Below are 57671 nucleotides of genomic sequence, written 5' to 3'. Positions count from 1 at the left end.
CTATACGGTAAGGTTGAGTCGACCCCATAGGGAACAGGTCGATGATTGAACCTCTGACAGCAAATTCGCCATGTTCATATACTTGCTCCACCATATGGTAGCCAGTGTCGACCAGCTGCTGTTTAACATCCTGCAGGCAGTAGTTATCGCCTTTCGTTAACAGCAGCACATTACCGGCCAAAAATGACTTAGGTGGTAAACGCATCATCAAGGTCGTAATGGGAACTATGACCAGGCACTGTTTTGCATTTGGGATCCGTGACAGAGTCTCCAGCCGCTGTGATACCAGATCTTGATGTGGGGAAAAGTTGTCGTAGGGTAAGGTTTCCCGGTCTGGAAATATCCATACCGGAATATCTTTTTCCTTCAACAAGTAAGTTAATTCAGTTTCCAGAAGAAGAGCCGTGGGGGTATCGTTCGTCACAGCCAAGGTCAAGCCGGTATGCTTTTGGACCACATTTGCTAACGTGATGGCTTGAGACGCGCCACCTAAAGTAAATAGTGTTTGTGCTCTGGTTGCGCTTTTTACTGCTGGCGGAGTCAATACTGAAAAAGGTTTCATTAAGAACAGGCAAAAATTAACGACAAAGATACCTGTTATTGTAGAGGCTTACACTCAACAGTGCTAGAGGGCTGTTAGCCTTTCATGCTTGTTTTTACTGCTCTCTAATTGGGTATTCGTATAAGACGGAGTTAGTGCAGCATGATAAAGCCACAACAATTTAGCCATGAATAGAGAATTTCCTCAGGGCCTGTAGAACGTCCCGTAGCGGAATAAACAGCCCCTATGAACATTTAAGGCGCTTTCTGCGCTAATTTTCGATTTTTCAGATGCTTTTGCTGTACGCTGAGGCTGGCTTTAACCAGCTGCTCGACATCGGTCTCGAGTATCTGAGTAAACGCTAAGTCTGTTATGTACCGGGCACTATCAGCATCATTATTCGCACCATCACTGCCATCGGCAACTTGATTGGAGCTGACTTCTACAAAACAGAGCAGAGCGATCAACTCCTCTTTGATATGCAAGGTTATCTTGTACTGGTTTCCGACTTCGAGTTCTGCGTTGCCAATAATTCTGATCCCGCTGCCACCAAATGATAGCCCGTGATGTTGCTCTCCCTCGTGTAGCTCCTGCTCGATGACATGTTGCAGAACAAGGTCAATCTTTCTCGATTGAAGCTTAAGGTAATCGACAATCGATTTGGCTTCGTCGTCGAAGTGTCTGAGCTGCATTAAACAGTCGGCTTCAAGTGCTTTAACATCACTAATCAGCAGCAAGCCTGTCGGTAACATAAACTTCAGTTCACTTTCTGATGGTAGCGGAGCGTCATCCGGCCATGGGGTCAGATAGACAGTAAAGTCATGTGTAACACTAAAATAGGGTGTTGAATCAGTGAACAAGGGATTTCCTCTTGTTTTTGTATAGCTATTACCCCTATTATCGTGCGCATCTTAATGATTTAGCAAGGCTCTATAGTTAATGAGTCTGTGGGCAACTATGAATTTTGCGTTATCTGCACATATTGGGTTCCGTTATTGGCGAGCCAGAAAGGCCAATGCGTTTGCCTCCTTCATTACATTTTTTGCCGTTTCGGGGATTTTACTCGGGGTGGCGGCGCTCATTATTGTCAGCTCAGTGATGAATGGACTCGAAGGTCAATTGAAACAGCGAATATTGGGTGCAGTACCTCAGTTGACTGTGCATGCGAGTCAACCGTTAACAGATTGGGAGAAGCAGGTTCAAGGGTTAAAAAGCTTACCCGGAGTGCTGGGGGCGACCCCCAGTATTTCGACCCAGGCCATGGTTCAGTCTCAGAGCAATATCAGCGCCGTTCAGGTATACGGTATCTATCCTGCTCATGAGCAAGAATTATTAAGAACAATGAAACGAAGTTTCAATGGCAGCTTCGATAAGTTAGAACCCAGACAATATCGTGTCATCCTCGGCGCAGAATTAGCCAGGCGTTTAGATGTCGTTGCCGGTGATACGGTGAGGCTGCTTAGTGGCGAAGGTGTCGTATATTCACCCTTAGGCCCGGTGCCGAGTCAGAGGAAGTTTATTGTAGGCGGCATATTTGAGATGGGCTCACAAGTCGATGCCAATCTTGCCTATGTTCATTATGAAGACGCGCAGCGATTGATGCGGCAAACACCCAAAGAGATAAAACATCTCAGACTCTATCTGGTCGATCCCTTCAATGCTGTGAGTTTAACCTCTAAAGTCGTCGAGCAGTTCGAAAAGCAGGATATTCATGTGACGACATCCGACTGGCGAGAGTCATACGGCCACCTGTTCAGTGCCGTTAAGATGGAAAAAAATATGATGTCACTGATGTTGAGTCTGATTATTGCCGTTGCGGCTTTCAATATCGTCTCTGCTTTAGTCATGATGGTCGTCGATAAAACCACCGATGTTGCCGTATTAAAAACACAGGGCTTGTCGACATTGACCGTAATGGGAATATTTATGATCCAGGGGTCATTGAACGCCATTCTGGGATTGATATCCGGTTTGTTGGTCGGTATCGGCCTATCGCTTAACCTTAATAGCATATTGAACACGCTTGGGATCTCAGTATTAGGTGCGGGTCAGTCATTGCCGGTGCAGATTGAGTGGACGCAATTGGGCTGGATTGTTGCCGGAACCTTGATCATCACCTTTTTAGCCACGGTATATCCGGCGCTGAGAGCCGCTGGAGTACAACCTGCCACCGCATTAAGATACGAATGAGCAGTGCTTTCCAGGTAAATAGTTTTTAAGTAATTAGTTTTAAATAAATAGTTTTAAGCAAGAGTTAACAATCACACTCTGCGCTGGCAATCAAAACATATTGGCAGTGCATTAGATACGATTAGATGAGTAAAAATATATGCAAGAGCTACTGTTAGAAGTCAAAGGTGTGAGTAAAAGGTATCATGAAGGGAGTGTCGATACTCAAGTGCTCAACGCTGTAGACCTGCAAGTATTCAAGGGTGAACAGCTCGCTATCGTAGGAACGTCCGGCTCGGGCAAGAGTACTTTACTGCATATCATGGGAACGCTTGACAGACCAACGAGTGGCAGCGTGAGCATGTTAGGTGAGGATCTATATGCGCTATCGGCCCGTCGTCAGTCAGATATCCGTAATCAGGATTTAGGCTTTATCTATCAGTTTCATCACCTGCTCCCGGAGTTTACTGCTCTGGAAAATGTCTCTATGCCGGCACTGATCCAGGGAAGAAACAAGAAAGAGGTCGAATCTGAAGCTATGGCTTTGCTTGAGAGGGTGGGGCTGGGCCACAGGTTAGCACACACACCATCCGAGATGTCCGGTGGTGAACGACAGCGTACGGCTATTGCCAGGGCTCTGATCAATAAGCCTAAGTTGGTACTCGCTGACGAGCCGACCGGTAACCTGGATGCCAGCAGCGGTGAAGCCGTTTATGAATTGATTCAAGAGCTCGCCAACCAACTGGGCACAGCTTTTGTGGTTGTGACCCACGATGCCAAACTCGCTTCAAGGATGGACAGACAGGTCCAGATGAAAGATGGCTCTCTGCTCAACAGCGAAGGGACCTCTTCATGAGTAAGTTGCTCTCTTTTTGGGTTGGCTGGCGATTTTATCTGGCCCGCCAGTCTAACCGATTCATCAGTTTTATCTCCTTTGCTTCGACTGCAGGTATCGCCTTAGGTGTCGCGGTATTGATTATCGTGCTCTCTGCGATGAACGGTTTTGAGAGTGAGCTCGAAACAAGATTACTCGGGGTCGTTGCCCACGCAGAGTTGAGCGGAGTCAATGAGCCTATACACAGTTGGCAAGCCATCGCGGATGATGCCAATAAGATCCCCGGTATTGTGGCGGCGGCCCCGTTTATCCGACTGCAAGGATTAGTGCAGAAGCCGGGAGGATTTCAAGGTCTGAGTATTCTGGGAATCGATACCGTTGAAGAGCAGAAAGTATCAAAAATTTCTGAGTTCATGTCACCGTCGGCATGGTCTAAATTGGCACAACACGACGCGAATAATATTGTATTGGGCAAGAGTCTGGCCGAATCTTTGGGCTTAAATATCGGCGACTCCCTTAGTTTATACATGCCTGATATGAGTGGTAAAAATCGGAATAACTCTCGAATTGGTGCAGCCAAAAGTTATCGTTTCACCGTTGCCGGTGTGTTTGAACTCGGCGGATCACTGGATCTCACCACCGCCTACATCCCTATGCAATATGCCGCTTCAATTCTTAAGATGGGTGATGATGTTTCAGGTGTCAGAATTAAAACACAGCAGGTATTTGATGCGCCGAGATTGATCAGAGAGTTGGGCTACAGCCAGGAGCAATACCTTTATCTCAACGATTGGACCCGTACGCAGGGGAATCTGTATCAGGACATCCAACTGGTGCGCGGTGTCATGTATCTGGTACTGGCACTCGTTATTGCGGTTGCCTGCTTTAATATCGTCTCGACGTTAGTGATGGCCGTGCGTGATAAGCAGTCTGAAATTGCCATCTTACTCACTATGGGAATGAAGCGTATTTCAATCATGAATATCTTTATTGTGCAGGGAGCGCTAAACGGTCTTTTAGGCTGTGTGATCGGTGGCGGCTTGGGTGTCATTATTGCTGAAAACCTCAGCGCTATCGCCAGGACAATTGAAGATGTTTTGGGCATTCAGCTGCTTTCTGCGGACGTTTATTTCATCGATTTTCTGCCATCACAGCTGCAGCTGTTCGATGTGGCCTTAGTATTATTGCTGGCTTTCATCATGAGTCTTATCGCTACTCTCTACCCGGCCTGGAAAGCCAGTCAAACCTCTCCTGCGCGGGCATTAGCGGGCAGATAGATCCCAGATCACCCCTCACTTCTCATACCTCAAATAATACAGGCTATTCGGGAGCATCATAACGGTGATGTTCCCGCATCCCTCTCTCCTGAATATCCATTTTGCTTGTTGAATCAGTTTATGATGGGGAAGGTAATACCGATTTAAGATCTGTAAAGCAAGAACAGCTACCACCATGGCGGCGGTAGCTGAAAATATCAATCACTGCAGAGTATAACTGCCGGGCTTAATTATTGCGGCTGGTCCATTTAAACAATATGGAATACTTCCACAGTGTTTTTATCAGGAAGTAGCCAATGATAGCGAAGATACTGCCTAAGGCCAGACAGCCGATGAGGAACGGAGGACCAATAGTTGAGATTGAGGCCTCTATCCACTGCCAGTTGGCTTCGAAAGCAAAATCCTGTGTGGGATGATTCAGGATTTTAGCGCCTAACAGGTAAGCGGCATAAAACATAAATGGCATTGTGAAAGGGTTAGTTATCCATACCAAGGCCACGGCAATGGGAATATTGCAGTTGAAAATGATAGCTAATGCTGCAGCTAGCACCATCTGAAATGGCATAGGTATCCAAGCCACAAACAAGCCTACCGCAAATGCAGCCGGCGCAGAACGTCTGTTTAGCGCCCATAGGTTAGGCTTATGGAGCCATTTTCCAAACATCTGCAAATGCTTGTGATTCTGCAGTGTTTCGGGTTTCGGCATAAACCTTTTGATGATTTTTTTTGGCATAAATTGTTATTGCTGTCTTAACTTATTCAGTATGAACCGATTTATGTTTGGCTTCAGCGCCATAATTCTCTGTGCGATGCTATGGCCGTCACTGCCACCTCTACTCTTGCTTCCCGCTTTTGCGTTGAGCGGAATTATCTTGCTTAGGCGTCTGCCTATTATCGCAGGAGCATTGCTGGCTGTCGTTTGGATATCAATCTATGCCCAGCAATTACTGACATGGGAACCGCTAAATACAGAGCAGGATCTCGTCGTGAGGGGCGAAATCATATCACTAGTTAGTCAAAACAGCGACTGGCTTAGTATGGATATTCGCTTGTTGAGATCAAATTCGAGTGAATTATTGTCAAAAAACTTACGAATAACCTGGAAGAAAGCACCAAAAGTACAACTCGGAGAGATCTGGGAGTTTGAGATTAAAGCTAAGCCGATTACCAGTGTATTAAACCAAGGGGGATATAATCAGCAAAGGGCGCTTCTCAGTCGTCATATAGTGGGGAAGGGGAGTGTAAAAGACGGGAGACGTTTGAGTATCAGTCATTCGGTCAGGGCTAAAATTATCACAGAGCTCATGCCACACCTGAAATTATTAGACAGTGGCGATCTGATATTAGCCCTATTACTCGGTGATAAGAGTCTTATCGATAGTCAGCGTTGGCATTCTCTGAGGCTTACGGGTTCCGGTCATCTAGTTGCAATCTCGGGTCTGCACCTTTCCGTTGTTGCTGCATGGGTTTTTATGGGGACGTTTTCCCTGCTTAGTTATTGCTCGCCTCAGCTCGGTCGACGTAACTTACTGCTCTCGGCGATGGTATCTGGGTTAATCTGTTCTATGTACGCCTATCTTGCCGGCTTTGCCTTGCCAACCCAGCGAGCCTTGGTAATGCTGCTATTGTTACTGCTCCTAAGCACGATTAAACGATTCTCCTCGCCCTGGGAGCGGTTGCTGACCGCGATGTTTCTGCTGTTACTCTTCGACCCCTTCAGTTGTTTAAGTGCCGGTTTCTGGCTCTCTTTTTTAGCGTTATCAATTATATTACTCACCATAAGTCGCAGACAAACATCCGCTTCAAATATTGATCTCGAGCATTCAAGCTGGCAGGGCTTTAAGCAAAAACTCACGCTTTTCTGGTCCATTCAATGGCGATTGAGCTTGGGACTAGGCTTGTTACAAGCCCTGTTTTTTGGCGGGATGTCGCCCTATGGCTTAGTGTTTAATTTTCTGTTTGTTCCCTGGTTCAGCTTGGTTGTGATCCCACTATCTATCCTGAGCCTTGTTATGTGGAGTATTGCATTAGTTGTTGGATTTGAGCTAAGTGTGATCTTCACTATTGTCGATCTCAGTCTGGCTCCATTGCTTTACGCTTTTACCGTTTTTAAGCAGTTACCGGCGGCCTGGTTTCCTGTCTCTGACAAGATGATTTTGGTGCTGGCAATGAACTTTTTGGGCTTGTGGCTCATTACACATTCAGTGCAAGTAAAGTGGAAGCTCGTCTCTGCTATTTTCCTCGTTCCGGCCCTGTTAACCCTATGGAGCAGGCTCGTACCTATGACTCATGACCAATGGCGTGTTCACCTGCTCGATGTCGGTCAGGGACTCAGTGTTGTGATAGAAAAGGCGGGTCGTGCATGGGTATACGATACCGGGGCGGCCTATGGTGACAATTTTAGCTATGCAGAGCGGGTCATTCTGCCCTTTCTCAATTTCAGAGGAATAAGCGATGTAGATTACCTTGTGCTTAGCCATGGCGATAATGATCATGCCGGTGGGGCGGGCAAACTCATCGAAGCATTCCCGAGTGTCAAAGTTGTCAGCGATCTTGCCGAGTTTTCGGATATAAATTGTCGCCCTAAGGAATTCAATTGGTATGGACTCGATATAGAAATCTTGGCTCCGAAGCAGGCCATTGGAGGCAACGATGGTTCATGTGTGGTTCGGGTGAGCGATGCCCATCATCAGGTGCTTTTGCCCGGTGATATTGAAAAAAAAGCAGAATCTGCTTTGATTAGTGAAGCTGTATCACTACGCAGTGAAGTGCTTATTGCCCCTCACCATGGCAGTCGAACCTCCTCTACGGATTTATTTATTGAGAATGTCGCTCCTGAGTTGGTTTTATTTCCATCCGGGTTTAATAATCGCTATGGTTTTCCTAAGATTGATGTTGTTGAACGTTATCAATTGAAGGGAAGTGATGTTCTCACCTCGGGAAGAGAGGGACAAATTAGTGTGCTTTTCATACACAAACAGCGGCAAATTAAATCATATCGAACAGATCTTGCGCCATTTTGGTACAATGGATTGTTTAGGTTTGGCGAGTTGGCCGATCCAGAGTAGAATGCTCGTTTTCCATCTCTATAGAAGCATCAATGACAAAATCAACTAACAGTGAAGTTTGGACCGTTTTTAGACGGCTACTCAGTTACCTGAAGCCATTGAAAGCCGTTTTTGCTTTTGCCGTGCTTGGACTGACAACATACGCACTTGTTGATGCAACATTTATTGCGGTCATAAAACCTTTTATCGATGAGGGGTTCGGTGGCCAGGCGGGTCAAGCGACCTCAGGCATCACTAGTTTAGATTTAGGTACCAGCGGCGGGTTTAATTCCGACAACGATGTTCTCTTCTATGCGCCATTTTTCGTGATAGGGCTTTTTACCCTGCGCGGTATCGCCAACTTCGTATCGACCTACAGCATTTCATATATGAGTGCCAGGCTCATTATGGACATGCGTCAGCAGGTATTCGAACATTATCTTACCTTGCCTGTAAGTTATATGGATAGTGAGAATACAGGTAACCTCATCTCCAGAGTGACCTACGATACAGAGCAGATAGCCCGTGCAACAGGCAGTGCGATGATCACCATCATTCGTGACAGTATCACTGTGGTCGGAATGTTGGGGATCATGTTCTATTACTCATGGAAGCTCTCACTGTGTATCTTAATCATCGGACCGATAATCGGATATGTGATCGCTACCGTCAGCAAGCGCTTCAGAAAAGTCTCTAAAAATATTCAGGCGGCAATGGGAAATGTCACTGCCGCCACAGAGCAGATGTTGAAAGGGCATAAGAATGTGCTTTCATTCGGTGGACAAAAGACCGAAGCTGAGCGTTTTTGGAAGGTTAACGACCAAAATCGTTATCAGACAATGAAGCTAGCGATGGCACAATCTGTAAGTCAGCCGTTAGTGATGATCATAGGATCATTCGCCTTAGCATTTGTCCTGTATGCAGCCAGCATAGATAGCCTCAAAGAGGAGCTAACCGCCGGAACATTCGCGACCATTCTTGGCGCCATGTTAGCCATGCTTCAACCTATTAAAAACTTAACGCGAGTCAATGCCGAGTTCCAACGTGGTATTGCGGCATGTACCACCGTTTTTGAGTTATTGGATACCTCTCCGGAGGTCGATAACGGTACCTACCAAGTTGAGAGAGTTAAAGGTGATCTTAGCTTCAATCAGGTTAATTTCAGCTATCCGGGGCAAGATAAGCCTGCGTTAGGGGATATTAACTTTACCGTTGAACAGGGGAAAACGATTGCTCTGGTTGGTCGTTCCGGTTCAGGTAAATCCACCATCGCAAACTTAGTTACCCGTTTTTACACCGGGCTGAGTGAAGGAAAGATCACTTTGGATGGCGTTAATATTGATGATTACACGCTCACCTGCTTGCGGGACCAGGTGGCATTAGTATCCCAGCAAGTGACGCTGTTTAACGATTCTATTGCGAATAACATCGCCTATGCCTATTCCGGTGAAGCGACGAAAGAGCAGATCATCGAGGCGGCGACATTAGCCCATGCGATGGAATTTATTGAACTACTGCCTGAAGGCTTAGATACCCAAATAGGTGAAGACGGCGTGATGCTGTCCGGAGGCCAAAGGCAACGTATCGCCATCGCCAGAGCCATCTTACGTAATTCACCGGTACTCATTTTAGATGAGGCAACATCGGCCCTGGATACCGAATCTGAGAAAGCGATTCAATTAGGACTGGATAATTTAAGGCATAATCGCACCTCAATTGTGATTGCTCATCGCCTGTCTACCATCGAAAGCGCCGACCAAATTCTGGTCGTGGATCAAGGTCAGATTATTGAGCGTGGAACCCACCAATCACTGCTTGAGCAAGATGGCATGTACGCTAAACTTTATCAGATGCAGTTCGGCAGCTAAATGCATGAATTTGTAAATTTTTTATGGTATCCGAAAGGCTATTTAGACACTCAGTCTAGAGGCCTTTGGTTGCTGTTCAAATTAGTTCAACTGCTGCTTTGGCCACTCTCTCTCCTGTTTGCCGGGATAGCCGCTCTGCGTCGTAGCTTATTTAAACTTGGGGTAAAAAAACAATCCGGATTGCCAGTGCCTGTCATCGTTGTCGGCAATATCACAGTGGGTGGCAGTGGTAAGACACCCACGGTTATCTATTTGATTGAGCTATTAAGGCAAAATGGGTACAAACCGGGTGTGATCAGTCGCGGATATGGTGTTAGTTTCGAAGGGGTAAAGAGCGTGTTACCTTCGATGTGTGCCCGGGATGTGGGTGATGAACCTGCCATGATAGTTGGCCGAACCGGAGTGCCTATGGTGATAGGTCGCAATCGAATCGATGCGGGAGAGCACTTACTTACCCATTTTAATGTCGACGTCATCATCAGTGATGATGGACTTCAACACTACGCATTAGGGCGGGATATCGAGTTATTGATCTTAGATGGGCAGAGACGCTTCGGAAATGGCTTACTGTTGCCTGCTGGACCGCTTAGGGAAGGGCTGTGGCGCGTTAAACAAGTAGATGCTGTGGTAGTCAATGGTGGCCAGAGTTTTGAGGGTGAGCATGCTATGAGTCTGGCACAGAGTGCACTAAAGCCTGTTGCACACTCAGATGAACAAGCTCCGGCTCTCGATGAGGCTGTGGTTGCTATTGCCGGTATCGGTAACCCACAACGTTTTTTTACCTCTCTCATCGATGCGGGGTTTAATTTAAATCGTGTTAAAGCATTTGAAGATCATCAAGCCTATTGCGAAGAGGAACTCACAGAATTCTGTGGTGATCTCCCCATCATAATGACAGAGAAAGATGCGGTTAAATGTCGCGATTTTGCAAAACAAAACTGGTGGTATCTTCCCGTTGATGCGAAGCTATCCTCAAATTTCGATCGGCTGATATTAGATAAACTAAAACGTTGGCAGTCGTAATACTTATACCAAAAGGAATAACAATGTCGTTTGATAAAAAATTGTTAGAGATCGTGGCTTGTCCTGTGTGTAAAGGTAAGCTTGATTATGAGAAGTCATCACAGCGACTTATCTGTAAGACAGATCATTTGGCTTATCCGATCAATGACGGGATCCCTGTCCTATTGGAAAATAAAGCCGAACGCTGGCAAGAAGCCGAAGCTTAATTTATTTATCGCGGCTAAGCTTAATCTCTATGACCTCTGCCTCGATATGTAGGTTATAAGATAGGTTATAAGATAGGTTATAAGAGATCACTTATAAGGGTTTACTTATAAGAAAAAACGCCACTTTGATGGCGTTTTTTGTACCTGTAATTTCTCTTTGAGATCAGTCCTTCAACCCTTCATATAAGGTGGATATCCATTTCTCTTCAGAGATAAAAGACCAGCCCCAGTTCTTCCATTTTTCAGGCAGCCCTTCCTCTTGTATCTGCTGTAGTGTTAATCCATCGGATAACTGGCTTTCCATCCAATTAATCGAGCCGTCCAGCATCTGCTTGAAGCGAATAAGATCCTCTTTCGTCGCAAGCTCGCCGTGTCCCGGAATAACCTTAGTTTGTAAGCCGATTTTATCGATTATGATAGCCACGTTGTCCCGGTATCCCTTTACCGAACCGCCGGCTTTGAGGTCTATATAGGGATACTTGTCTTTAAAAAACAGATCGCCCATATGGACCACACTTTTATTGGCCCAAAGCACAATACTATCTCCATCGGTATGACCCGGCCCCATATGAAGTAGTTGTAAGCTGTCTCCATTGAAATGAATTGTGGTGCCTTCATGATAGGTGATGCTGGGCAGGGCGCTCGGCTGGTAGCTTGAGTTTGAGGAGAGGCGTTTAAGTACATTGTGATGGGCGAGAATAATTCCACTTATGCCGAAGAGGTTGTTACCACCTGTGTGGTCTCCATGATAGTGAGTATTAACCACATATTTAGGTGAACCGGGTTGGATACTCGACAGCGCGGCGGTGATTTTATCTGCTAACGGGGCGAATTGATTATCAATAATTAAGATGCCATCTTTGCCTGCCGATACGCCAATATTGCCCCCTGAGCCGCTAAACATATAACTTGTTGGAGTGAGCTTTTGTGGTGTGATGACGACATCTTTGAATCTGTCGTCATCGGCAAGAGCAAGTGGCGAAAGTAAACAGATTATCGATAGCAATGTCAGTATTTTCGTTTTCATTATTTTAGCCTCGAGCGATATCTTTTTAGTCAGCTTACCATTAAATCAGATTTTCTATACATTAAGTTAACAAATGTATGGCAATGAAAAAGGCTGCGATTGCAGCCTTTGTATTTTCAAAACCTATCTAATTTAATTACACATTATTGTGCCCATGGCAGCAGACGTCTGGATACACGATCGGCTTGTCCCAATTTAATCGCCGCACGGAATCGCATTCTGTATAGCGCCTGGTAGCAAAGAGGAACCAGATATAAGCTGGTAACGGTAGAGAAGGTCAATCCACCTATGATAGCAATAGCCATGGGGGAATATGACGGACCACCGCCACCGAGCTGAGTGTCTCCCATCGCCAGAGGTACGAGTCCGAGCACTGTCGTGCCAACAGTCATAAGCACCGGACGCAGGCGTGAGTTACACACTTCACTGATGGTATCAGACAGCCTGTCTAAATCAGGTGACAGTTGATTGATTTGGTCAACCAAGACGATACCGTTGTTCACGACAATACCCATCAAGATTAATATGCCTATCATGGCCATAATCGACATTGGCGTGCCGGTAAACAGCAGTGCCCAAAATACACCGGTTATTGAAAACAGGATAGAGGTGATAATTGCGGTCGGTAATAGCAATGATTCAAACAGGGCTGCCATTACTATGTAGATCATCGCAATCGCGAGCAACATATTGGTCGCCATGACCGCCTCATCTTCATCCTGCTTCTGAAAGCCGCCTCTCAGAGAGTAACCATAACCTGCCGGGAAGTTAATGGTCTCCATCACCTGAGTGATCTTCTCTTGTGCTTCCTCTGTGGTTAAGTCGTCAAGATTGGCTCCGATCGATAGCGCCGTTTGTCTGTCATAGTGTCTGATGGTATCAAATCGAGGCAATATTTCGATTGTAGCCAGACTCTCGAGGGTGTACACACGGTTATCGATTCGGATCACTGGCAACTGTTTCAGCTTCTCAAGCGACAGGCGCCACTTCTGTTCGAATGACATCTCAATACGCAACTCTCCATTAGGATCGTGGCGGAAAGAGCGTAACTGGGTTCCACGCAGTGCCATAGAGATACTCGAGGCGACTTCATTTAGCTTAAGATCAAGTCTGGCTGCCATCTCACGGTCAACACGGATAACCACCTCTTGCTGCGCACCGCTGAGTTCAGATCTAACGTCGGTTAACCCCTCAATCGAAGACAGTAACGGAATGACTTGTTCACTTAACATGATCAGATCGCTGGTGGAGCGTCCGGTTAGTGATACCCTGAGTCCATTATTGTCACTGCCCCAGCCAAATTGAGGTTTAGCAATCGAAAATTTCGGAAAGCCTTCCCGTATGTTTTTCTTCAGGGCTTTCATGTCGATCTCGACATCTTCATTGAGGATCAGGGTCGATTGGCCACGGTCGGCCGAGAAGTAGCTGTAAACAGAATCTATCTCAAATTCATCTTTATTGGCATAGAGGTAATCTTCCATCTTGTTAATCATGGCTTCTGTGACATCTAAACTGTGACGCCCTTCGACTTGATAATTGATGAAGAGTTTATTGTTACCCTCACCGTCAGATTGATCTTGCTTAACCATGTTAAGTGGCAATGCCGTCGAGGCGAGCATTAACAAGGCAATGACGCCAGAGATACGCGGGTGAGATAAAATCCAATTAAGGCTGCGATGATAATAACTTCGCAGCTTACTCTCTCTCTTCTGGGTATCAATCTCGAAGTGCATACGGCTTAACATGAGCGGCAGTAAGGTTTTTGCCACTAACAGCGATGCGGCGAGAGAGATACAGATAGCAATCGCCACATGCTCGAGGAAGATGGTCAATTCGACCTTTACACCGAAGATATTGGGCAGGAACACGATAGCCGTCGTAAGCGTCCCGGCGATCACCGCAAGGGCGACCTTATCGACCCCGGTGAGCACCGCATAATCGTCTTGCTCATCACAAGAGTCGATACTTTGTCCCAGAGATTGTCCCTCGGCTTGTGCCTGTTTCTCCTGCAATACACTCTCTGTCACCACCACGGCGTTATCGATAAGCATACCTACGGCCAGAAGTAATCCCATCATAGAGAGAATATTCAGGCTGTAGCCAAGCAGATACATGGCCGCAAGTGTCATACAGATAGAGATCGGCACTGACGTCACGACGACTAAGGTCATCTTCAGGTTGCGTAAAAACAGATAGAGCACGGCAAATGACAACAGAGCACCGATTAGCCCTGCCTTGAGCAGGTCTTCCAGTGAAGAGGTGACACCATAGGCCTGATCTTCCATGACATACAGTTTGATGCCTTGAAACTGTTGATCTTTCTTCGCATTCTCGATGACTTTCATCACGCGTTTTGATACTTCGACCAGGTTGGCACCGGACTCCTTAAATACATCGAGACCGACGGCATAGTTTTGATCTAAGTGACGACCATCCAGACGCTCCGGCAGAGAGAAGCTGACCGTGGCGATATCGCCTAAGGTCAAGCCCGGAGTGAGGACTAAATTATTAATCTCATCGAGATTTCTGAACTCCCCTTTAGGCGAGACCTGATAAACACGGGAATCGGTTCTCAATGTTCCGGCGCTGACGACAAAGTTTTCCTGCTGCAGCCTGCGTGTCAGGGCTTGAATCGAGATGTTACTCGCAGATAACTTATCTGCATTGACCCGTATCTCAATCTGTTTTTGCTCGACGCCATAGAGTGTCACCTGGGACACACCCTCTACACGCTCCAGCGGACGCTTTAGCTGCTTATCGAGTAGATCGAACGCACCGGAAAGTTCGCGATCACTGGATATTCTTAAGTTAAGCACCGGCATATCGGCGGTAGAGAACTGCCTGATAAAGACGCGTTCAACGTCTTTTGGCAGCAGATGTCTTACGGCATCAATTTTCTCTCTCGCTTCCAGGCTCTTAGTGGCGACATTTTGCCCCCACTTCATTCTCAGCTCTATCTCTGCGCCATTTTGTGAAGAGCGGGATCTCAGCTCTTCGATCCCCCCCATGGTCGCCAAAGACTCCTCGAGTACGCTGGTGATGTCGCGCTCAACTTCGGCTGGGGTCGAACCTTTATAAGGCACCTCAATATTAACCTGTGGCATATCGATACCGGGGAACATCTCCAATGGCAATAACCGACTGGAAGCGAGCCCGAACAGTAAAATAGCCACGAAAAACATGCTGGTGGTAACGGGCCTCTTAATGGCTAAACGGGTTAAGTTCATGCCTGACCTCCAAGCGTTGCAACCTCTGGGGTATCTTCACTCTTCTTGACCTTGAACTCTTTGCGGTCGAAAAGCGCATACAGTACAGGGATAACCACTAAGGTGAGCAAGGTTGACAGTGTCAGACCGAAGATCACTGTAATTGCCATCGGGGCGCGAACCTCAGACCCATCTCCAAGTCCCAGAGCCATAGGCGATAAACCCAGAGCCGTTGTTAATGTGGTCATGATGATAGGGCGCAGGCGTGATTTTGCCGCTTCAGATATGGCATTCATCTTATCGTGCCCGTCTTGCCTGAGTTGGTTAATCCTGTCGACCAGAACGATGGCATTATTCACCACGATCCCGGCGAGCATGATAAGACCGATAAACACCACGACACTCAAGTGGGTCTGAGTGATATAGAGTCCGAACACACTACCACCAACAGCCATAGGTACCGCAATAAGAATAAGCAGTGGATGCAATAATGATTCGAACTGACTCGCCATGACCAGGTAAACTAAGAACACGGCCAACACGAGAGCGACTTGCAAAGATTGGAATGAGTGTTCCATCTCCTCGTTCTGACCACCAAAGCGTGCCTGAACCGAAGTGGGTAATGTTTGCTGAGACAGAATTTCTCTTGCTTCTAAAACGGCTTCGTTAAGATCGCCATAGGCCAGGTTAGCGGAGACTATCGCTACTCTTTGCTGGCTGATACGGTTGATAGCCGATGGACCTAACTTTAAGCTGACATCTGCCACAGCGCTCAGAGCGATAGGATGGTTACTGTCCGGGTTAACAATCATTGAGTCGATATCACTAATCTGATCGCGCTCTTCTATCTCACTTCTGACCAGAATGTCGATTTTACGATCTCTGACTGTATATTGGCTGGCTATGGTGCCACCTATGCGTTGTGCGATTCGGTTTGCAACTGTGGGTGCATCCATTCCCAGTGCGGCTAACCGCTCATGATCAAAACGAATGCTAAGCTCAGGTTGACCGTCACGCAGACTGGTATTGATATCGGCAAAGCGGTCTGAGTCGGAGAGGGCATCCACCAGGTTATCAGCGGTATTTTTAAGTTGAGCCAGATCATAGCCGATCAACTCTATCTCCAGCGGTGTCTTAAAGCTAAATAGCTCAGGGTGCTGAATTTGGGCCTCCAGCTCAGGGATACGCATTGCGGTGGTACGCAATACCGAAGCGACGGTGTTAAAGGCGCTGTGATCGGCGAGTACCACCTGCAAGCGTCCCCAATTTTCCCCACCGCGAGAGGTGTCCGACGTCATCAAACCGCCACTTCCGGCTTGACTATAAGCGTGTTTCACATCTTCTCTGTCTTTAATCGATAGGGCGAGCTTGCGCAATACCTTATCCGTCTCAGAGACCTCAGTTCCAGGCGGCAGCAAAACTTCGACATAGAATTCGCCCTGATTCATCGGCGGGATCAGCTCCATTCCCAATTTTGGAAGCAGTGAGGCGGCGCCGAGGGTGACCAGAATCGCGATGCTCATTGTCAGCACTTTAAATTTAAGCGCTTGGGCGAGCAGAACATGATAGACAGACTCTAATTTATGGTAGAGCCAGTTGAAACAGAAGCTAAGCGGGCGCATAAACAGCCCGGTTAACCAGGAGACGAATCGACCGATAAGCAGGGCCAGTGTCAGTAGCAGGCTTGGCAGATAGCTAAACAGCAGCACAAACGGGAAAGAGAATACAGTTGCACTGTAGTGCTTGAGTTTGGCTACCCGGGTTTCCGGTTTTGGTTTGACTGCTTTCTCGACCAAAGGCGGCAGTGCCTTAAATCCTTCACGGGAAGCCAGCATAGGAATGGTGGTTAATGCTACGAGCAGAGAGGCTAACAGTGCGAAGGTGACGGTCAAGGCCTGATCGGAAAACAGTGCACCTGCCACACCGTCGACGAAGACCAATGGAACAAATACGGCCAATGTTGTCAGCGTCGAAGCGAAGATGGCTCCGGCGACCTCTTTGGTTCCTGTTACAGCCGCATCGAGTTTATTCATGCCAAGGGAGCGACATCTGTCTATATTCTCGAGGACCACAATGGCGTTGTCGACCAACAAACCAACCGCCAGAGCTATGCCTCCCAGTGACATGATATTTAAGCTGATGTCGGCAAAATACATCATGTTGAAGGTGGCGATAACCGAGAAGGGTATCGAAATTGAGATGATCAAGGTTGGAATAATATCTCTCAAAAACAGATAGATAATTAACATCGACAGCAAACTACCGAGCAAGGCTGCTGAGGTGACTTCACTGACGGCACTTTCGATAAACTCTGATTGATCGTAAATAACTTCGAGTTCAGACTTACTGCCCTCTCCATTTAACGTATCCAGTGCGGCAGTGACTTTACGAGCCACGGCTACTGTGTTTGCATCGCCTTCTTTGTAGATAGCGAGTTCAATCGACTCCTGATCACCTATGCGTGTAATGTCATTACGCTCTTTGTGTGCATCGACAATTTCGGCGACTTCGAACAGTCGAACTAATGTCTGCGCGTCACGATACACGACGATTTGCCCGAGCTCATCGAGGGAGTTGAACTGATTTAGCGTCCTGACCAGATACTCTTTATCCCCCTGGATCACTTTACCAGCCGACAGGTTAATATTTTCTTCGGCGATACGGTTGCGGATAAGTGCCGCATTTAAATTAAGTTGAGTCAGTTTTTCCTGATTGAGTTGAATGTGAACTTCTTGCTGTAACCCACCGGATAACCTGACAGCAGCCACACCAGTTAATGACTCTAACTGACGTTTAAGCTCCTCTTCAGCGTAGGTGCGCATCTGTTTAAGCTCGGTATCGCTGGCATCGGGTACCGAAAGGGCTAGACGAACGATAGGATCCAGATTTGGGTTAAAGCGTAGTAGTAGCGGCTTCTTAACGTCCAGAGGTAACTCGATCGTATCGATTTTTTCCCTCACATCCAGACTGGCCATATCCATGTCGGTGCCCCACTCGAACTCGAGTACGACATCTGACATGCCGGAGCGGGAGATGGAACTTATCTTACGCAGTCCCTTTACGATACCGGCCGACTCTTCGATAGGCTTAGAAACCAACTGTTCGACTTCAACGGGAGCCGCGCCGATATACTGAGTTCGAATGGTGATGGTTGGATAACTCAGGTCCGGCAGTAGCTTTACCGCCAGGCGAGAGAAACCCACCATACCGAACAAGATAACGGCAAACATGAACATCCATACAGTGACAGGTCGGTTTACTGATGTTTTTATAATAGACATAGACCTTGCTCCGTTATTTAGTTGCAGATGCTAAGTCTAATGAGCCAATCACTTCGACAAGGGATTGATCTTTCAGGTTCTGATGGCCTCTGATGACGATCTGTTCACCGGGTTCGATACCATCGACTATCTCGACGGTATCCGCCTCACGGTAACCTAAGGAGACCGCGCGGCGATTCGCGTTGTCGCCATCTATCACATACAGGGCAAACTCATTATCCTGGTTAACCACGGCGTTATATGGAACGGTAATAACATTAATGTGTGTGTCATACCTAAGCTCAACACGTGTGAACATACCGGCCTTCAGGGTGGCTTTTTGATTTGGCACCGAAAGGGTCACCTTGAACGTGCCGCTTTGGGCATCGACGACCGGACTGATACGAAGCACTTTGGCATGTACCGTTTCATCTGTGTGCTTGTTAGCAAATATTTGAGCGTCTTGACCCAAACGAAGACTCTGTAGTTGTTGCTCTGGCAGGTGAACGATGCCGTAGAGCTCATCCTGGTCGACAACATAAAACAGTTCTTCAAACTCTTTTGCCATATTGCCTGCTTTGACAAATCGCGTCGCTATTACACCATCGATAGGGGAGCGAACCATACTTTCCTGAACCTGAAGTGCGGCTAGATCTCGCTTGGCGATAGCGGCCTGCAGGTTGTACTCGAGCTTGGCCATAGAGTCGGCGCTGAAAAATTCCTTGTTGCTCATCTTCTTGAGACGGTTTAGCTCCTGCTCGATAATTTCAACTTCGGCTTGTGAACGGGCGAGTTCAAATCTCTGTCTCTTAGCATCGATAACAGCAAGGAGTTGCCCCTTGGTGACCCGGTCTCCCTCTTCGACGTTAATACTTTCGATTAAACCGGAAATACGTGTGACTACGTTAGCTTCTTGTGGAGCTTCTAGGGTTGCTGTCGTACTGTAAAATGAGGATACATCACCCTGGATGACGGTTGTCGTTTCAACCGGTACCGCATATTTTTCCTCTTCCTTAACTTCCTCTTCTGCCCCACAGGCACTTAATACGGCGGCTAATAGTAAAGGGAGGGCGATTTTGAAACAGTTATTAGCGCGTTTGTTGAGAGAGTCCATGTAAGTTTACCTATGTTTTTTGATCCAATTAACATCAATAGTGCACAAGTCGTGCCAAAGTGTTTAACCTTTGTAATTCAATGCTTTAAATTCTAAAGTAGAGTTGGGGTTAACTCTAATGCAAACTTTGTAGCGAAAATGTTTAAAAAATGATGTTTTTGACTATAGAGAGATATACGCCTAAATGGATGACTGAAATAAGTCTAATTGCAACAAAATGTACATGAGCAATAACGGCACCTCTGAGCACAACGATTAGTAATACCAATTGTTCAGATAAATTTGGTGGGGGATGGATAGGTCATGATGAAAATACAAATCTGTTTTATGGTTGCTTTGACCGGAAAAAAGTCGAGTGATTATACCCAAACCACTTCAAGATGCAGGAATCAGCATGTCGAGAAGTGACAGAATCAAGGTCGTTAATTGCTCCTGCAGTAAAGACATTCCCACCATTCGTGGTGGTCTTCATGAAATAGCAGGACTAGTTATTCGAATTCAATGTCTCACAAAGCAGAAAATGTGGCTTCTCGCATTGCCCTTAGGGAGGTAGCTTGGGTATAGGTGATTAAGGTCACTCGCATTGAGCACACTTCAGATACAAAAAAGGCACTCATCGAGTGCCTTTTTTTAGGTCCTAGAGCCTAACTTCTAGTTTCTGAACCTTTTGCTTAACGATTCTCTTTCGATACAAAATCACGCTCTGCTGCACCGGTGTAAAGCTGACGAGGTCGGCTGATCTTATGACCAGGCTGATCCAGCATCTCTTTCCAGTGAGCAATCCAACCGACAGTACGTACCAGGGCGAACCATATCAGAGTGAACATGCAGACTGATAAGTAACAAAAAAGGCACCCAGTGAGTGCCTTTTATCTTTAGTTTCTAGATACTAACTTTTAGCCTCTAAAACCTGTTTTTAACGATTCTCTTTCGATACAAAATTACGCTCTGCAGCACCGGTGTAAAGCTGACGAGGTCGGCTGATCTTATGACCAGGCTGATCCAGCATCTCTTTCCAGTGAGCAATCCAACCGACAGTACGTGCGAGTGCGAATAGTACGGTGAACATGCTTGTTGGAATACCGATAGCCTTCATGATGATACCTGAATAGAAATCAACATTAGGATACAGCTTCTTGGAGACGAAATATTCATCTTCAAGAGCAATACGTTCGAGTTCCATAGCAACATCAAGTAGTGGATCGTTAACTTTCAACTCACCTAAGACTTCATGACAGGTCTCACGCATCACTTTAGCTCGTGGATCGAAGTTCTTGTAAACACGATGTCCGAAGCCCATCAGACGGAAAGGATCTTCTTTATCCTTAGCGCGTGCAATAAACTCTGGAATACGGTCAACACTGCCGATCTCTTCCAACATCTTCAGACACGCTTCGTTGGCTCCGCCGTGAGCAGGTCCCCAAAGTGATGCAATACCCGCTGCAATACATGCAAATGGGTTAGCACCGGAAGAACCGGCTAAACGTACGGTAGATGTCGATGCATTTTGCTCGTGATCGGCATGCAGAATAAAGATACGATCCATAGCGCGTTCAACGATAGGATTAACCTTGTACTCTTCGCAAGGAACAGCAAACATCATGCTGAGGAAGTTACCTGCATAGCTCAAATCATTACGTGGATAAACGAATGGTTGGCCGATTGAGTACTTGTAACACATGGCTGCGATTGTCGGCATTTTTGAGACAAGACGGAATGCAGCGATTTCGCGGTGACGCTCATCGTTGACATCCAAGGAATCTTGGTAGAACGCAGATAACGCTCCGGTTACGCCACAAAGCATTGCCATTGGGTGAGCGTCACGTCTGAAACCTCGGAAGAAGGCTGCAAGCTGTTCGTTCACCATAGTATGGTTTTTTACAGTATGACAAAACTTTTCATACTGAGTTTTAGATGGTAACTCTCCGTAGAGAAGCAAATAACAAAGATCTAAATAATCTGAATCAACGGCTAAATCACCGATTGGGTAACCGCGATGAAGCAGTATCCCCTGGTCGCCATCAATGTAGGTAATTGCTGATTCACAGGAAGCTGTTGCGAGAAATCCTGGATCGAAGGTAAAGTGACCTTTACTACCTAGCTTACTGATGTCAATAACATCAAATCCCGCCGTGCCTTCTTTGACCGGCAGATCGATTGATTCATTCCCTGGTAGTTCCAATTTGGCTATATTATCAGCCATACCCGTTCTCCTTACTTCATTCTTATGTGAGTGCGGCTTATCAAACGACAATACTTTACAGTGAATCTAGATCACATTTCAATTTAAATAAGTGTTTAAATTCGTTAGACCATGGTCTTATTTTGCTCAAACCCCATGATAGAACAGCAGCTTGGCAGATTTTTTTACCAAAAAAACAAAATTTGCATAATGTGATGTTTGTATTTGACATTTGCCCCTTGTATACTTGCTCCGGCTCTACAGAGCTGCATTCATTACTATTTAGTTAATACTTTTTTACGCGCTTAATTAGTGAGATCTAAATTGTTAATTGTTTGTTTAAACTTTTCTTTTGCGCAGACCTTGATTGTGACCTGTGTCACAGTTAAAAATTGAACGAAAGCGTTTCGTATAACAAAAATATAGCTCAATTGAGCAGAGTGAGCAGAACGTGAAAAAGCAAAGACCTGTCCATTTAGATCTGCAGACCATTCGCTTCCCTGCAACAGCGATTGCGTCCATCCTTCACCGTGTATCCGGTGTCATCATGCTGTTTGCTGTCGGTATTCTTATCTGGTTGTTAAATGAATCTTTAGCATCTCCTGAGAGTTTCGCAGCGACACAATCTCTTTTTGATAATTTGTTGGTTAAGTTTGTCATTTGGGGAATTCTTACCGCTCTCGGTTATCACCTTATCGTTGGCGTTCGCCATTTGATAATGGATACCGGACGCTGGGAAGAGTTGGCCTCAGGCATAGCTTCAGCAAAAGTCGCGTTTGCACTGTCAATCGTGTTTTCAATCATAGTGGGGATTTGGGTATGGTAACTAACGCAGCAAGTCTTGGTCGCAGCGGTGTCCATGACTTTATTCTTATACGTGCAAGTGCAATTATCCTGACCTGTTACACCATTTTCCTGGTTGGATTTATTGCGTGTAGCTCTCCACTGACTTATGACGCATGGCATGGTTTATTCAGCGCATTGCCGATGAAAGTCTTCACCTTACTTGCCCTGGTCTCGGTGTTAATTCACTCGTGGATTGGTATCTGGCAAGTACTTACGGACTATGTCAAGCCACTGGCTCTACGTGGTGTACTTCAGTTTGTTTTTGTCGTAGCTGCCTTCTCATATTTGGCGGCAGGCATTTTGATAGTGTGGGGTGTTTAAGTGAGTATTCCAGTTCGCGAATTTGATGCAATTGTTATCGGCGCTGGTGGCGCGGGTATGCGAGCCGCATTACAGATTTCTAAAGAGGGTAAGAGCTGTGCGCTGTTATCTAAAGTATTCCCGACACGTTCTCATACGGTATCTGCGCAGGGTGGTATCACCGTTGCGTTAGGTAACGCTCATGAAGACCATTGGGAACAGCACATGTACGATACGGTTAAAGGTTCCGATTTTATCGGTGACCAGGAAGCCATTGAGTTTATGTGTAAAACCGGTCCGGAAGCGGTTATCGAACTTGAGCAGATGGGTCTGCCTTTCTCTCGCTTCGAAAATGGTAAAATTTATCAACGTCCTTTCGGCGGTCAATCCAAGAACTTTGGTGGTGAACAGGCTGCACGTACCGCAGCAGCGGCTGACCGTACGGGTCATGCGCTTCTACACTGTCTTTACCAGCAAAATGTTAAGCACAAGACTGAAGTCTTCTCCGAGTGGTATGCCCTCGATTTAGTTAAGAATGATGATGGCGCAATCGTAGGTTGTACTGCAATCGATATCGAAAGTGGCGAAATTGTTTACTTCAAGGCTAAGGCGACAGTTCTGGCAACGGGTGGTGCAGGGCGTATCTTCGCCTCTACCACTAATGCTCACATCAATACCGGTGACGGTGTTGGTATGGCGATGCGTGCCGGTGTACAGATGCAAGATATGGAAATGTGGCAGTTCCACCCAACCGGTATCGCCGGCGCGGGTGTACTTGTGACTGAAGGTTGTCGTGGTGAAGGCGGATACCTGCTGAACAAAGACGGCGAGCGCTTCATGGAGCGTTATGCTCCTAATGCGAAAGATTTAGCATCTCGTGACGTGGTTGCACGTTCGATGATGACAGAGATTCGTGAAGGTCGTGGTCTCGATGGCCCATTAGGTCCGCATTGTCTGCTTAAACTGGATCACTTAGGTAAAGAGACACTGGAAGCGCGTCTTCCTGGTGTTTGTGAGCTTTCTCGTACCTTCGCTCATATCGATCCCGCAGATGGTCCTATTCCTGTACTTCCTACATGTCACTACATGATGGGCGGTTTACCGGCTAAAGTTAGCGGTCAGGTGCTGCGTAAGAACGCTGATGGCAGCGAGAGTGACGTCGTTGGTCTATTCGCTGTCGGTGAAATTGCCTGTGTATCAGTACATGGCGCCAACCGCTTAGGTGGTAACTCACTACTCGATTTGGTTGTCTTCGGTCGCGCAGCAGGTCAACACTTAGGTAAAGCCTTAGATGAGACTGCAACACCTATCGATGCGACAGAGGCTGATATTGCTAAATCCCTTGAGCGTCTCAATCGTTGGGAAGGCAATAAAGACGGTGAAGACCCTGTTCAAATCCGTAAAGATCTGCAGCTTTGTATGCAGCTTAACTTCTCAGTATTCCGTAGCGGCGACGCGATGGCTGAAGGCTTGAAAGAGCTTAAAGCAATTCGTAAGCGTCTGGAAAATGCTAAGTTGTCTGACAACTCAACCGAGTTCAACACTCAGCGTATTGAGTGTTTAGAGTTAGATAACCTGATGGCAACGGCGATAGCCACAGCCTATGCGGCAAACTATCGAACAGAGAGTCGTGGTGCGCACTCACGTGAAGATTATCTGGACCGTGATGATGAGAACTGGTTGTGTCACAGCCTGTTTGACCCGGCAACCGAAGAGATGGATCGCCGAGCTGTAAACATGGAGCCTAAGCTTCGTGATGCATTCCCGCCGATTAAGCGTACTTACTAAGGAAATTGAGATGAATTTGAATATCGCAGTTTATCGCTATAATCCTGATGTAGACGCTAAGCCTTACATGAAGGATTACACATTAGAAGTGGCAGAAGGTTCCGATATGATGGTCCTTGATGCTTTGATTCTTCTGAAAGAGCAAGATCCAACGTTAGCGTTCCGCCGTTCATGCCGTGAAGGTGTATGTGGTTCCGATGGCTTGAACATGAACGGTAAAAATGGTCTGGCGTGTATCACGCCAATCTCTACTTTTAAAGGTAAAAAATTAGAGATCAGACCACTGCCTGGAATGCCCGTTGTTCGTGATGTTATTGTAGACTTATCACAGTTCTACAAGCAGTATGAGAAGATCAAGCCTTACTTGATTAATGATGAAAAAACGCCGGCGCGTGAACATCTGCAATCTCCTGAAGAGCGTGAACATTTAGATGGTTTATATGAATGTATCATGTGTGCTTGTTGTTCGACCGCTTGTCCATCTTTCTGGTGGAACCCCGATAAATTTATCGGACCAAGCGGCTTATTGCACGCCTATCGCTTCCTGATCGATAGCCGTGATACAGCAACTGAAGAGCGTTTATCTGAACTCGACGATGCGTACAGCGTATTCCGTTGTCACGGCATCATGAATTGTGTGGATGTCTGCCCTAAAGGCCTTAATCCAACCAAAGCAATCGGACATATCAAGTCTATGTTGCTGAAGAGAGCAGTGTAAATGCAAGATAAAGAGCTAAAAGCAATAATAATATAGCTCGGATGGAGTCACTTCTCATTTGGGAAGTGGCTCTTTTATGTAAAGGAATTACAGTATATCGCTCTCGGGCGGCACAGATTGTGTACTTCTTGTTTGAACTCAAAGAGTGCACATTTAAGACTTTGGCTAATACAGTGTATAAAGTTTGAAAGGAATAGAAATGCACCAAGGCATCATGAAAGCCTGGCTCGAATCATCACACCTAAGTGGTGCTAATTCGACCTATGTAGAAGAGATGTATGAAGCCTATCAAGAAGACCCTCAGTCTGTTTCTCAAGACTGGCAAGTGGTGTTTGATAACCTCCCTTACGCGAATGGCGCATCGAAAGATCTGCCGGAAGCAACTCACTCTAAAGTACGTGATTATTTTCGTAGTTTAGCGCTCGAAGGTCGTCAGAAGGGCTCTGCCCGAGTGACAGATCCGGAAGTTGATGCTAAGCAAGTTAAAGTCCTACAGATGATCAACGCTCATCGATTCCGTGGTCACCAGAATGCTAATTTAGATCCTCTGGAGCTTTGGAAACGTGATCAGGTCTCTGAACTGGATCCAGCCTTCCATGGTTTAACTGGCGAAGATATGCAGCGTGAATTCAATACCGGTTCATTTGCTCATGGTGGAGACACTATGCAGCTTGGCGAACTTGTTAAAGCCCTTAAAGCGACTTATTGTGGCTCTATCGGTGCTGAATACATGCACATTACCGATACCGATGAGAAACGCTGGATACAGCAAAGGTTAGAGCCCTCTTTAGGTAGAGCTAATTACGACAAATCCGTTAAAACACGTATCTTAACCGGCTTAAACGCCGCCGAAGGTATGGAAAAGTATCTGGGTGCTAAGTTCCCCGGTGCAAAACGTTTCTCACTGGAAGGTGGTGATGCGTTAGTGCCTATGATGCGTGAGATAATCTATCGTGCGGGCGAAGCCGGCACTAAAGAAGTGGTTGTTGGTATGGCTCACCGAGGCCGACTCAACCTACTTATCAACGTATTAGGCAAAAAACCTTCAGAACTGTTTGATGAATTCGCGGGTAAACATAGCGATGCACTTAATGGTTCAGGCGATGTTAAATACCATCAAGGTTTCTCATCTGATTTTGAAACGCCGGGCGGAAACGTTCACCTTGCATTGGCGTTTAACCCATCTCATCTGGAGATCGTGAACCCGGTTGTCATGGGTTCAGTCCGCGCTCGACTCGACCGCCACGGCTGTGAAGAGGGACTAAAAGTATTACCAATCACTATTCATGGTGATTCAGCCATTACCGGTCAAGGCATAGTTCAAGAGACATTCAACATGTCTCAAACTCGTGGCTTCAAGGTCGGCGGTAGTATTCGAATTGTGGTTAACAATCAGGTTGGTTTTACGACTAACTTGACTGAAGACGTACGTTCAACTGAGTACTGTACCGATATCGCTAAGATGGTACAGGCACCGATTTTTCATGTTAATGCGGATGATCCTGAAGCTGTTGCTTTCGTATCTCAGCTTGCTGTCGATTATCGAAACGAATTTAAGCGCGATGTAGTTATCGATCTGGTTTGTTATCGCCGCCATGGTCATAACGAAGCGGATGAGCCCAGTGCGACTCAGCCATTGATGTACGCTAAAATTAAGAAGCATCCAACGCCTCGTAAGATCTATGCCGATAGACTGATAGAAGAGCAGACCTTGGCTGCCGACGATGTCACCTCTATGATCAACGATTATCGAGATGCACTCGACCACGGTGATTGTGTCGTGTCTGAATGGCGTCCTATGACATTGCATTCGGTTGACTGGTCTCCTTACATCAACAAAGAGTGGGATGATGAATATCCTGCTCAGATGTCGATGGAGCGTATCAAGTATTTAGCCGAAAAGATCAGCTATGTGCCTGAAAGTCATAAGCTTCAGTCCCGTGTAGCCAAAATTTACAAAGATCGGGCCTTGATGGCTACCGGTGAAAAACTCCTCGATTGGGGCTTTGCAGAGACTCTGGCTTATGCGTCTATTCTTGAAGATAAGAAACGCATTCGAATCACAGGTCAGGATTCAGGTCGTGGTACCTTCTTCCACCGCCATGCGGTTCTGCATAATCAAAATGATGCGACGGCATACATGCCGCTCCGCAACATTACCGATGAGCAGGGTCCTATCGACATTACAGATTCAGTATTGTCTGAGGCATCTGTTCTGGCATTCGAATATGGTTACGCTACGGCAGAGCCTGGTGGATTAACGCTTTGGGAAGCGCAATTTGGTGACTTTGCCAACTGTGCTCAAGTGGTTATCGATCAATTCCTGTCATCGGGTGAGCAGAAGTGGGGCCGTCTTTGTGGTCTGACTATGTTACTGCCTCATGGCTACGAAGGTCAGGGACCGGAGCACTCGAGTGCTCGACTGGAACGATTCCTACAGCTTTGTGCTAATCACAACATGCAAGTCTGTGTGCCTTCTACTCCGGCGCAGGTTTACCATATGCTTCGTCGTCAGGTTGTCAGACCTATGCGTCGTCCGCTCGTTGTGATGTCTCCAAAATCACTGCTGCGTCATCCATTAGCTGTATCTAGTATGGAAGAGCTTGCCCAAGGCAGCTTCCAGAACATCATTCCTGAGATGGAAAGCTTAGATAGTGCTAACGTTGACCGTGTGGTTTTCTGTAGTGGTAAAGTTTACTTCGAACTATTAGAGAAACGTCGCAAAGAGAATGTTACTAATGTCGCCCTCGTTCGTGTGGAGCAGTTATATCCGTTCCCTCATGACGATATGCAAACGATTTTGGCCGATTATCAGCACGTCAAAGATTTTGTCTGGTGCCAGGAAGAGCCTCAAAACCAAGGCGCCTGGTACTGTAGTCAGCATCACTTCTGGAGCTCAATTCCAGCAGGTGCCCAGTTAACTTATGCCGGTCGTGAAGCTTCTGCTGCTCCTGCATGTGGTTACCCGGCATTGCATGCTCAGCAACAAGAATCTTTGATTAATAGCGCATTAAAACTGTAGTAATAGATAATTTAAAAGGATAGCTCCCCATGAGTATCGAAATTAAGGTACCCGTATTGCCAGAATCAGTTGCCGATGCAACTATTGCTACTTGGCATGTTCAAGCTGGTGAACAAGTTTCTCGTGATCAAAACTTGGTTGATATCGAAACTGATAAAGTTGTACTCGAAGTTGTGGCCCCTGAAGATGGTCAAATAGCGGAATTTTTGGCCGAAGAGGGGGACACAGTCCTTGCTGAAGCCGTTATCGCTAAATTTGTTGCCGGCGCAGTTGCAGGGCAGGAAGTGACTAAGGCGGAAGCCGAAGCCGCGACTCCGGAAGCTACAGAAGATTCTAATGACGCTCTAAGCCCTTCTGTACGCCGCCTGATTGCCGAGCACAATGTCGATGCAAGCAAGGTCAAAGGTACAGGTGTTGGTGGTCGTATCAGTAAAGAAGACGTCGAAGCTTTCGTTAAAAATGCCAAAGCAACGCCGGCTCCGGTAAGCGCACCAGCTGCTGTAGCACCGTTAGCAGAGCGTAGCGAGAAGCGTGTTCCTATGACGCGTCTTCGTAAGACGATTGCTAACCGTCTGCTAGAAGCTAAAAACTCAACGGCTATGCTGACGACGTTTAACGAAGTGAACATGAAGCCAATCATGGATATCCGTAAGCAGTACCAGGAGATCTTTGAGAAGCGCCATGGTATTCGTTTAGGCTTTATGTCTTTCTACGTAAAAGCTGTGACAGAAGCACTGAAACGTTACCCTGAAGTTAATGCCTCTATCGATGGCGATGACTTGGTGTATCACAACTACTTCGACGTGAGTATCGCGGTATCTACGCCTCGTGGTCTGGTAACACCGGTACTTCGTGACACAGATACTATGAGTCTGGCCGATATCGAACGTAACGTTCGTGAGCTAGCCATCAAAGGCCGTGACGGTAAGCTAACTGTAGCCGACATGACCGGCGGTAACTTCACCGTGACTAACGGTGGCGTATTTGGCTCACTAATGTCTACACCAATTCTTAACCTGCCACAAAGCGCAATCTTAGGCATGCATGCCATTAAAGATCGCCCAATGGCAGTCAATGGGCAGGTTGAAATCCTGCCTATGATGTACCTGGCACTATCTTATGACCATCGTATTGTCGATGGCCGTGAGTCTGTTGGATTCTTGGTTGCCATTAAGGACTTCCTCGAAGACCCAACTCGTTTACTGCTTGATTTATAAAAATAGCGCAGTGACACCATACTCATTATCTCGATGAGATAATGAGTAAATACCCTCGTTACTGGCCCCAAAAGAGCCAGTTGGATTTGATAAGAAGTATACGGATAGATCATCATGAATTTGCATGAGTATCAGGCTAAAGCCCTATTTGCCGAATATGGTTTACCAGTGTCAGAAGGTTTCGCTTGTGACACACCTCAAGAAGCTGTTGAAGCGGCAGGCCGTATTGGCGGAGATATGTGGGTTGTTAAGTGTCAAGTACACGCAGGCGGCCGTGGTAAAGCAGGTGGCGTTAAAGTTACAGGCTCTAAAGAAGAGATCAGAGCATTTGCTGAACATTGGTTAGGTAAGAACTTAGTGACTTACCAGACTGATGAGAAAGGACAGCCAGTCGCTAAAATTTTAGTCGAAAGCTGTACTGACATTGCGAATGAATTGTACCTGGGTGCCGTTGTAGACCGTTCAACACGTCGTGTTGTGTTTATGGCGTCTACCGAAGGTGGTGTTGAAATTGAGACTGTGGCTGAAGAAACGCCAGAGCTTATTCACAAAGCCATCATCGATCCTCTAACGGGCCCTCAGCCATACCAGGCACGTGATCTTGGATTCAAGCTAGGTCTAAACCCGACTCAAATGAAGCAATTCACTAAAGTCTTTATGGGTTTAGCGAAAATGTTTGAAGATCATGATTTTGCACTGCTTGAAATCAACCCATTAGTGATTACTGACGAAGGCAATATTCACTGTCTCGATGGTAAGATTGGTATCGATGGTAATGCATTGTTCCGTCAAGAGAAAATCCGTGACATGCACGATCCATCACAAGATGATGCTCGTGAAGCTCATGCGGCTAAGTTTGAACTTAACTATGTTGCACTAGACGGAAACGTCGGCTGCATGGTTAACGGTGCAGGCCTGGCTATGGGTACGATGGATATCGTAAACCTACATGGTGGCAAGCCAGCGAACTTCCTCGATGTTGGCGGCGGAGCGACTAAAGAGCGTGTAGCTGAAGCATTCAAGATCATCTTGTCAGATGACAATGTTAAAGCCGTATTGGTTAACATCTTCGGTGGTATCGTTCGTTGTGACATGATCGCTGAAGGTATTATCGGCGCAGTTAAAGAGGTGGCTGTAACCGTACCTGTTGTCGTTCGCCTTGAAGGTACTAACGCCGATCTTGGTCGTGAAGTACTGGCAAGTTCTGATCTTGATATCATCGCAGCTACAAGTCTAACTGACGCAGCTGAGCAAGTTGTTAAAGCTGCGGAGGGCAAATAATGTCTATCTTAATCAATAAAGATACTAAAGTTATCTGTCAGGGTTTCACTGGCGGTCAAGGTACTTTCCACTCTGAGCAAGCTATCGATTATGGTACGCAGATGGTCGGCGGTGTATCACCAGGGAAAGGCGGTCAGGTTCACCTGGGTCTTCCGGTATTTAATACTGTTAAAGATGCCGTAGCTGAAACAGGTGCAACAGCGACTGTTATCTACGTACCGGCACCATTTTGTAAAGATGCGATTCTTGAAGCGATTGACGGTGGCATTGAGCTCATCGTTTGTATCACTGAAGGGATCCCAACCTTAGATATGCTTCAGGTTAAAGTTAAGCTTGAAGAGACTGGCGTTCGCATGATCGGTCCTAACTGTCCGGGTGTTATCACTCCGGGTGAGTGTAAGATTGGTATTATGCCTGGTCACATCCATAAGCCTGGTAAAGTTGGTATTGTTTCTCGCTCTGGTACGCTTACTTATGAAGCGGTTAAGCAGACTACCGATGAAGGTTTTGGTCAGTCTACTTGTGTTGGTATCGGTGGAGACCCAATTCCCGGTACTAACTTCATCGACGTTTTGGAGATGTTCCAAAATGATCCGCTAACTGAAGCAATCGTAATGATTGGTGAAATTGGTGGTACTGCTGAAGAAGAAGCGGCCGAATATATCCAAGCTAACGTGACTAAGCCTGTTGTTTCATACATTGCAGGTGTTACAGCACCTGAAGGTAAGCGTATGGGCCATGCCGGCGCGATTATCGCTGGCGGTAAAGGTACGGCTGAAGACAAGTTTGCTGCTCTTGAAGCCGCAGGCGTGACTACAGTACGTTCACTTGCTGAAATCGGCACAGCATTACGTACTAAGACGGGTTGGTAATCTTTACCACTCATTAAAAAAGGCGCCACTGGCGCCTTTTTTGTTAGCTTTAGCTAACTTTCCCCTTAGCGCTTGTCAAATTTTAGACATCTACCCGGCCATCCGATGACAATTATCTCTATCATATTTCCGCTCCTCTCTATGGTGCTTCTTGGTTACTGGGTGACGCATTTTCAATTTTTCAGCAAAGCTCAGATAAGTGGGATTAGTAAGTTTGCCTTCAATCTGAGTATTCCCGTCTTTCTGTTTTTAAACATGTATCGGGCACCTTTAGAAACGAGTTTCGATATTAAGGTGTTGGCCGCATTTTACCTGCCGGTACTCGGTGTTTATCTTTGTGGTTTCCTGCTCAGCCGCTACCTTATAGACAGAAGAGGGGGCTCCAATGCAAGCAGCGGCGTATTTGCCCTAGGATGCAGCTACTCCAATACGATTTTGGTTGGCCTGCCGGTGATCATTGCGGCGCTGGGCGAGCAGATGATGGGTAATGTCTTCGCCATCATCACCTTCCATAGCGCTCTGCTGTTTGCATTAACATTTATACTGGCGTCAAAGCGCTCTGCCGATGGCTTTTCATGGAGAAATTTTACCGGCTCGATACTGTTTAATCCTGTGGTACTCAGTATTTCTGCGGGCCTGCTGTGTAATGCCATCACTTTGCCGATCCATCAGGACCTGTTGGCGACATTAACCCTTATCTCCGAGCCCGCTTTAGCGTGTGCACTGTTTGTACTGGGGGCAAATCTCAGCTTCTATCGCGTCGCCGATGATTGGTACGCATCTTTGCTCGCCAGCATAGTTAAGTTACTGCTTTTACCGGCTATGGTTTACCTGTTTGGGAAGTATCTACTGTATTTGGATCATCAGCAGGTGTCACTCGTGGTATTAATGAGCGCATCTCCTTTGGGGGTGAATGCCTACTTGATTGCGAGTCAACTGAAACAGCAGCAATCGACGCTGGGTAGCGCAGTAGTCTTGTCTACCTTGCTTAGCGTGTTTAGTTTCAGCTTTTGGTTATGGATACTGTTATAAAAAGGAGGGGAGGTAACGGTAGGCATAAAAAAACCAGCACAAAGCTGGTTTTTATATCGTAGTCACCGGGACTACTGCAACAGGTTCGGGCTCAACTATCAGGTGTCGCCGTGATCGCACTCATCATTAGTACAAACACCATAGAGGTATAAGCTATGGTTGGTCAGCTTAATGTTGTGTTTCATGGCAATTTCGTCTTGGCGAGATTCGATGACATCATCTGAAAACTCGATAACTTTACCACAAGACAGACAAACCAGATGATCATGATGATGCTGAGTAGCCAGTTCAAATACGGCTTTACCACTCTCAAAATGGTGACGTGTCACGATACCTGCGTCGTCAAACTGGTTCAGTACGCGGTATACGGTTGCAAGACCTATCTCTTCACCAATATCGAGTAACGTCTTGTACAGATCTTCTGCGCTGATGTGCTGATTTTCCGGTCCTTGCATCAGTTCTAGGATCTTGACTCGTGGTAAGGTAACTTTTAAACCCGCCTTCTTTAGCGCTAGATTTCCATCTGTCATTACTAATCTCTTGATTGCAGAACCATTAGCCAAGCCAATATCGGTTCATTTGTGAATACTGGAATCTATTATATGTGTACAAATTGAAAACATAAACCTTTGATCTTGCTTTCTGACTGCTTAAATAAATAAATTGTATAAAACTCCCTCATAATGTCGATAAAACCTGTTTTTTAAGCTTACATTTTGTATTGTTATTCTTAGGTTTATACCCAAACCACTTCAAAATGCAGAATTCAGCATGTCGAGAAGTGACAGAGTTCAAGACATGAAATAGTAGGACTAGTTATTCTCATTCAATATTTCATAACGTAGAACAATGTTGCTTCTCGCCTTGCCCTGCGGGAGCTCCCGTAGAATAACTGCACTGTGTTAGTGCTATCAACAAGGGAATAACCATTCTCTCAATCACTGCCTTGTTCAGCTATCCTACGGGAGCTCTGAAACGAGCATCTTGAGGTAGCTTGGGTATATACTAATGACCAATATGCCAGAGAGAGAATTTTAGGCAGAATTGCAGTTGCCCCCATAAACGAGCCGGTCATAGGCTGGTATCGATCCGGCAGAACCTTTGGTTAACGGGTCTAATCTGTTTTTGACGTGAATATTGGTAGGCTAAATGGGTGTGAGCCGTTTGACGTGACAATAATTATAAGGACTGAAGATGTATCGGCAGATAGTGGTATTAACCGGGGCTGGAATTTCAGCCGAGTCGGGCTTGAGAACATTCAGAGACCAGGATGGGCTATGGGAAGAGCATAAAATTGAAGATGTCGCAACGCCGGAGGGCTATGCAGCAGATCCTGAGTTAGTCGAAGATTTTTACAATAATCGCTGGCAGCAGCTCCATAGTGGTGATGTCGAACCCAATAAAGCACACACAGCACTTGCCCGTCTCGAGCAAGAATTTGATGGTGATCTGTTAGTTGTAACTCAGAATATCGATGATCTCCATGAGCGGGCAGGCTCCCGCCGCTTGCTGCATATGCACGGTGAACTATCTAAGGGACGTTGTCCGCGCTCCAGACAAACCTTTCTGCTGCGTGATCCTTTCGGCCCTGAGCATACCTGTACCTGTTGTATTCCGGCCCAGAGGCTGCGCCCGCATGTCGTGTGGTTTGGAGAGATGCCAATCGGGTTAGATAGAATTCAACATGCACTGGATACCTGCGACCTCTTTATCGCTATCGGTACATCTGGTTCGGTTTATCCGGCGGCAGGCTTTGTGGATACGGCCAACCATCATGGTGCACAAACCGTTGAGGTAAACTTAGTGGCTGCGGATCGTCATAGTCAGTTTCAATATCACCTTCAGGGCAAGGCCAGCGCCATCTTGCCGGAATTAGTCGACAAAATATTGTCGGGTAATATTATTAGCGATCAGGATGATAAGCCTGCTCCTGCTCTGATAAATAATGCCAACTGATGGAACCCGTTGTCAGTCATAAACAGCCAATAGAGTCGAGTGAGCCTTTAAAGCTGGCCATCATAATGCGCGGGCTTCCCGGAAGCGGTAAGTCCCATTGGGTCGATCAGTTTATCTCCGGGCAGGAAGCTGATGTCGCCGACAGGGTTTGGCGCTCGGGACTTTTTTCAACTGATAGCCAGTTTTACCTCGATGGAGTGTACTGCTTCGATAGCAAGCGACTCTCCGAGTATCACCAGCGTAATCTGACCGGGTTTATACAAGCCTTATCTGTCAGCGTGCCGATTGTCATCTGTGACAATACCAACCTGGCTCGCTGGGAGGCGATGGCCTATGAAGCGGCGGCTAAGGCGCTGGGCTATCGGGTTCGTTATGTGTTAATTGGTGATCCTCAAGATGAGGCGCATCAAGCCGTGTGCGCCGGCCGTAATAGCCATGGTGTTCCTTTGGAGCAGATAAAGCGGATGGCGAGGCAGTTCGAAGCGTTTTAATTTATTTCTGCTTCCTCAATAGACAGGCTCTTCAATCGTCCGGCAGCCATCTAACCGCCATGGGGTGGGCAATAATTCAGCGCTATTAACTTTAGTGCTATTAACTTCAGCGGGGCTCTACTGTTTCGATTGCAGGTGAAGCACTATCTCATCTCTGAGCTTATCGATAAGTTCTGTATTGCTCTCTTGCTTCAGGGCAAGCCAACCATCTGTCCCCATGACATCTATGGTGTGAATATTGAGACCATTACTCAAGCTGCCGTTACTGCTATCGCTCATGGTCCACTCACCGGACAATCGGTAGATCCCTTGTGTTGTATGCAGCCTGCTAATCGTAAATGTCGTCATCATTCTTCTTTATCCCTCAAACTCTATGCCGTTAACAGCTAACGCTTCAATAATGCTAATACGTTGAGCTTGTTTTCCTTTTGGGAGCTAGCGGGACACTCTCGCCATAAGATAGGCATCGACATAACGGCCATCACGAAAGGCGTAATTGGTTGCAGTTCCCTCTTTCACAAAGCCGGACTTCTCATACAGAGCGATAGCGGCCTCATTATCTGTGTAGACTTCGAGTTCAATTCGCGTCACATTCAGCCAGTTGTTTGCAAGATTAATCATAGCCGCCAACAGTTTAGCGCCAATGCCTTGGTTTTGTTGATTGCTACAGACGGCCATACCTATATTCCCGACATGTCTGCGGCGTGGAGAACTCATGAGCTGCATGCCTATCTGACCGACGATGACCCCGTTGGCCTCAGCGACCAGACTGTAACTGTCTTTATCCGCAGACGCCAGTCTCTGTTCCCACGATTGCTGAGAAGGATAGGGGAGTTGCAGCGTACCCGAATAGGCGGCTGGTTGAGCATAAAGGGCTTGTATACCGATAAAGTCTTTAGGCTCTGTGTGTCTGACTGTTACTTCCATTTTCAGCTCCCTGCTGCTTATTCTGCTTGATCTTCTTATGTCTGCTCCTTGATGCCGCTCTGCATCCGAAGGAGGCTAAGTACCTAGTTAAACAGACTCTCATACTAATACCAATCGGTATTAGAAAGTAATCTACTCAGAGTTTTTAATGGCAAACTAATTCGAGGCGAATGCGTGAGGGAATGGTGCTTGTTTTTAAGTCATTAAATGCAGAACCAGGCTGCTTGAATCAGGCTCTTTTAGGACAAGCTTAACGCCCTTTTAAGCTATCTGAGTGTAGAGTCTTTTGCCTTCCCTAGTTGCTTTATTGCATGACTGCAAGCCGATCCCATCATCAATTTAATCAAAATTAAAATACTTGATTGAAGTTTGACCAAAATCAAGAGTTCTCCATATTGCATGTTCACAGCCTACTATATCTTGTGTATGTTTTTTGTTTAAGCACTATATATAGGTGTGAGTATGTTCAACTCTCTGCCCGCTCAAGTCGTCATGCAAGAGGTTCCCGGTGAGATCTCATTGCTGTTTAGCATTACCGGTTGTGATGTTGGCTGTAAAGGGTGCCACTCGACAGAGCTTTGGAATGAAGAGTATGGCGAGCCGCTGAATGAGGAGCGTTACAAAGTTTACCTCAAACAATATCAGGGCTATGTCAGCTGTATTTTGTTCTTTGGTGGAGAGTGGCAACCGAAGAAGTTAAGCGAGTATCTGGTGCTCGCTAAAAAGATGGGGTTTAAAACCTGTCTATACACAGGGCGAGAACAGGTCGGGCGGGAGATCCGTGCTCAATTGGATTTTCTTAAAACCGGTGAGTTCGATTATCAAGTAGGCGGACTCGATAGTCCTGATACAAACCAGAAGTTTTATGATTTAGCTCAAAATAAAATAATTAATTATAAATTCATTAAAGATTAAGGATATCAAATAATGGAACACATACCCTCGGCGCTAATCGAAGAGAAAGTGCAATTCATACAAGATTACATAGATGCTGCTAATGCCGCAGACGGGTCTAAGTATGATGCCAACGCCAATGTCAGTAGTAAAAACCTGGCGACGCTCGAGACCGAGTTGAATAAGGATATCAATATTGCGATAAACCGGCGCTTGATGAAGAGCCAGATCGCAAACCTATTCGATGCATCTCTGGCCGAGGAGTATGAGGGCAGTATCAATGAACATCTTATCTATGCCCACGATGAAAGCTCATTAAAGCCCTATTGTGTGAGTCTGTCTCTCTACCCCATGTTACTCGATGGACTGACTAAGTTAGGCGGTGAGTCGTTAGCCCCCCTACATCTGGAGTCTTTTTGCGGTTGCTTTGTTAACTTAGTATTTGCCGTCAGTGCCCAATTTGCCGGTGCGGTGGCGACGGTTGAGTTTCTGACCTACTTCGACCATTTTGCCCGTAAAGATTATGGCGATGACTATACCGTCACCGCAAAAGACAAGATTGAGGCGCATCTGCAGCACGTGGTCTATAGCCTGAATCAACCGGCCGCCGCTCGTGGCTATCAATCCGTATTCTGGAACATCTCTCTGTTTTCAGAGAGTTTCCTCAACGCCATGTTTGAGAACTTCGTGTTCCCCGATGGTGATGCGCCCAACTGGAAATCAGTCAATAAACTGCAACACTTCTTCATGGACTGGTTCGGCAAAGAGCGTGAGATAGCCCTGCTGACTTATCCCGTGGTTACCGCAGCTATGTTGACTAATCAGGGACAGGTGGCGGATGTGGAATTTACCGAGTTCTGCAGCGACCAGATGTCGAAAGGAAATAGCTTCTTCGTCTATATGTCTGAAAGTGCAGACTCCCTGGCTTCCTGTTGCCGCCTTCGTAACGAAATTGCCGATAACAGCTTCTCCTATACCTTAGGAGCGGGCGGGGTTGCGACGGGCTCTATCAATGTAATCACGCTGAATTTGAGTCGGATTATCCAACAAGGTAAAGATCTTCGTGATGAAATTGAAAAGATTCAAAAGTACCAGGTGGCCTACCGAAAATTGATGGAGCACTATCAGGCGTGTGGCATGCTCCCTGTGTATGATGCCGGCTTTATTCATCTCGATAAGCAGTTCTTAACCATAGGCATCAACGGTATGGTCGAGGCGGCAGAGTCCCAGGGCATAGTGGCGGGCAATAACAGCGACTATAAGGCATTTGTAGAGAGCCAGCTGAAGATCATCTATCAGGCCAATAAGGATGCGAGTCGTCGTTGGGGCTATAAGTTTAATACCGAGTTTGTGCCGGCCGAAAACTTAGGCGTCAAGAACGCTAAATGGGATAGAAAAGCCGGCCTCAAGGTCAACCGGGATTGCTACAACTCCTACTTTTACCCGGTAGAGGATGAATCAATAAATCTGGTGGATAAGTTTGTGCTTCATGGTAAAGAGCTGACACAATTTCTGGATGGTGGTTCGGCGCTGCATCTGAACCTGGATGAAAACCCCGATCCCGAGCAGTATTTCAAGATTTATCAGATAGCGGCAAGGACGGGATGTAACTACTGGACGACCAATGTGAAGGTAACTATCTGTAACGCCTGCAATCACATAGATAAACGAACCTTACATGCCTGCAGTGTCTGCAACAGTCAGGATATCGATTGGGCTACGCGGGTGATCGGTTATCTCAAGAAGGTCACCAGTTTCAGCGAGCCAAGACAGCAGGAGCATGCGTTAAGGCACTATCACCGTGAGGAGACTAAGTGTCATAGTGAAGAGTCTAAGTTGCAGAAAGTAAGCTAATTTTACTGGTTATGTTTACTCGAAAATGAAGGACAAAGGCCGGGAAGCGCTTTGTCCTTTTTGATGTATCAATGTGTCTGCCAAGTTATCAGTTCAGCGTCAAGGCTTGTTGCCTATTAACGACGAAAGTTAACCCCTTCGGTTTCAGTCAGATGTATCTGTGTAGTCGCGATTTGTGTCTGAGCTAACACTCTGCCGTGGCGTATCGAGAATCGCACCGGTACCTGACGACGAACGGCATCGAAACCATTGTCGGCGGGGAGGATGAGTAAATTGCCGGGCTTGCCCGGCTCGATACCATATTGGTTGTGGATATTCAGAGTGCGCGCCGACTTGCTGCTGATAAGGGCCAGAGAGTCGTTTATCTGCTCGTACCCCATTATCTGACACACATGCAGACCCATATGCAGCACCTGTAGCATGTTAGCCGTGCCAAGAGGGTACCAGGGATCGAAGATATCATCATGGCCGAAGCAGACATTAATATCTGCCGCCAGCATCTCTTTGACCCGGGTGATGCCACGGCGTTTAGGATAGTCATCGAAGCGTCCCTGAAGGTGGATGTTAACCAGAGGGTTGGCGACAAAGTTTATTCCCGACATCTTGAGCAGACGGAACAGGCGAGATGCGTAGGCACCGTTATAGGAGTGCATAGCGGTAGTGTGGCTCGCCGTTACACGTTCACCCATATCAAACTTATGGGCCAGGGCGGCGACGGTCTCAATAAAGCGTGACTGCTCATCATCTATCTCGTCACAGTGAACATCGATAAGTCTGTCATATTTGCGGGCAAGCTCGAACACATAGTGCAGGGATTCGACGCCATATTCACGGGTAAACTCGAAATGAGGGATGGCGCCGATAACGTCGGCCCCTAATTTCACCGCCTCTTCGAGCAACCCCTTGCCATTGGGATACGATAAGATCCCCTCCTGAGGGAAGGCGACTATCTGAATATCGACCCACTGCTTCATCTCCTCCTTCACTTCTAACATCGCCTTCAGGGCGATAAGGGTTGGATCGGACACATCGACATGGGTGCGAACATGTTGAATACCGTTGGCTATCTGCCACTTGAGGGTCTGTTTCGCGCGAGATTTTACATCCTCGATAGAGAGCTGTGCTTTACGCTCTGACCAGCGCTCAATGCCCTCAAATAACGTGCCTGATATGTTCCAACTTGGCTCACCAGCGGTTTGCGTGGTATCTAAATGAACATGAGGCTCACAGAAAGGGGCGATAGCCAGGCCGCCTTCACCATCTAACGTCTCCCCGAGCGAGTTTTCGCTGAAGGTTAAGCTTTCTGTCATCGAGGCTATGCGCTGGAACTTTCCCTCTTCAATCAGGATCTGATGCAGACCATCCTTGCCTTGAAGTCTAATGTTTTTGATCAGCATATTTGAAGCTGGCATGGTGTTTTCCTTATGCATTTGTCGCAGTTTTATCCGTTGATTTTATTGAACTCTTGTTTGTCTTACGTTTCAGCACTGAGTCTATAAACAGGTAGCTTACCGCGCCTGCGAGTACGGCATTAATTGGAACTATGCCGGGTAACAGGTGGCCGGCCATAACCCCAATTACTACACCCGAAATGGCAGCCCAGTTCACCGTCTCGAATTTAGCGTTTGCAAAGTCTTTGTACTTTTCACGGTTTCTCAGAAAATCGGCAATGATAATGCCACCTATTGGCGGTATGGCGGCGGACAGGAAGGTGAGCCAACCGACGAAGTTATTATAGAGCCAAAGTGCGCAAAGGGTGCCAATTATGCCGTTGAGAACAGAGAGGTATCTGCTCGGTAATCCGGTGATGTTGGAAAACCCTAAACCCGATGCATACAGGGCATTGTCATTGGTGGTCCAGATATTTAACCCCAATATGATAATGGCGGGGATCAATAACCCCTGGGCTATCATCACCTCGGATATATCGGACTGTCCAGTTGCCGCCGCACCTGCCGCGCCGAAGATAAACATCAAAGAGTTACCGATGAAAAAGGCGAACATGGTGACGAACACGGCATTCATGGGCTTCTTGCCGAAGCGCACAAAATCGGCGGTGAGTGTGCCTGCGGAGATAAACGAGCCTACTACTAACACCAGAGCCGTCGAAAACTCCATGGGCTGATCCGGTGTAAATGCCATGAGTCCATCAAGCCCTCCCATCGTATCTACGGCTTGTAGTACCGAGAAGCCGCCGAACAGAGCGATCGCGGGGACGGCAATGGCTGAGAGGATCATGATGGCAGCAATGCCGAAGTAAACAGTGGCGGTCATAAGCAGACCAGAGATAAGGATAAGGAGGTTAGTGTCTATTCCTGTTGCCTTATGCACCGGGATGGCAAACATGGCGACTCCAACACCGAACCAACCAACTTGAGTACCACCGAGAAGAAGAGAGGGAAGCCAGGAGCCTTTTAAACCGAAAGAGTAACGAGCGAGGAGGTGGGTCGAGAGACCAGATTGAGCGCCGATGTAACCAAGAGATGAAGTATAAATGCCGAGAATTAAATTACCGATGAGAACTGCGAGAATGAAATCATTAAAGGAGAGTCCGGTTCCCAGTGTCCCTCCCGTCCACATACTTGCCGAAAAGAAGGTCAACCCCAGCATCACCATGGTGAGAGAGAGAATACCTTTTCGTGCCGATTGCGGAACCGGCCCTAAACTATAGTTGTTGTCGCCTGCCATTTGTTACCCTCAGTAGTATGTTGGATAAATATTGCGGCTTACCTGAAGTGTTTCGATTAATAAATAATGTGAACGTGCAGTGATTAACTGGGTTTCAGACAAACGGCGCGTATTTTAGAGATAAAAAAATAATTGTCAACGATATTTACGGTGTGAATTTGGAATAGTGTTTTCTATTATTTATGCATATCACTTAACTTAGGTGTTAATTGTATTAATTGTATTAATTGTTAGGTAAGTTCTGTTTGATTACTTTTTCGGGATATGATGTTGCGTATTTCCGGTTGAATGTTGAGAATGTTGAATCTAACTGTTAATCGCTTCGGTTGTAATAAACTTCCGATACTAAGGTTGAAAGACTAACCTTTAATGAATAAGCGGCGAGAGTCTACAGGAGGGACCAGCAAGAGGATTAACTGGAGTGCTAACGACGAGTTATCGGGCGATACTCACCGTTAGTCAGTGAGCAGCAGCCAGCCTTCATTAATCGTTAAACAATTACTGGCCGGCGAGTATTACGCCCGAATCTGGTGCTATACAGGCATGATTGTCTATCATGACCTGCTTAAGTGGCACTCTACCTTCGAATCATCGCAGATCTTGAATATGCCTTGTTTCATTGATGCTATATGGCTGTCTGTATCAATGCGGGCATCGGATGCAAGGATCAGCTGAGAATGCTCGGCGTCCAGTTTTGATATTTTAATGCTGACAGAATATGAGTCTTTAGTTGTCCCTCTAACTAGCTTAATCACTCTTTCTCGCTCATCTTTCGATGTGATTTCAAGTTCCGGGTTGTTCTCTATCGTATCTACCGCAACGTGATACACATTATCGGCTTTCGCCTTTATATTGACCGTGGCGACCTTATGTTGTGAGCTCGTATAATAGACGATAGAGCCGAGGGCTAAAGCGCCTAAACCGGCGCAGCCTGAAAGTTGTGATACGAACAGGATAATTAAAAGAAGACGTTTCATGATAATAAAATAATATGCTGGAAAGTCTGTGGAAAATACATTGTCATCAGGTTGGTGGCCAGAAAAATATTTTGTTGCGGTTATTTGTAACGCTGAATTAATTCCAATCGTTGCATTTGTTGGTGTCGTGTGTATTTTGTTTTGCTAAGTTTAAATAAATATCATTATAATCAAAGCCAAGATGTTATCTTAGCTTTGATTATTAAATGTCGTTAATTGATAATTAATGCCCGCCGGTATTAAACCGGCGGGTTAAATCATGACTGTTGAGTGTTAACTATTGTCAGCTACAGTTGATTTTGAATAGTTGAATTGACTCTCTACTTTCCATACGCGGTATCTCAGTTCACTACCTTTTGGTAGATAGAATACCTTAGCCAGACGGCTATCGTAGTTAAGCTTTAGCTCGTCTCTTATCTGGACAAACGCCTCTTTGTGCTCCTCTTTACGTATGCAGGCCATACGCGTACTGGGTCCTTCAGTGATGCTGTCTACCTGGTAATAATTGTAGCCCCATCCCTTAACCGAGTGCTGCTTAAGCTCACCCGTAAGCATCTGCCGGTTACAATCTACCATCTTGGTTTGTCCAATTTGAATTTCAACCATGTAGTTGGACTCGTCGCTGAGCTTGGGCAGGGTCAAGATGTGCTGCTCCATGCCTTCATTTGGTGCCGGGAACATCTTGGTTGCTTCCTGGCTTTGATAATCTGTCGATGAGAAGGCTTGGGTGGTGATCATATTCTGATTATGTCCGCTTGGATGCGCAGGGCTGGTTGCCAATGCATTAAATGAAAGAAGTGAGAATGCTAAGGCAGTTGTAGAGAATGCGTGCTTAGCGGTTTTTAGTGTGAATAAATTCATGAATGCTCCAAAAAATAGTATCTGTGTGCTTGTGTAGTACTTCTATAAACGGCACAAAAAAGAAAAGGGGTTAATTATTTTGAAAAATATTTTTATTAGCAAGATTTAAAATCAGTTTAATCAACATCAATACTGCACCAGTTTAAGGCGAAGGCACTGGCATTGAGCAAAGTTGCAATTATGAATTTTCTTATCTCATTGTTTTTAAAGGATTGATACCCCATGGCATGAGTGCTGCATTTGGTTAGCTAGAGTTAACTTATTGGAACCGGGGCAGAAATTATGTTGTTTGGCCGCAAGAAGAGAAAGCCGATTGCTATACCTGTCAAGAAGGTGAATGAGTGGAAGTACACCACCTGTAATTATTGCTCTACTGGTTGCTCTATTGAGATAGGTTTAGATGAGCAGCAAAAGATAGTGACGACACGAGGTCATGCCGGCGCCGATGTGAACCGTGGCAAGTTATGCATTAAAGGCATTCTTGAGCATGAGCTGTTTGATAGTCCCGGTAGGGGAACCGAGCCGCTTATTCGGGATAAGCATTTTGATAAGTTTGAGGCCACCTCATGGGATCATGCACTGGATTCCACGGCTAAGCAGATAAAGCATATTCAGCAACAATATGGCAGGGATGCCTTCGCCATCGTTTCATCGGGTCAACTGCTGACCGAGGAGTTTTATACCTTAGGCAAGTTAGCCCGCGGGGTCATCGGCACCAATAACTATGACGGTAATACCACCTTATGTATGGCATCGGCGGTGAGCGGCTACAAACGCTCATTCGGCGCCGACGGACCGCCGGGTTGCTATGATGATTTTGAGCATACCCACTGTTTAATGGCTTTTGGGTCTAATCTTCCCGAGCAACACCCCATCATCTATTGGCGTCTTAAAGAGGCGCTGGAGAAACGTCATTTCCCTTTGATTGTAGTTGACCCCCGAGTAACCATGTTGGCGCAATTTGCCGATATTCATCTGCCCATCACACCGGGCACTGATTGCGTGCTGATCAATGCCATGATGCATGTGATCATTAACGAAAACCTGCAAGATCAAGGCTATATCGATGCCCACACTCAGGGGTTCGATGAGGTTAAGGCGCTGGTTCAGGACTACAACCCTAAGCAGGCACAAGATGTGTGTGGTATCGATGAGGATACCATACGCAATGTCGCCCGCATCTATGCTAAGGCACCAACCGCCATGAGCATCTGGACCATGGGCATTAACCAGTCGACCCATGGCTCAGATGGCGTTGCCAATATCAATAACCTGAATATGGTGACCGGTAATATTGGTAAGCCGGGGGGCACCAGTTTGTCGATTACGGGCCAGTGCAATGCCATGGGCACCCGTGAATGGTCATCTTGCTCCGGGCTGCCCGGTTATCGCTACCTTGAAAATGAAGCCGACAGGAGTGAGATCGCCGAGTTCTGGGGGATTGACCCTGAGTTCTTTCCAAAGAAACGGGGTTTGTCTCAAACCGATATTTTCCCCGCCATCGAAACCGGCGAGATAAAAGGCTTGTGGATCGTCGCCACCAACCCCATGACCTCAATGGCCAATACCGCTCGCATTCGAAAGGCGCTGGAGAAGCTGGATTTTCTGGTGATCCAGGATGTCTATCAAGATGTGGAAACCAACCAGTATTCCCACGTCTATTTTCCCGCAGCGGTCTGGGCCGAAAAGGAGGGGGTACACACCAATACCGAACGTCGGGTCAATCTTATCAGCAATGTGTTGCCGCCCTATAAAAACGCTAAGCCGGATTTTTGGATCTTCAATCAGATGGCCAAGCGGTTCGATAATGGTCATATGGTCCATTTTCCCGAGACGCCTGAAGGGGCGTTCGAAGAGATGAAATATCTCTCCAAGGGCAGATTAACCAATGGGCATCCGAGGCACTTAGATATCTCAGGCATGAGCTACGCCAAATTGGAGACTGCCAAAGGGATCCAGTGGCCATATCGGGAGTATGAGGTCGGCCTGAAGGGGAGTGCGAGACTCTATAGTGATGGGATTTTTCCGACCCCCAATGGTAAAGCCAACCTGTTGCCTATCCGTTTTTATAACAACAATGAGCAGCCCTGCCGGGAGTACCCGTTCTGGCTCAACAGTGGCCGTGTGGTAGAGCATTTTCACACCCGTACCCGCACCGGAAAAATCGGCAACTGTAATAAGTTCAGTCCTACCGCCTATATGGAGATGAACCCGGATGCGGCCAAGACATTAGGGGTGGAACACCAAAGCTATGTTCGTCTCACCAGCCGCCGTGGCGACGCCGTTGTGCTGGTGCAATTGACCCAGAGGGTGCCGCGCAACATGGTGTTTATCCCGTTCCATTTTCATGACTGTGTGAACCGCTTAACTCTGGGGTTGCTCGATCCACATTCGAGGCAGCCGGCATTTAAGCAATGCACTACCCGTATCGAACCTATCTGCCAGTCAGAGGCCGCACGCATCAACGCCGAGCGACGCGCATTTTAACATGAGAAATCGGGCGAATTTAAGGAGCGACTTATGAGCAGATCTACTATCGAAGGTGAATCAGAGCTGGTATCTCCAAAGCGCGGGGATGTGGGTGTATATATGCCCGAGAAAAAGACTGAAGCTGCATCAAATCAAGTCGAAGTCGGACTGGAGCAGAAGGGACGCTCTAACCATTGGGAGGTCCGTACTCAGGAGCAGGCCTATGCCTATCTTCCCAAGTCAGATCCCAGGAATAAGAACGAAGTTGAAAACCGTTATGGCAAACGTATCGACTTGGTGGAGTTGACCGACAACCCGGTGGGGCGCTCTCTGTTTATCAACGGTAACCCTGAGGTCGGGACGAATCCGGATCGTAACAAGCAACACGGCTTCTTCTTTACCGCAGATAACTGTATCGGTTGTCATGCCTGCGAGTCCGCCTGCTCGGAGAAAAACGACAATCCTCCCCATCTGGCATTTCGCTCCGTGGGTTACGTCGAAGGGGGGACCTACCCGGATCACAAGCGAATGAACATCTCAATGGCCTGTAATCACTGTGACGACCCAGTCTGTCTGAAAGGCTGTCCCACGCGGGCTTACACTAAACACGCCGAGTATGGTGCCGTCTTGCAAGATCCGGAAACCTGTTTCGGTTGCGGTTATTGCACCTGGGTGTGTCCCTACAATGCCCCGCAGCTGGATCCGGTTCAGGGACGCGTATCTAAGTGCAACATGTGTGTCGATCGCCTCGAGGTGGGGCTAAAGCCCGCCTGCGTGTCGGCCTGTGTAGGGAACGCGCTGGACTTCGGTGTGATAGAAAATACTCCAGAGAACCGACAGCAGTGTAAAACCAGTATTCCGGGCTTTCCCTCGCCGGAGATCACTCACCCCAATATCCGTTTTCAGCAAACAAAATCCCTGCCGGAGGAGATGAGCCGCACTGATGATATGCCGGTTAAATATCGTAAAGGCAGCGATGGCCAGTATCGGCCAACTATTGATAAAGGAAATGATAAAGAAAGTGACCCAAAAATCGGTAAGAACAGATATTGGAACCTGTCTAAGCTTAACAGCCGTGAGAACCCGTTGGTCATGTTTACTTTGCTCGTACAAGCGGCGTTGGGCACCTTTATCATCCCTTTTTCAGCGGCACTGCTGGGTATCGACCTCTTCGAGGAGTTTATGGCGTCGAACCTCTTTCTGCCTCTGGTGCTCTTATCGATTGTGATGACATCTCTGGGTCTGTTTATGAGCGTGACACATCTGGGCAAACCTTTTCGTTTCTATCGCGGCTTCAATAATTTGCGCTACTCGCCCATGAGCCGTGAGGGGTTTGGCTTAGCGCTGTTTTCGACCTTTTTGGGACTTACCGCACTGCTTCTCATCCCATCCAATAGCTGGATAAATACAGCAATTAGTAGCTTAGGGCTAGAGCTGGGCTTAGACCTGGACTTAGACATAAATTTATCATCGCTGACCACAAATATGTTGCTTGAGCGGGGCGTCGTTATCACCGGCATAATGGCTGCCATCTCGGGATTAGCGGGCTTATATTACATGAATCAGTGTTACCAAATTAAGGCGAGACCGTTCTGGAACCATTGGCAGACGGGGACCAGCTTTATAGGTAACAGTTTATCTCTGGGAGCCGTAGTAAGCTGCATGGTTATGCTGCTTTCAACCGCAGGCGAGTCTTTGCCTTCGATGCGTGCAGTACAAGCATTTGGTTTCATCTTTACTGCAGGGTTGGTTATCGAGGCCATAGGTCTCATTGGCCACAACCGGACACTCAGTCGCAGTGAAAATGAAGGCGGCGCTGCGCATTACATCCAGTGCACCAGCTTCGGTAAAACTTATCTGCTACGTAATGGATTACTGGCGTTTAATATTCTCGCCGCGAGCGGTCTGCTATTGGCGGGCTTCATAGAGGTGAGTGAGTCTCCGGCGGATCAGTCGATAGAAAATGAACCGTTTTTCCTCGCTGCCTGGGCAAGCATAAGCCTGATTAACCTGATCACGGCGGTTATCGGCAGAGCGCTGTTTTACAACTTAGTGATCCCAACCACCATGCCCGGCGCCTTTTTCTGGAAAAACAAAGGCTTTGAGCAACATGCCAGAGACATAGGGTTAGCCGATAATCCCGCTACTGGGGTGGCGCCGCTTGCTCATTGACCCAGGTGACGGATTGGACCGTACAGATTAGAAAGCAGGAGAGAGAATATGCTGACATTAACGTCGATAATTAACAAAACTGTCTGCTTGGACTGACCTATTTCAACGCAGAAGGTGAGGTCTTAAAGCAATCTCTGCTCGCCCATCCGGAGCTGGGAATCAGTATACGGCTAAATTCGGGGAGTTCTTCCGAATTTTTGATACCCCACGACCTCAGCTGTTGGTTTACTGCACCGGAAGGAGACTTTCATACCAGTGTTGAGAGTATCAGGGCAAGCGATACCGATTACCTGGCGACTCGCTGGCCCCACATAGTGCTGGCTCAGTAATAATTAGTGGTCAAGTAAAAACAACACTTTACTAAAGCTACTTTGGCTTATTGACCAGGAGCTTGATAACACAGAAATATACTCGCTATTTTTCCTGTGTTTGGTGCCGACCATGGAAGTATGTAGAGAAAGAAGTCAACCTTGAGAGATGCCTAAGTGGGGGGGGGCAACTTCACATAACCAGTCAAAAGTTATTCCAATCATGGAGTAATTACACTAATTTAACATTAGAGTAATTACTCTAACGCTCAGGTATCAAAGTAACTAATGATGATTAGGATTAAAAAGCGCTCTTAGCTTGGTGGTTGTCTCTGTATGTGTATTGGCTGGTGTCACGTTATATGCCACTGAAACTGCAGAAAGTAATCTTCCTGCAACAGAGCCTCAAAATTACACAATTAGCCAAGTATCGATAGGATTCAACTCAATTAGTCGATAAAAAGACCAACTCGCTACTTGCTCTTTTGTAAAATATTCAATAATAAAAAAGGATATTCATGAAAAAGATTATGATGAGAATATTGTTGATTGTACTCGTTGTACTTTCCCCTGTTCTTTACCTGATTTATACATTTACTTTTACAGGTCCTATACCAGATGAAGAATTTCAAAAAAATCTTCCTGATATAGTGAAAAACCTTGAAGTGAAAATCGATGGTGAAGGTGAAGAAACCTTAGTGTTTATCCATGGCTATCCTGACAGTTTAGAGCTTTGGGACAAGCAGGTAGAATTTTTAAAACAAGATTATACGATTGTTCGATTTACGCTACCAGGATTTGAGTTAGAGGATAATGGAGAAAGACCTCATTACAATATCAAACAGATTAGAATGATTACAGACTCCTTTATCAAAGGGTTAGATAGAGGGGCTGTCACAGTTATGGCTCATGACTGGGGGGCTGTGTATGCTTCTCAATACCTTAAGAAAAATGACTTAGTGGATCGATTAGTACTCTTTGACATCGGAAGTTTTGGAGACGAGAAGAGGCCCACTATCAATGTCAAATACACCTTTGCACTGGCTGTTGCCTGGACTTTACCTGAATTCCTCGGAGAAAAATTAGCATTATATACAGCAGATAAAATTCTACAGATTGAAAATGTTGACCCTAATAAAACAATCGAAGATTTACGACCAGACGCCCGTATGACCTACCCATACTGGCATTTATGGAAATCGGTTTTATCGAAAAACACCACAAAGGCAACAGAGGTAAAAGATTATGGAACGCCTTTCCTTTTCATTTACGGGAAAGATAAAAAGGTATGGTTTCATGCCAAAAGCTGGGAGAAGCAGGTACAAGAACTGAATAAGGGGCAAGTTGAAGTTGTGCCTGGTGGTCATTGGTTTATGCAGTCTTCTCCTGATCTGGTTAATCAAAAGCTCTCTGGTTGGTTGAGTGCTAATTAAAGAAACTGAAACATTGTTCTTTTTATCTAGTTGATGGGGCGTGTTTATAGATGAGAAGGGGATCCCGTTCGAGTGATTCCCTTATATTCCATATGAGAGGTACGGTCAAAAGGCCGTTTTCATGTTGGATGAATGGCTATTCGCGCAAGGCGGTGGTTATGTCGTTTAGTCATTTATTTTTATATACCTTTTAATTAATTGACGACTTTAAAAGCTCGTTCGAGTAGCAAGTCCGTAAGAAAACAAGCAAACCAACATGGTCTAAAAAGTTTGGTTCTGCTGACTGTGTTGGTTACTATAGCCAAGCAATTTTTTAGCCTGTTGCCAGGCCAGTATGCGTAGCAAATGATGGATAGCGATAGCGCTTCTATTTTAAGGATTTTAAGTTAGCCCTATTGAACTAATATTTGGAAGTGTTGATCAAGAGATGTTAGAGATTGAATATGCTATTGGTGATTTAAAAACCTCTATGTTTGCCGTAGAAGAGCACCCTTTTTTTCTTATTGCTGAGGAATGGGTGAAGGCCGGGAACCTTAATGTGGGTGACAAAATACTCGGCTGTAGCGGCGCCGTAGCGGAGATAGCATCAATAAATAAAATCGAAGGGACACACCACTGTCGCGATTTGAAAATCAGCTACAATCATAATTATTTTGTGACTAAACAGAGCACCTTGGCTCAGGACACAAATTGCGATAGAGCCCCGATAGATCCGCTTGAGCTTATCGCCTACCAGTTGGCAAATAAGCCCTCTAATTTCCCTGATGGTAAGCCAACGGGTAACCACAGTGGCCCCTGGGCAGCGGCTAGATATTTAAATCACGATTCAGGGAAGGAAGTCATAGGGTGGGGCCGTGCAAATGACAATATGTGTGCTGAAGATGCAGCTGTAACAGATTTGAAGCATAAACTCGGTGATGCTATCGGATTACATCGAGGTAATGTAGAGATTTCACATGCATACGTGAGGAAGTATACTAAAAAAGGCCGCTTAGTGAACAAAATGAGTCCTTGTACTCACTGCCGGGATAATTATGGCAGCGCGCTAAATGACGGCTCTCTGGGCGTGAGTAATTTATCTAAAGACGGTCGTGGATATTTACCTCGTAGGTAAATGAGTCTCAGCTACACCATTTTAACCATTGATAATCAAGCATAGCAAAGACGTCAAGATGGAGACCTCGTTAATCTGACGGGTTTACACTTCTTCGCGAAGGTCAATCCGGGCATTAAAGGCTCCCATTGCGGTTGATTGCAAATCTGGTTCTTTGACTGTCACTGGGCCAGGTGTTGTCTATGAACAGATGTACTTACCTATCGCAGAGACGCGAGAGTACATCTGCAAGGCTTAAGGAACATAAAGGTCAATAAATGAAGCTTTTAACATATAGCCCAAGTCATATTGCAGAAATTAAGCAGCTGTTCACTCAAGTATTTTCAGACTCAGAAGGTGAGTCTGAAGGTTTGTTGATAGGAAGCTTAGCCTATCAGTTATTGACGGAAACTGATCCTCAGGACCTTTATGGCTTCATTGCTATCGAAGATGAGCAGATCGTAGGTAGTATCGTCTTTACCAGATTGGTATTTGAAAGTGGGATCAATGCTTTTCTTCTCTCTCCGGTAGCCATACACACCGGCTATCAAGGAAAGGGGGTTGGCCAGAAACTGATTCGATTTGGCATTAATCAGCTAAAAGAACATGGTGTTGGGCTCGTCTTTACCTATGGAGATCCTAATTTCTACTCCAAAGTCGGTTTTAATCCCATTAGTGAGAAATTAGCTAAGGCCCCCTTAAAGATGACTTACCCGGAAGGATGGCTGGGTCAATCATTGGTGGGAGAAGCGTTTGAACCCATTATCGGCAACTCCTATTGCGTAGAGGCATTGAATAACCCTGAATATTGGTAAGTGAGCTTATAAGGCGTTGAAAAAAGAATGGTATTCAACGTCGTCCCTTCGTAGACGAATGCGGCCTCGCCCCTGAGGCCTAGTCACCAGTTGCCTGTCGAAGAACTAATATCAAGCTTGAACCTATAGACGGGTCAAATGAAGATCAATATTTTTATAAGAATTTTGTCAGCGGCTGCCGTTACCTATGACTATGGGCAAAGGCCAGAATACTCATAACTGGCTCACAAGGAGAGGGGATGGAAGCGAAAACTGAAGAATCAAAAATAGAAACTGAAACCGAGCGACTAGTGCTCAGACGGTTTTCTTTAGGTGATGTTGCCGGTTTTTTTGACCTGAACCTTGACCCGCAAGTGCTTAAATATACAGGGGATAAGCCGTTTAAAAATCACATCGAAGTATGTAGGTTTATTCGGAACTATGAACAATATGAAAAGTTTGGCTTTGGTCGTTGGTCTGTTTATCTGAAAAGTTCCAATGAATATATTGGCTTTTGTGGGCTTAGACGGTCAACTGAAACCGGTGAGGTGGATATCGGTTTTAGATTGATGCAAAGATTCTGGCATCGGGGCTATGCGTTCGAGTCAGCAAAAGCTGCATTGGAGTTAGCATTTAATCGCTATGGCGTCGACAGGGTCATCGCCAGAGCCATGAAGGATAACCAGGCGTCCCACCTGTTGATTCAGAAGCTGGGCATGCAACTTGATTCGAGTTTCACTGAGTCGGGTGAGGAGTGGCTGAAATATGAACTTCATAAAGATGTTTGGTTGCGAAATTACAGTCTCAAGTGATTCTAACAGCTTGACTCTTCCCGCTTCTGGCATTTTTCGAACAAAGTGCCGCCAACAGGTAAAATGCCGCCGCGCACAGCATAATGGATGGGATGCCTGAACTAAGGGCAAGTCCGGCCGCGGCAATGGAGGTGAGCACCGAGGCACATCCGTTCATCGCCCAGGCGTAGGCCCGCTGAAGAGGTGTTGTGAGTAGACTGCGCATCCCAAGGGCGAACGGCACTCCCATTAAGATGCCCGGTAAAAGCAGTAAAAGTAGGGCAGATAGATAGCGAAGGATTTCCGGTAAGCCCAGAAGGTAATCGAGGATCTGCTCCATAAAGATAACAATCCCAAGGAGCATCGGACATAGACCCGCAAGAGAGTAGATAACGGCATTTCTCCCCATTTTCTGAGACCACCACCCACCGATCCCGGAAGAGAGTAAAATACCGGCCAGTACGAGGGTAAAGCTGACCACTGGGTTGGAGAAAAGCAGGATATAGGCCTTGATAAAATAGATCTCCACGAACATAAAGCCCGCCCCGATGGAGAAGAAATAGAGCTTCTGTGCTACAGGAACCTTCTCTTTTTTCCCTTTGTTCAGGAGTCTGGGCAGAAGTAACAACAGGGCCGCGACGACCAGTGCCTCGAAAAAGACCACGGCAACGACGACCTCGCCTGAAAGAAGCATCGAATAGGGTCGGCTTCCCATGCTCCGGTATAGATCCCCCAACCTGTCCCACTTGATATAGCGGCCGGGAAATGGCCGGTCGTCATCCTGGGGTGCCGTATCCAGCAGATAACCCTCGAAAAATTGGTTTTCTCTTTTTTCACTGTAATGCCGGGTCAGCCGATCGACGGCAAGGTAATGATGGGGGAGCTCGGAAATATTGAAGCGATTGGCAAGGGAAGCCTGCATATCCCGGATATAGACAATATCGAAATTTAGCTTTTCAGCAAAGTTGATCGGAATATCTCTATCTTGAATAGGATTTTTGCCGATGATCAGTGTGAAGATCCCCCAGTTTCTTAATAGAACGAGGTGATGCTGCGGATTTTCTTCGCCGCGATCCCGCAGAACCTGCATTGCCGTGGAAAAAAGACGGATCGAATCGGAAGGAGGAAGAAGGAGTTTGCGCGAAATAATGATTAGCCCCTTTTCCGAAAGGTGGTCCAGATACCCCTCGAAGGCCTGCGTGGTGAAAAGATACTCCTGGCTGAGCGCCGCCGAGCCGGGGAGGGATGTCCCCCAGTTTTCCAGATGGATGATGTCGTATTTTCTCTGGGATTGTTTGAGAAATATGCGAGGGTTCTCGGCTATTGTGGGCAGCTTGTAATGCTCCCCTAAGGCTCGGGCTATATTTGGGCTCTCATGAATAACGGATAGTTCCGGGACTCCGGCGGCAAGGGCTGCAGGTATGCTTGTTCCTCCGCCCTTCAGGATCAGAAGTGCGCTTTTGGGGGCCGTTACAAGCTTGTAGCCTACCGTCGGTAAGGTGAAATCCGCAAACCCGAACGTCTCTGGCTTGCCCTCTTCTCCATAAAGAACCAGCTGTTCGTCTCCGTCACGGAAAATAGATCTCTGCACCGGCTGGCTCCCCTGGTATTTGAGGCTGAGTCCCGGTGCGTAACGGATATAGGGGCTGGTTGCGGTTTCTATTCTGCCGGTTACGCTGCTCACCGACGAGTTGACAGCCGAGTGGGGAAACTGCAGAAGCTGGCTGAGTGATTTATAGGGTGAAGGGGTGACAGATACCAGTGCGTCTCCCCATGGGGTGAGAAGCAGAGCCGCAGCCAGTCCAATAGCGCAGACACTTATCAGGGGGAAAATCATAGTCCGGATTCGAGAGCGGCGCCCGATATTTTTTTTACTCTTTATAACAGCGGCAGCAGCCAGATAACACAAAGGGAGTAGCGCAAGGATTATAACGAGTTTTCCCTCTCCGATAAAAGGCAGAAACAGAGAAGGGATAACTGCACCCAGAGCCGAGCCAGCCATACTGGCAAAGTAGGTTATGCCAGTTTTTTCCGGCTGCTGCAGATAAGCTGCCAGCACAATAAAACCTGCGAAAAAAAATGGAATAGCCAGAAGCGTATAGCTGATAAACAGGTAAAAGGCCTGAATCGACTCCAGTGAAAGCCTGAAGTAGTCAAGAGGGAGCTTGTTTAGAATAATAAAGGAGATAAGTGTAGAGCAGCTGTAGAGAAGCACTAAAGTCGATGTCGATTCCGCTGCGGCAAAGCGATTTATCCACTCTTTCTTTCTTGAATCGAGAATGCTCAACAATGTGCCGCTGGCGGCAAAGCCGAAAAGCGCTATGCTGATCACCATAAAAGAGAGGTGGTTCCACTGGCTGATCGAGAAGATCCTTGCCAGAAGTACCTCGAAGGCGAGAGAGTAGAGGGATACAAGGAAGACGGCCGCGAGAAGCATTACTTTTCCCCGGAGTCCTTCAATGCATGTCCGGTCATGGGAACAAAGAGCACGCCGGATATCTGCCAAACCCTATAGTCATCCCCCTTTCTGGTGACCAGCACCAGGTTCTGATAGCTGAAGGGATTTCCCAGGGGAAGCACCAGTCGCCCTCCGTCTTTGAGTTGCGCCAGAAGGGGCGGAGGGACGTGATCCACGGCGGCGGTGATCATAATAGCATCGAAGGGCGCCTCCTTATTCCAGCCGAAGTAGCCGTCGCCGCAGCGGGACTCAACATTTGCATAACCTTGTGAGTCCAGAAGCTTGCCGGCCTTAGTGCAGAGTTTCTCCTTGATCTCGATGGTGAACACCTCTTTGGCGACTTGGGAAAGTACCGCCGCCTGGTATCCTGAGCCGGTGCCAATCTCGAGCACTCTTTCACTGCCGGTGAGTTCGAGTAGTTCTGTCATCAGGGCAACAATATAGGGTTGTGAAATGGTCTGTCCTTCACCGATCGGCAGGGGGGAGTCAGTATAGGCTTTGAAAACCAGTAGGTCCGGTACAAAGAGGTGTCTGGGAATTGCTTTCATTGCCGCCAGCACTCTCTTGTCTGTAATGTCGCGTGTGCTGAGCTGATTTTGCACCATCTTCTCTCTGGCGCGGAGATATTTTTCGGAGTCACCCGCGGGTAATGCCGCAATGCTCTGTTGTCCGAATATGATAAGGGTAATAAACAGAAAAAGTAATTTACCCATAGCGCACTCCCTACAGGGTTATGACATAACCCAATCACTATTGAGTATAGGAAGAATAAACGTTTAATAGAAAGGTTCGCCGCTTGTTACTCTGTTGATGGTTCAAAGCAGGAGTTTTATTCGCCGAAATAGGGCTAGAGTCACCGGGACTTGAGGCATTAGGTTTTGTTACATATAGATAAAGGTGTAAAACATAAATAAGTGTTAGCTTAGATAGGTTTTCAAATCATAAGGAAATTGAGTGATGAATAGCCTACAGAAGATAGGGGGCGTTGCAGCACTTTTCGAGGCTGCTATTTATATATCGGCTTTTGTGTTTTTTGGTGCGGTATGGGAATTTCCCGCGGATGCGAATGCAGTACAACAGTTTACTTTTCTGGCTGAAAACCAACTTATCCTGTCTCTGCTTAATCTGGCTATGTACGTTCTATTTGGAATTTTTCTGGCTGTACTGGTCTTAGCGCTGTATCAACGGGTTAAAGACAAGGCCCCGGCGCTTTCACAGCTAGCTTCGATATTTGGCATCGTTTGGGTGGGTTTAGTAATTGCCAGTGGAATGATCGCAAATATCGGCTTAGGAGTGGCGATTGAGATCTCTGCTGATGATCCGAAACAAGCTATGACTATCTGGTTGGTCATTAACACGCTGGTCGAGGCTCTGGGTGGCGGAAATGAAATTGTTGGCGGGCTCTGGGTACTCCTGTTGAGTATTGCGGCACTAAGAGCCAATGAGTTTCCTAAGATGCTTAACTACCTTGGCGTGTTTGTTGGTCTGGCCGGTATTCTCACTATCTATCCAGCCGAGATACTGACAGAGGTTTTTGGCTTAGGCCAGATCCTGTGGTTCGCCTGGTTGGGAGTGCATATGTTAGTCAAGTCCCCGGCGCTCCCAGAGGCCAGTGTCGTTGAGCCGGCCCGGTAAATGCTGCTTTAAATTGGTGCTATCTTTCACTACAACTAAAACCGTCTGCCAGCATTTGGCTCAATGATTAGCAGGCCGCTGGTGAATACAAGAGGATGTATGCAAGTGAAGGGATTTTTAAGCTGTTTAATGGCTTTACTTATCATGTTTTGTACAAGTGTACAGGGTAAGCAACTTGTAGCGGATAGTGGTTTTGCCGCGCAAGCGCTTAAAAGCTGCAATACAGATTTACGTTACCTTAATCAGGTTATCGGTTGGCAAGTTAAGTGGCCCAGGCAGTGGCAAAACACCATAACGACCGGACCCGATGCCGCCAGTGAGGCTATCACTACCTGGTCTGAAACCCCCGAAGCATTAACGCTGGCTATAGAGAGGTTACGCTTAGGCATCGCCTCTGAAGAGACTGCGCCGCGTGCGGTAGCTGTTCGTGTTCAGCAACAAGTTCACGATCTTTTGTCTGCTCTCACCAGTGAGAATTCTAAATACACCTTCAAGAATGTAAAACATAAAAATGCGCAACAATGGAATGCGCTGATAACAGAAAATATTGCGCCGGCAGTTTCAGCATTTGAGAAGTTTCTTCATAACGAATATCTTCCTGTAACTGTTATGGAACCAGGACTTTCTAAGCTAAAAGGGGGGGACAAATGCTTCTTAGATGCAGTGAGCTGGTGGACCAGCCTAAGCCTATCTCAGGATGAAATTGAAGAGGTCGGTAGGCGATTCCTCAATGAGTCACGCACTCAATTGCTGGCGACTGGAAATAAAGGCGATACGGTAGCAAGCATTCTCACAGATCTGCGTAATCAAACAGTGGCTAATCAAACTACAGCTAAAGAGTTGATTTCCATCTCAGAGATGGCGCTGGCCCGAGCGCAAAATAAAAGCTTGTTGTCATTTTCGAAACGAACGGAAAAAGAATTTATTGTCAGTGAAATGCCGAAATACATGCAAGCTTCCGCTCCAGCAGGTTATTACGGTAGGGCACAAGGCAATGCGCCAGCCCGCTATATCATCAATTCATCGAGACCTCATGAGC

46 protein-coding genes (2 of these 46 only partly in view) are annotated in these 57671 nt (G+C 46.6%); 28 read left to right on the top strand and 18 right to left on the bottom strand.

Annotation, left to right across the window (positions count from 1 at the left end; all coding sequences use genetic code 11):
* On the bottom strand, positions 1 to 562 hold the beginning of the coding sequence (mfd, locus tag EKG39_RS12495; protein ID WP_126506078.1) for a transcription-repair coupling factor. It extends 2912 nt beyond the left edge of the window; only the first 562 of its 3474 coding nucleotides appear in the window; its start codon is at positions 560 to 562; the stop codon falls past the left edge of the window.
* Between the two features lie 233 nt (positions 563 to 795).
* Entirely contained in the window at positions 796 to 1401 is a 606-nt protein-coding gene (locus tag EKG39_RS12490) for a hypothetical protein (RefSeq protein WP_126506077.1), read from the bottom strand.
* Positions 1402 to 1498: 97 nt separating this feature from the next.
* On the opposite strand from EKG39_RS12490, the gene EKG39_RS12485 reads away from it, so the two are divergent.
* The 3 genes from EKG39_RS12485 (at position 1499) to lolE (ending at position 4822) form a co-directional block, all read left to right on the top strand.
* On the top strand, positions 1499 to 2731 hold the full coding sequence (locus EKG39_RS12485; protein WP_126506108.1) for a lipoprotein-releasing ABC transporter permease subunit: 1233 nt from the start codon (positions 1499 to 1501) through the stop codon (positions 2729 to 2731).
* A 139-nt stretch (positions 2732 to 2870) separates the two neighbouring features.
* Positions 2871 to 3566 (top strand): lipoprotein-releasing ABC transporter ATP-binding protein LolD, encoded by a 696-nt coding sequence (gene lolD, locus EKG39_RS12480; protein ID WP_126506076.1) that lies wholly within the window; start codon positions 2871 to 2873, stop codon positions 3564 to 3566.
* Positions 3563 to 4822, top strand: coding sequence for a lipoprotein-releasing ABC transporter permease subunit LolE (lolE, locus tag EKG39_RS12475; protein ID WP_126506075.1), 1260 nt, complete (start codon positions 3563 to 3565; stop codon positions 4820 to 4822). Before lolD ends, lolE begins: the two co-directional genes overlap by 4 nt.
* 226 nt (positions 4823 to 5048) lie before the next feature.
* Here lolE and EKG39_RS12470 read toward each other — a convergent pair whose 3' ends face one another.
* A complete protein-coding gene (locus EKG39_RS12470; RefSeq protein ID WP_126506074.1) occupies positions 5049 to 5555 on the bottom strand; it encodes a DUF2062 domain-containing protein in 507 nt (168 codons plus the stop codon).
* Positions 5556 to 5586: 31 nt separating this feature from the next.
* Here EKG39_RS12470 and EKG39_RS12465 point away from each other — a divergent pair, with 31 nt between their 5' ends.
* Genes EKG39_RS12465 through EKG39_RS12450 form a run of 4 tightly spaced genes read left to right on the top strand, consistent with a single transcriptional unit; the run spans position 5587 to position 10966 of the window.
* Positions 5587 to 7890 carry a DNA internalization-related competence protein ComEC/Rec2 gene (locus EKG39_RS12465; protein ID WP_126506073.1) on the top strand — a complete coding sequence of 768 codons (2304 nt, stop codon included), beginning with the start codon at positions 5587 to 5589 and terminating at the stop codon, positions 7888 to 7890.
* A 32-nt stretch (positions 7891 to 7922) separates the two neighbouring features.
* The gene (gene msbA, locus EKG39_RS12460) at positions 7923 to 9737 is read left to right on the top strand and encodes a lipid A export permease/ATP-binding protein MsbA (RefSeq protein ID WP_126506072.1); all 1815 of its coding nucleotides are present in this window, start codon (positions 7923 to 7925) and stop codon (positions 9735 to 9737) included.
* Complete coding sequence (gene lpxK / locus EKG39_RS12455) at positions 9738 to 10760, top strand: tetraacyldisaccharide 4'-kinase (protein ID WP_126506071.1); 1023 nt, start codon at positions 9738 to 9740, stop codon at positions 10758 to 10760. It abuts the gene before it with no gap.
* Positions 10761 to 10783: 23 nt separating this feature from the next.
* Positions 10784 to 10966 carry a Trm112 family protein gene (locus tag EKG39_RS12450; RefSeq protein WP_126506070.1) on the top strand — a complete coding sequence of 61 codons (183 nt, stop codon included), beginning with the start codon at positions 10784 to 10786 and terminating at the stop codon, positions 10964 to 10966.
* Positions 10967 to 11129: 163 nt separating this feature from the next.
* Here the strand turns inward: EKG39_RS12450 and EKG39_RS12445 are convergent, their stop codons facing one another.
* The 6 genes from EKG39_RS12445 to EKG39_RS12420 form a co-directional block, all read right to left on the bottom strand.
* On the bottom strand, positions 11130 to 11993 hold the full coding sequence (locus tag EKG39_RS12445; protein WP_126506069.1) for an MBL fold metallo-hydrolase: 864 nt from the start codon (positions 11991 to 11993) through the stop codon (positions 11130 to 11132).
* Between the two features lie 143 nt (positions 11994 to 12136).
* Positions 12137 to 15220: an efflux RND transporter permease subunit gene (locus tag EKG39_RS12440; protein WP_126506068.1), complete on the bottom strand. Its 3084-nt coding sequence runs from the start codon at positions 15218 to 15220 to the stop codon at positions 12137 to 12139.
* On the bottom strand, positions 15217 to 18480 hold the full coding sequence (locus EKG39_RS12435) for an efflux RND transporter permease subunit (RefSeq protein ID WP_126506067.1): 3264 nt from the start codon (positions 18478 to 18480) through the stop codon (positions 15217 to 15219). The genes EKG39_RS12440 and EKG39_RS12435 overlap by 4 nt, the downstream gene beginning before the upstream one ends.
* A 13-nt stretch (positions 18481 to 18493) precedes the next feature.
* The gene (locus EKG39_RS12430; RefSeq protein WP_126506066.1) at positions 18494 to 19573 is read right to left on the bottom strand and encodes an efflux RND transporter periplasmic adaptor subunit; all 1080 of its coding nucleotides are present in this window, start codon (positions 19571 to 19573) and stop codon (positions 18494 to 18496) included.
* Between the two features lie 671 nt (positions 19574 to 20244).
* On the bottom strand, positions 20245 to 20400 hold the full coding sequence (locus EKG39_RS12425) for a citrate/2-methylcitrate synthase (protein WP_126506065.1): 156 nt from the start codon (positions 20398 to 20400) through the stop codon (positions 20245 to 20247).
* Between the two features lie 89 nt (positions 20401 to 20489).
* Positions 20490 to 21776: a citrate synthase gene (locus EKG39_RS12420; RefSeq protein WP_126506064.1), complete on the bottom strand. Its 1287-nt coding sequence runs from the start codon at positions 21774 to 21776 to the stop codon at positions 20490 to 20492.
* Between the two features lie 409 nt (positions 21777 to 22185).
* Between EKG39_RS12420 and sdhC the strand changes: the two genes are divergently transcribed.
* From sdhC to EKG39_RS12375, 9 genes are all read left to right on the top strand, one after another.
* Positions 22186 to 22581, top strand: coding sequence for a succinate dehydrogenase cytochrome b556 subunit (sdhC, locus tag EKG39_RS12415; RefSeq protein ID WP_126506063.1), 396 nt, complete (start codon positions 22186 to 22188; stop codon positions 22579 to 22581).
* The gene (gene sdhD, locus EKG39_RS12410) at positions 22575 to 22922 is read left to right on the top strand and encodes a succinate dehydrogenase, hydrophobic membrane anchor protein (protein ID WP_126506062.1); all 348 of its coding nucleotides are present in this window, start codon (positions 22575 to 22577) and stop codon (positions 22920 to 22922) included. The genes sdhC and sdhD overlap by 7 nt, the downstream gene beginning before the upstream one ends.
* The gene (sdhA, locus tag EKG39_RS12405; RefSeq protein ID WP_126506061.1) at positions 22923 to 24689 is read left to right on the top strand and encodes a succinate dehydrogenase flavoprotein subunit; all 1767 of its coding nucleotides are present in this window, start codon (positions 22923 to 22925) and stop codon (positions 24687 to 24689) included.
* Between the two features lie 10 nt (positions 24690 to 24699).
* On the top strand, positions 24700 to 25407 hold the full coding sequence (locus tag EKG39_RS12400) for a succinate dehydrogenase iron-sulfur subunit (RefSeq protein ID WP_126506060.1): 708 nt from the start codon (positions 24700 to 24702) through the stop codon (positions 25405 to 25407).
* 199 nt (positions 25408 to 25606) lie between these two features.
* Complete coding sequence (gene sucA / locus EKG39_RS12395; RefSeq protein ID WP_126506059.1) at positions 25607 to 28429, top strand: 2-oxoglutarate dehydrogenase E1 component; 2823 nt, start codon at positions 25607 to 25609, stop codon at positions 28427 to 28429.
* 29 nt (positions 28430 to 28458) lie between these two features.
* Positions 28459 to 29646: a 2-oxoglutarate dehydrogenase complex dihydrolipoyllysine-residue succinyltransferase gene (odhB, locus tag EKG39_RS12390; protein ID WP_126506058.1), complete on the top strand. Its 1188-nt coding sequence runs from the start codon at positions 28459 to 28461 to the stop codon at positions 29644 to 29646.
* Between the two features lie 114 nt (positions 29647 to 29760).
* On the top strand, positions 29761 to 30927 hold the full coding sequence (gene sucC, locus EKG39_RS12385) for an ADP-forming succinate--CoA ligase subunit beta (protein WP_126506057.1): 1167 nt from the start codon (positions 29761 to 29763) through the stop codon (positions 30925 to 30927).
* Positions 30927 to 31799, top strand: a complete 873-nt coding sequence (gene sucD / locus EKG39_RS12380) for a succinate--CoA ligase subunit alpha (RefSeq protein WP_126506056.1) — start codon at positions 30927 to 30929, stop codon at positions 31797 to 31799. The genes sucC and sucD overlap by 1 nt, the downstream gene beginning before the upstream one ends.
* 105 nt (positions 31800 to 31904) lie before the next feature.
* The gene (locus EKG39_RS12375; RefSeq protein ID WP_126506055.1) at positions 31905 to 32831 is read left to right on the top strand and encodes an AEC family transporter; all 927 of its coding nucleotides are present in this window, start codon (positions 31905 to 31907) and stop codon (positions 32829 to 32831) included.
* 98 nt (positions 32832 to 32929) lie between these two features.
* Here EKG39_RS12375 and fur read toward each other — a convergent pair whose 3' ends face one another.
* A complete protein-coding gene (gene fur, locus EKG39_RS12370; protein WP_126506054.1) occupies positions 32930 to 33361 on the bottom strand; it encodes a ferric iron uptake transcriptional regulator in 432 nt (143 codons plus the stop codon).
* Between the two features lie 664 nt (positions 33362 to 34025).
* On the opposite strand from fur, the gene cobB reads away from it, so the two are divergent.
* Positions 34026 to 34787 (top strand): Sir2 family NAD+-dependent deacetylase, encoded by a 762-nt coding sequence (cobB, locus tag EKG39_RS12365; RefSeq protein WP_126506053.1) that lies wholly within the window; start codon positions 34026 to 34028, stop codon positions 34785 to 34787.
* Positions 34787 to 35278 (top strand): AAA family ATPase, encoded by a 492-nt coding sequence (locus EKG39_RS12360; RefSeq protein WP_126506052.1) that lies wholly within the window; start codon positions 34787 to 34789, stop codon positions 35276 to 35278. Before cobB ends, EKG39_RS12360 begins: the two co-directional genes overlap by 1 nt.
* Positions 35279 to 35395: 117 nt before the next feature.
* Here the strand turns inward: EKG39_RS12360 and EKG39_RS12355 are convergent, their stop codons facing one another.
* Positions 35396 to 35629, bottom strand: a complete 234-nt coding sequence (locus tag EKG39_RS12355) for a hypothetical protein (protein ID WP_126506051.1) — start codon at positions 35627 to 35629, stop codon at positions 35396 to 35398.
* 84 nt (positions 35630 to 35713) lie between these two features.
* Positions 35714 to 36205 carry a GNAT family N-acetyltransferase gene (locus EKG39_RS12350; RefSeq protein WP_126506050.1) on the bottom strand — a complete coding sequence of 164 codons (492 nt, stop codon included), beginning with the start codon at positions 36203 to 36205 and terminating at the stop codon, positions 35714 to 35716.
* A 462-nt stretch (positions 36206 to 36667) separates the two neighbouring features.
* Here EKG39_RS12350 and nrdG point away from each other — a divergent pair, with 462 nt between their 5' ends.
* Together nrdG and nrdD are read left to right on the top strand one after the other, a co-directional pair.
* On the top strand, positions 36668 to 37120 hold the full coding sequence (gene nrdG / locus EKG39_RS12345) for an anaerobic ribonucleoside-triphosphate reductase activating protein (RefSeq protein ID WP_126506049.1): 453 nt from the start codon (positions 36668 to 36670) through the stop codon (positions 37118 to 37120).
* 12 nt (positions 37121 to 37132) lie between these two features.
* On the top strand, positions 37133 to 38953 hold the full coding sequence (gene nrdD / locus EKG39_RS12340) for an anaerobic ribonucleoside-triphosphate reductase (RefSeq protein WP_126506048.1): 1821 nt from the start codon (positions 37133 to 37135) through the stop codon (positions 38951 to 38953).
* Between the two features lie 116 nt (positions 38954 to 39069).
* Here nrdD and EKG39_RS12335 read toward each other — a convergent pair whose 3' ends face one another.
* The 4 genes from EKG39_RS12335 to eco all read right to left on the bottom strand — a co-directional run bounded on the left by EKG39_RS12335 (position 39070) and on the right by eco (position 43479).
* On the bottom strand, positions 39070 to 40365 hold the full coding sequence (locus tag EKG39_RS12335; RefSeq protein ID WP_126506047.1) for a cytosine deaminase: 1296 nt from the start codon (positions 40363 to 40365) through the stop codon (positions 39070 to 39072).
* Between the two features lie 10 nt (positions 40366 to 40375).
* A complete protein-coding gene (codB, locus tag EKG39_RS12330; protein ID WP_126506046.1) occupies positions 40376 to 41641 on the bottom strand; it encodes a cytosine permease in 1266 nt (421 codons plus the stop codon).
* Between the two features lie 554 nt (positions 41642 to 42195).
* Positions 42196 to 42618, bottom strand: coding sequence for a DUF3568 family protein (locus tag EKG39_RS12325; RefSeq protein ID WP_126506045.1), 423 nt, complete (start codon positions 42616 to 42618; stop codon positions 42196 to 42198).
* A 273-nt stretch (positions 42619 to 42891) separates the two neighbouring features.
* Positions 42892 to 43479 (bottom strand): serine protease inhibitor ecotin, encoded by a 588-nt coding sequence (gene eco, locus EKG39_RS12320; protein ID WP_126506044.1) that lies wholly within the window; start codon positions 43477 to 43479, stop codon positions 42892 to 42894.
* A 282-nt stretch (positions 43480 to 43761) separates the two neighbouring features.
* Between eco and EKG39_RS12315 the strand changes: the two genes are divergently transcribed.
* From EKG39_RS12315 to EKG39_RS12290, 6 genes are all read left to right on the top strand, one after another.
* Positions 43762 to 45966 (top strand): molybdopterin oxidoreductase family protein, encoded by a 2205-nt coding sequence (locus tag EKG39_RS12315; RefSeq protein ID WP_126506043.1) that lies wholly within the window; start codon positions 43762 to 43764, stop codon positions 45964 to 45966.
* Between the two features lie 33 nt (positions 45967 to 45999).
* Complete coding sequence (locus tag EKG39_RS12310) at positions 46000 to 48120, top strand: DmsC/YnfH family molybdoenzyme membrane anchor subunit (RefSeq protein WP_185817589.1); 2121 nt, start codon at positions 46000 to 46002, stop codon at positions 48118 to 48120.
* A gap of 826 nt (positions 48121 to 48946) precedes the next feature.
* Positions 48947 to 49861, top strand: a complete 915-nt coding sequence (locus EKG39_RS12305) for an alpha/beta fold hydrolase (protein WP_126506042.1) — start codon at positions 48947 to 48949, stop codon at positions 49859 to 49861.
* A gap of 427 nt (positions 49862 to 50288) precedes the next feature.
* The gene (locus EKG39_RS12300; protein WP_126506041.1) at positions 50289 to 50975 is read left to right on the top strand and encodes a polymorphic toxin-type HINT domain-containing protein; all 687 of its coding nucleotides are present in this window, start codon (positions 50289 to 50291) and stop codon (positions 50973 to 50975) included.
* Between the two features lie 257 nt (positions 50976 to 51232).
* Positions 51233 to 51769: a GNAT family N-acetyltransferase gene (locus tag EKG39_RS12295; protein ID WP_126506040.1), complete on the top strand. Its 537-nt coding sequence runs from the start codon at positions 51233 to 51235 to the stop codon at positions 51767 to 51769.
* Positions 51770 to 52008: 239 nt separating this feature from the next.
* Positions 52009 to 52560 (top strand): GNAT family N-acetyltransferase, encoded by a 552-nt coding sequence (locus EKG39_RS12290; protein ID WP_126506039.1) that lies wholly within the window; start codon positions 52009 to 52011, stop codon positions 52558 to 52560.
* Here the strand turns inward: EKG39_RS12290 and EKG39_RS12285 are convergent.
* Together EKG39_RS12285 and EKG39_RS12280 are read right to left on the bottom strand one after the other, a co-directional pair.
* Entirely contained in the window at positions 52553 to 54976 is a 2424-nt protein-coding gene (locus EKG39_RS12285) for a spermidine synthase family protein (protein ID WP_126506038.1), read from the bottom strand. The two genes, EKG39_RS12290 and EKG39_RS12285, sit on opposite strands and share 8 nt — an antisense overlap.
* Positions 54976 to 55710: a protein-L-isoaspartate(D-aspartate) O-methyltransferase gene (locus EKG39_RS12280; protein ID WP_126506037.1), complete on the bottom strand. Its 735-nt coding sequence runs from the start codon at positions 55708 to 55710 to the stop codon at positions 54976 to 54978. Before EKG39_RS12280 ends, EKG39_RS12285 begins: the two co-directional genes overlap by 1 nt.
* A gap of 244 nt (positions 55711 to 55954) precedes the next feature.
* Between EKG39_RS12280 and EKG39_RS12275 the strand changes: the two genes are divergently transcribed.
* Both EKG39_RS12275 and EKG39_RS12270 read left to right on the top strand, forming a co-directional pair.
* Positions 55955 to 56632 carry a DUF4386 family protein gene (locus EKG39_RS12275; RefSeq protein WP_126506036.1) on the top strand — a complete coding sequence of 226 codons (678 nt, stop codon included), beginning with the start codon at positions 55955 to 55957 and terminating at the stop codon, positions 56630 to 56632.
* 105 nt (positions 56633 to 56737) lie between these two features.
* A protein-coding gene (locus EKG39_RS12270; RefSeq protein ID WP_185817588.1) for a DUF885 domain-containing protein crosses the window boundary here: on the top strand, positions 56738 to 57671 show its 5' portion. 530 nt of this gene lie beyond the right edge of the window; 934 of the gene's 1464 nt are visible here — the first part of the coding sequence; it begins with the start codon at positions 56738 to 56740; its stop codon lies off the right edge, out of view.

It is taken from the genome of Shewanella atlantica (assembly GCF_003966265.1).
GTDB lineage: Bacteria > Pseudomonadota > Gammaproteobacteria > Enterobacterales > Shewanellaceae > Shewanella > Shewanella atlantica.
The sequence above is the reverse complement of the archived record's forward strand: the minus strand, read 5'-3'. Positions and strand labels throughout refer to the sequence as shown.

Bases quoted from the DNA above. Each gene is read 5' to 3' on its own strand.
- EKG39_RS12485 (WP_126506108.1), top strand. From the start codon at position 1,499: ATGAATTTTGCGTTATCTGCACATATTGGGTTCCGTTATTGGCGAGCC.
- lolD (WP_126506076.1), top strand. From the start codon at position 2,871: ATGCAAGAGCTACTGTTAGAAGTCAAAGGTGTGAGTAAAAGGTATCAT.
- lolE (WP_126506075.1), top strand. From the start codon at position 3,563: ATGAGTAAGTTGCTCTCTTTTTGGGTTGGCTGGCGATTTTATCTGGCC.
- EKG39_RS12470 (WP_126506074.1), bottom strand. From the start codon at position 5,555: ATGCCAAAAAAAATCATCAAAAGGTTTATGCCGAAACCCGAAACACTG.
- EKG39_RS12465 (WP_126506073.1), top strand. From the start codon at position 5,587: ATGAACCGATTTATGTTTGGCTTCAGCGCCATAATTCTCTGTGCGATG.
- msbA (WP_126506072.1), top strand. From the start codon at position 7,923: ATGACAAAATCAACTAACAGTGAAGTTTGGACCGTTTTTAGACGGCTA.
- lpxK (WP_126506071.1), top strand. From the start codon at position 9,738: ATGCATGAATTTGTAAATTTTTTATGGTATCCGAAAGGCTATTTAGAC.
- EKG39_RS12450 (WP_126506070.1), top strand. From the start codon at position 10,784: ATGTCGTTTGATAAAAAATTGTTAGAGATCGTGGCTTGTCCTGTGTGT.
- EKG39_RS12445 (WP_126506069.1), bottom strand. From the start codon at position 11,993: ATGAAAACGAAAATACTGACATTGCTATCGATAATCTGTTTACTTTCG.
- EKG39_RS12440 (WP_126506068.1), bottom strand. From the start codon at position 15,220: ATGAACTTAACCCGTTTAGCCATTAAGAGGCCCGTTACCACCAGCATG.
- EKG39_RS12435 (WP_126506067.1), bottom strand. From the start codon at position 18,480: ATGTCTATTATAAAAACATCAGTAAACCGACCTGTCACTGTATGGATG.
- EKG39_RS12430 (WP_126506066.1), bottom strand. From the start codon at position 19,573: ATGGACTCTCTCAACAAACGCGCTAATAACTGTTTCAAAATCGCCCTC.
- EKG39_RS12425 (WP_126506065.1), bottom strand. From the start codon at position 20,400: ATGTTCACTCTGATATGGTTCGCCCTGGTACGTACTGTCGGTTGGATT.
- EKG39_RS12420 (WP_126506064.1), bottom strand. From the start codon at position 21,776: ATGGCTGATAATATAGCCAAATTGGAACTACCAGGGAATGAATCAATC.
- sdhD (WP_126506062.1), top strand. From the start codon at position 22,575: ATGGTAACTAACGCAGCAAGTCTTGGTCGCAGCGGTGTCCATGACTTT.
- EKG39_RS12400 (WP_126506060.1), top strand. From the start codon at position 24,700: ATGAATTTGAATATCGCAGTTTATCGCTATAATCCTGATGTAGACGCT.
- sucA (WP_126506059.1), top strand. From the start codon at position 25,607: ATGCACCAAGGCATCATGAAAGCCTGGCTCGAATCATCACACCTAAGT.
- odhB (WP_126506058.1), top strand. From the start codon at position 28,459: ATGAGTATCGAAATTAAGGTACCCGTATTGCCAGAATCAGTTGCCGAT.
- sucC (WP_126506057.1), top strand. From the start codon at position 29,761: ATGAATTTGCATGAGTATCAGGCTAAAGCCCTATTTGCCGAATATGGT.
- sucD (WP_126506056.1), top strand. From the start codon at position 30,927: ATGTCTATCTTAATCAATAAAGATACTAAAGTTATCTGTCAGGGTTTC.
- EKG39_RS12375 (WP_126506055.1), top strand. From the start codon at position 31,905: ATGACAATTATCTCTATCATATTTCCGCTCCTCTCTATGGTGCTTCTT.
- fur (WP_126506054.1), bottom strand. From the start codon at position 33,361: ATGACAGATGGAAATCTAGCGCTAAAGAAGGCGGGTTTAAAAGTTACC.
- cobB (WP_126506053.1), top strand. From the start codon at position 34,026: ATGTATCGGCAGATAGTGGTATTAACCGGGGCTGGAATTTCAGCCGAG.
- EKG39_RS12360 (WP_126506052.1), top strand. From the start codon at position 34,787: ATGGAACCCGTTGTCAGTCATAAACAGCCAATAGAGTCGAGTGAGCCT.
- EKG39_RS12355 (WP_126506051.1), bottom strand. From the start codon at position 35,629: ATGATGACGACATTTACGATTAGCAGGCTGCATACAACACAAGGGATC.
- EKG39_RS12350 (WP_126506050.1), bottom strand. From the start codon at position 36,205: ATGGAAGTAACAGTCAGACACACAGAGCCTAAAGACTTTATCGGTATA.
- nrdG (WP_126506049.1), top strand. From the start codon at position 36,668: ATGTTCAACTCTCTGCCCGCTCAAGTCGTCATGCAAGAGGTTCCCGGT.
- nrdD (WP_126506048.1), top strand. From the start codon at position 37,133: ATGGAACACATACCCTCGGCGCTAATCGAAGAGAAAGTGCAATTCATA.
- EKG39_RS12335 (WP_126506047.1), bottom strand. From the start codon at position 40,365: ATGCCAGCTTCAAATATGCTGATCAAAAACATTAGACTTCAAGGCAAG.
- codB (WP_126506046.1), bottom strand. From the start codon at position 41,641: ATGGCAGGCGACAACAACTATAGTTTAGGGCCGGTTCCGCAATCGGCA.
- EKG39_RS12325 (WP_126506045.1), bottom strand. From the start codon at position 42,618: ATGAAACGTCTTCTTTTAATTATCCTGTTCGTATCACAACTTTCAGGC.
- eco (WP_126506044.1), bottom strand. From the start codon at position 43,479: ATGAATTTATTCACACTAAAAACCGCTAAGCACGCATTCTCTACAACT.
- EKG39_RS12315 (WP_126506043.1), top strand. From the start codon at position 43,762: ATGTTGTTTGGCCGCAAGAAGAGAAAGCCGATTGCTATACCTGTCAAG.
- EKG39_RS12310 (WP_185817589.1), top strand. From the start codon at position 46,000: ATGAGCAGATCTACTATCGAAGGTGAATCAGAGCTGGTATCTCCAAAG.
- EKG39_RS12305 (WP_126506042.1), top strand. From the start codon at position 48,947: ATGAAAAAGATTATGATGAGAATATTGTTGATTGTACTCGTTGTACTT.
- EKG39_RS12300 (WP_126506041.1), top strand. From the start codon at position 50,289: ATGTTAGAGATTGAATATGCTATTGGTGATTTAAAAACCTCTATGTTT.
- EKG39_RS12295 (WP_126506040.1), top strand. From the start codon at position 51,233: ATGAAGCTTTTAACATATAGCCCAAGTCATATTGCAGAAATTAAGCAG.
- EKG39_RS12290 (WP_126506039.1), top strand. From the start codon at position 52,009: ATGGAAGCGAAAACTGAAGAATCAAAAATAGAAACTGAAACCGAGCGA.
- EKG39_RS12285 (WP_126506038.1), bottom strand. From the start codon at position 54,976: ATGCTTCTCGCGGCCGTCTTCCTTGTATCCCTCTACTCTCTCGCCTTC.
- EKG39_RS12280 (WP_126506037.1), bottom strand. From the start codon at position 55,710: ATGGGTAAATTACTTTTTCTGTTTATTACCCTTATCATATTCGGACAA.
- EKG39_RS12275 (WP_126506036.1), top strand. From the start codon at position 55,955: ATGAATAGCCTACAGAAGATAGGGGGCGTTGCAGCACTTTTCGAGGCT.